This is a genomic window from Cupriavidus sp. HMR-1 (assembly GCF_000319775.1).
GTDB classification, from domain to species: domain Bacteria; phylum Pseudomonadota; class Gammaproteobacteria; order Burkholderiales; family Burkholderiaceae; genus Cupriavidus; species Cupriavidus metallidurans.
Window position 1 is genome coordinate 1 of the sequence record NZ_ANKP01000027.1, and the last position, 57,671, is coordinate 57,671.

54 protein-coding genes (1 of these 54 running past the window's edge) are annotated in these 57,671 nt (G+C 64.6%); 31 read left to right on the forward strand and 23 right to left on the reverse strand.

The genetic code is table 11. From position 1 onward, the window contains the following. The first annotated feature begins 186 nt into the window (after positions 1-186). From dapB to D769_RS02755, 8 genes are all read left to right on the forward strand, one after another. Positions 187-984, forward strand: a complete 798-nt coding sequence (gene dapB / locus D769_RS02720) for a 4-hydroxy-tetrahydrodipicolinate reductase (RefSeq protein WP_008641871.1) — start codon at positions 187-189, stop codon at positions 982-984. A 169-nt stretch (positions 985-1,153) separates the two neighbouring features. Next, positions 1,154-3,775, forward strand: coding sequence for a leucine--tRNA ligase (leuS, locus tag D769_RS02725; protein ID WP_008641872.1), 2,622 nt, complete (start codon positions 1,154-1,156; stop codon positions 3,773-3,775). Between the two features lie 36 nt (positions 3,776-3,811). After that, a complete protein-coding gene (gene lptE / locus D769_RS02730; protein ID WP_008641875.1) occupies positions 3,812-4,327 on the forward strand; it encodes an LPS assembly lipoprotein LptE in 516 nt (171 codons plus the stop codon). A gap of 51 nt (positions 4,328-4,378) precedes the next feature. Then, positions 4,379-5,449 (forward strand): DNA polymerase III subunit delta, encoded by a 1,071-nt coding sequence (holA, locus tag D769_RS02735; RefSeq protein ID WP_008641876.1) that lies wholly within the window; start codon positions 4,379-4,381, stop codon positions 5,447-5,449. 126 nt (positions 5,450-5,575) lie between these two features. Next, on the forward strand, positions 5,576-6,856 hold the full coding sequence (locus D769_RS02740; protein WP_008641877.1) for a glutamate-5-semialdehyde dehydrogenase: 1,281 nt from the start codon (positions 5,576-5,578) through the stop codon (positions 6,854-6,856). Between the two features lie 18 nt (positions 6,857-6,874). Beyond that, entirely contained in the window at positions 6,875-7,297 is a 423-nt protein-coding gene (locus tag D769_RS02745; RefSeq protein WP_008641878.1) for a CopD family protein, read from the forward strand. 35 nt (positions 7,298-7,332) lie between these two features. After that, positions 7,333-7,938, forward strand: coding sequence for a 2-hydroxychromene-2-carboxylate isomerase (locus tag D769_RS02750; RefSeq protein WP_008641879.1), 606 nt, complete (start codon positions 7,333-7,335; stop codon positions 7,936-7,938). Positions 7,939-8,006: 68 nt separating this feature from the next. After that, a complete protein-coding gene (locus D769_RS02755; protein ID WP_008641880.1) occupies positions 8,007-9,266 on the forward strand; it encodes a class I SAM-dependent RNA methyltransferase in 1,260 nt (419 codons plus the stop codon). Between the two features lie 72 nt (positions 9,267-9,338). Here D769_RS02755 and D769_RS02760 read toward each other — a convergent pair whose 3' ends face one another. From D769_RS02760 to D769_RS02775, 4 genes are all read right to left on the reverse strand, one after another. Further along, entirely contained in the window at positions 9,339-10,388 is a 1,050-nt protein-coding gene (locus D769_RS02760; RefSeq protein ID WP_008641881.1) for a response regulator, read from the reverse strand. A gap of 216 nt (positions 10,389-10,604) precedes the next feature. Continuing rightward, on the reverse strand, positions 10,605-12,080 hold the full coding sequence (locus D769_RS02765; RefSeq protein ID WP_085959044.1) for an NAD(P)(+) transhydrogenase (Re/Si-specific) subunit beta: 1,476 nt from the start codon (positions 12,078-12,080) through the stop codon (positions 10,605-10,607). Beyond that, positions 12,077-12,400 (reverse strand): NAD(P) transhydrogenase subunit alpha, encoded by a 324-nt coding sequence (locus D769_RS02770; RefSeq protein ID WP_008641884.1) that lies wholly within the window; start codon positions 12,398-12,400, stop codon positions 12,077-12,079. The genes D769_RS02765 and D769_RS02770 overlap by 4 nt, the downstream gene beginning before the upstream one ends. A 180-nt stretch (positions 12,401-12,580) precedes the next feature. Further along, positions 12,581-13,702: a Re/Si-specific NAD(P)(+) transhydrogenase subunit alpha gene (locus tag D769_RS02775; protein WP_008641886.1), complete on the reverse strand. Its 1,122-nt coding sequence runs from the start codon at positions 13,700-13,702 to the stop codon at positions 12,581-12,583. A 334-nt stretch (positions 13,703-14,036) separates the two neighbouring features. On the opposite strand from D769_RS02775, the gene D769_RS02780 reads away from it, so the two are divergent. The 5 genes from D769_RS02780 (at position 14,037) to mnmA (ending at position 17,915) form a co-directional block, all read left to right on the forward strand. Further along, entirely contained in the window at positions 14,037-14,834 is a 798-nt protein-coding gene (locus D769_RS02780; protein ID WP_008641887.1) for a TorF family putative porin, read from the forward strand. Between the two features lie 122 nt (positions 14,835-14,956). Beyond that, positions 14,957-15,277, forward strand: a complete 321-nt coding sequence (locus tag D769_RS02785) for a hypothetical protein (protein ID WP_008641891.1) — start codon at positions 14,957-14,959, stop codon at positions 15,275-15,277. After that, positions 15,264-16,172: a 4-hydroxy-tetrahydrodipicolinate synthase gene (gene dapA, locus D769_RS02790; protein ID WP_008641893.1), complete on the forward strand. Its 909-nt coding sequence runs from the start codon at positions 15,264-15,266 to the stop codon at positions 16,170-16,172. Before D769_RS02785 ends, dapA begins: the two co-directional genes overlap by 14 nt. A gap of 115 nt (positions 16,173-16,287) precedes the next feature. After that, positions 16,288-16,839 (forward strand): NUDIX hydrolase, encoded by a 552-nt coding sequence (locus D769_RS02795; RefSeq protein ID WP_008641895.1) that lies wholly within the window; start codon positions 16,288-16,290, stop codon positions 16,837-16,839. Then, entirely contained in the window at positions 16,836-17,915 is a 1,080-nt protein-coding gene (mnmA, locus tag D769_RS02800) for a tRNA 2-thiouridine(34) synthase MnmA (protein WP_008641897.1), read from the forward strand. Before D769_RS02795 ends, mnmA begins: the two co-directional genes overlap by 4 nt. Before the next feature lie 107 nt (positions 17,916-18,022). On the opposite strand, the gene D769_RS02805 is transcribed toward mnmA, so the two are convergent. After that, positions 18,023-18,637, reverse strand: coding sequence for a glutathione S-transferase C-terminal domain-containing protein (locus D769_RS02805; RefSeq protein WP_008641899.1), 615 nt, complete (start codon positions 18,635-18,637; stop codon positions 18,023-18,025). Between the two features lie 382 nt (positions 18,638-19,019). Between D769_RS02805 and purB the strand changes: the two genes are divergently transcribed. From purB to D769_RS02845, 8 genes are all read left to right on the forward strand, one after another. Continuing rightward, complete coding sequence (purB, locus tag D769_RS02810; protein WP_008641901.1) at positions 19,020-20,396, forward strand: adenylosuccinate lyase; 1,377 nt, start codon at positions 19,020-19,022, stop codon at positions 20,394-20,396. Positions 20,397-20,721: 325 nt separating this feature from the next. Next, positions 20,722-21,288 carry a cytochrome b gene (locus D769_RS02815; protein WP_008641902.1) on the forward strand — a complete coding sequence of 189 codons (567 nt, stop codon included), beginning with the start codon at positions 20,722-20,724 and terminating at the stop codon, positions 21,286-21,288. A gap of 34 nt (positions 21,289-21,322) precedes the next feature. Continuing rightward, the gene (locus D769_RS02820; protein WP_008641904.1) at positions 21,323-21,898 is read left to right on the forward strand and encodes a YceI family protein; all 576 of its coding nucleotides are present in this window, start codon (positions 21,323-21,325) and stop codon (positions 21,896-21,898) included. 97 nt (positions 21,899-21,995) lie between these two features. Next, on the forward strand, positions 21,996-22,586 hold the full coding sequence (locus tag D769_RS02825) for a YceI family protein (protein WP_008641905.1): 591 nt from the start codon (positions 21,996-21,998) through the stop codon (positions 22,584-22,586). Between the two features lie 366 nt (positions 22,587-22,952). Next, the gene (locus D769_RS02830) at positions 22,953-24,344 is read left to right on the forward strand and encodes a class I SAM-dependent methyltransferase (protein WP_008641906.1); all 1,392 of its coding nucleotides are present in this window, start codon (positions 22,953-22,955) and stop codon (positions 24,342-24,344) included. A 28-nt stretch (positions 24,345-24,372) separates the two neighbouring features. Next, positions 24,373-25,704 (forward strand): HAMP domain-containing sensor histidine kinase, encoded by a 1,332-nt coding sequence (locus D769_RS02835; RefSeq protein ID WP_035884671.1) that lies wholly within the window; start codon positions 24,373-24,375, stop codon positions 25,702-25,704. A 3-nt stretch (positions 25,705-25,707) separates the two neighbouring features. Next, the gene (locus D769_RS02840) at positions 25,708-26,844 is read left to right on the forward strand and encodes a hybrid sensor histidine kinase/response regulator (protein WP_008641910.1); all 1,137 of its coding nucleotides are present in this window, start codon (positions 25,708-25,710) and stop codon (positions 26,842-26,844) included. Next, positions 26,841-27,839, forward strand: a complete 999-nt coding sequence (locus tag D769_RS02845; RefSeq protein ID WP_008641915.1) for a response regulator — start codon at positions 26,841-26,843, stop codon at positions 27,837-27,839. Before D769_RS02840 ends, D769_RS02845 begins: the two co-directional genes overlap by 4 nt. 272 nt (positions 27,840-28,111) lie before the next feature. Here D769_RS02845 and D769_RS02850 read toward each other — a convergent pair whose 3' ends face one another. The 6 genes from D769_RS02850 to queA form a co-directional block, all read right to left on the reverse strand. Then, entirely contained in the window at positions 28,112-29,362 is a 1,251-nt protein-coding gene (locus D769_RS02850) for a CoA transferase (protein WP_008641916.1), read from the reverse strand. Between the two features lie 289 nt (positions 29,363-29,651). Beyond that, entirely contained in the window at positions 29,652-30,626 is a 975-nt protein-coding gene (gene secF / locus D769_RS02855) for a protein translocase subunit SecF (RefSeq protein WP_008641917.1), read from the reverse strand. Positions 30,627-30,650: 24 nt separating this feature from the next. Next, positions 30,651-32,516: a protein translocase subunit SecD gene (secD, locus tag D769_RS02860; RefSeq protein ID WP_008641918.1), complete on the reverse strand. Its 1,866-nt coding sequence runs from the start codon at positions 32,514-32,516 to the stop codon at positions 30,651-30,653. Between the two features lie 204 nt (positions 32,517-32,720). Beyond that, on the reverse strand, positions 32,721-33,047 hold the full coding sequence (gene yajC, locus D769_RS02865; RefSeq protein ID WP_008641919.1) for a preprotein translocase subunit YajC: 327 nt from the start codon (positions 33,045-33,047) through the stop codon (positions 32,721-32,723). A 219-nt stretch (positions 33,048-33,266) separates the two neighbouring features. Beyond that, positions 33,267-34,397 carry a tRNA guanosine(34) transglycosylase Tgt gene (gene tgt, locus D769_RS02870; RefSeq protein WP_008641921.1) on the reverse strand — a complete coding sequence of 377 codons (1,131 nt, stop codon included), beginning with the start codon at positions 34,395-34,397 and terminating at the stop codon, positions 33,267-33,269. A gap of 19 nt (positions 34,398-34,416) precedes the next feature. Then, positions 34,417-35,478, reverse strand: a complete 1,062-nt coding sequence (gene queA, locus D769_RS02875) for a tRNA preQ1(34) S-adenosylmethionine ribosyltransferase-isomerase QueA (RefSeq protein WP_008641922.1) — start codon at positions 35,476-35,478, stop codon at positions 34,417-34,419. Between the two features lie 161 nt (positions 35,479-35,639). Between queA and recG the strand changes: the two genes are divergently transcribed. From recG to ubiA, 5 genes are all read left to right on the forward strand, one after another. Then, positions 35,640-37,799: an ATP-dependent DNA helicase RecG gene (gene recG / locus D769_RS02880; protein WP_008641924.1), complete on the forward strand. Its 2,160-nt coding sequence runs from the start codon at positions 35,640-35,642 to the stop codon at positions 37,797-37,799. Positions 37,800-37,919: 120 nt separating this feature from the next. Next, entirely contained in the window at positions 37,920-38,876 is a 957-nt protein-coding gene (locus D769_RS02885; RefSeq protein WP_008641927.1) for a LysR substrate-binding domain-containing protein, read from the forward strand. 171 nt (positions 38,877-39,047) lie between these two features. Then, the gene (locus tag D769_RS02890) at positions 39,048-39,239 is read left to right on the forward strand and encodes a hypothetical protein (protein ID WP_008641929.1); all 192 of its coding nucleotides are present in this window, start codon (positions 39,048-39,050) and stop codon (positions 39,237-39,239) included. Positions 39,240-39,324: 85 nt separating this feature from the next. Then, a complete protein-coding gene (locus tag D769_RS02895; protein WP_008641932.1) occupies positions 39,325-39,810 on the forward strand; it encodes a Dps family protein in 486 nt (161 codons plus the stop codon). A 114-nt stretch (positions 39,811-39,924) separates the two neighbouring features. Then, positions 39,925-40,809: a 4-hydroxybenzoate octaprenyltransferase gene (gene ubiA / locus D769_RS02900; RefSeq protein ID WP_008641934.1), complete on the forward strand. Its 885-nt coding sequence runs from the start codon at positions 39,925-39,927 to the stop codon at positions 40,807-40,809. Between the two features lie 28 nt (positions 40,810-40,837). Here ubiA and proC read toward each other — a convergent pair whose 3' ends face one another. Together proC and D769_RS02910 are read right to left on the reverse strand one after the other, a co-directional pair. Then, entirely contained in the window at positions 40,838-41,659 is an 822-nt protein-coding gene (gene proC / locus D769_RS02905; RefSeq protein ID WP_008641936.1) for a pyrroline-5-carboxylate reductase, read from the reverse strand. Between the two features lie 85 nt (positions 41,660-41,744). After that, positions 41,745-42,434 (reverse strand): YggS family pyridoxal phosphate-dependent enzyme, encoded by a 690-nt coding sequence (locus tag D769_RS02910; protein WP_008641938.1) that lies wholly within the window; start codon positions 42,432-42,434, stop codon positions 41,745-41,747. A 63-nt stretch (positions 42,435-42,497) separates the two neighbouring features. On the opposite strand from D769_RS02910, the gene D769_RS02915 reads away from it, so the two are divergent. The 3 genes from D769_RS02915 to D769_RS02925 are packed head-to-tail and all read left to right on the forward strand — an operon-like array spanning position 42,498 to position 45,248. Then, positions 42,498-43,541: a type IV pilus twitching motility protein PilT gene (locus D769_RS02915; protein WP_008641940.1), complete on the forward strand. Its 1,044-nt coding sequence runs from the start codon at positions 42,498-42,500 to the stop codon at positions 43,539-43,541. A 17-nt stretch (positions 43,542-43,558) separates the two neighbouring features. Beyond that, complete coding sequence (locus tag D769_RS02920; RefSeq protein ID WP_008641941.1) at positions 43,559-44,698, forward strand: PilT/PilU family type 4a pilus ATPase; 1,140 nt, start codon at positions 43,559-43,561, stop codon at positions 44,696-44,698. 55 nt (positions 44,699-44,753) lie between these two features. After that, positions 44,754-45,248: a glutathione peroxidase gene (locus D769_RS02925; protein WP_008641942.1), complete on the forward strand. Its 495-nt coding sequence runs from the start codon at positions 44,754-44,756 to the stop codon at positions 45,246-45,248. Positions 45,249-45,274: 26 nt separating this feature from the next. Here D769_RS02925 and D769_RS02930 read toward each other — a convergent pair whose 3' ends face one another. The 10 genes from D769_RS02930 to D769_RS02975 all read right to left on the reverse strand — a co-directional run bounded on the left by D769_RS02930 (position 45,275) and on the right by D769_RS02975 (position 55,169). Next, entirely contained in the window at positions 45,275-45,967 is a 693-nt protein-coding gene (locus D769_RS02930; RefSeq protein ID WP_008641943.1) for a YafY family protein, read from the reverse strand. A gap of 19 nt (positions 45,968-45,986) precedes the next feature. Then, positions 45,987-46,367, reverse strand: coding sequence for a VOC family protein (locus tag D769_RS02935; protein ID WP_008641944.1), 381 nt, complete (start codon positions 46,365-46,367; stop codon positions 45,987-45,989). A gap of 85 nt (positions 46,368-46,452) precedes the next feature. Continuing rightward, positions 46,453-47,178: an LrgB family protein gene (locus tag D769_RS02940; RefSeq protein WP_008641945.1), complete on the reverse strand. Its 726-nt coding sequence runs from the start codon at positions 47,176-47,178 to the stop codon at positions 46,453-46,455. Then, on the reverse strand, positions 47,175-47,561 hold the full coding sequence (locus D769_RS02945) for a CidA/LrgA family protein (RefSeq protein ID WP_008641946.1): 387 nt from the start codon (positions 47,559-47,561) through the stop codon (positions 47,175-47,177). The genes D769_RS02940 and D769_RS02945 overlap by 4 nt, the downstream gene beginning before the upstream one ends. Before the next feature lie 137 nt (positions 47,562-47,698). After that, positions 47,699-48,970, reverse strand: coding sequence for a glycolate oxidase subunit GlcF (glcF, locus tag D769_RS02950; protein WP_008641948.1), 1,272 nt, complete (start codon positions 48,968-48,970; stop codon positions 47,699-47,701). A 50-nt stretch (positions 48,971-49,020) separates the two neighbouring features. Next, complete coding sequence (glcE, locus tag D769_RS02955) at positions 49,021-50,124, reverse strand: glycolate oxidase subunit GlcE (protein ID WP_008641950.1); 1,104 nt, start codon at positions 50,122-50,124, stop codon at positions 49,021-49,023. A 33-nt stretch (positions 50,125-50,157) separates the two neighbouring features. Continuing rightward, positions 50,158-51,081: an ion transporter gene (locus D769_RS02960; protein WP_008641951.1), complete on the reverse strand. Its 924-nt coding sequence runs from the start codon at positions 51,079-51,081 to the stop codon at positions 50,158-50,160. A 52-nt stretch (positions 51,082-51,133) separates the two neighbouring features. After that, entirely contained in the window at positions 51,134-52,636 is a 1,503-nt protein-coding gene (locus D769_RS02965; RefSeq protein ID WP_008641953.1) for an FAD-linked oxidase C-terminal domain-containing protein, read from the reverse strand. Positions 52,637-52,849: 213 nt separating this feature from the next. Further along, complete coding sequence (locus D769_RS02970) at positions 52,850-53,740, reverse strand: LysR substrate-binding domain-containing protein (RefSeq protein ID WP_008641954.1); 891 nt, start codon at positions 53,738-53,740, stop codon at positions 52,850-52,852. 10 nt (positions 53,741-53,750) lie between these two features. Further along, positions 53,751-55,169 (reverse strand): FAD-linked oxidase C-terminal domain-containing protein, encoded by a 1,419-nt coding sequence (locus D769_RS02975; protein ID WP_008641956.1) that lies wholly within the window; start codon positions 55,167-55,169, stop codon positions 53,751-53,753. A gap of 201 nt (positions 55,170-55,370) precedes the next feature. Here D769_RS02975 and D769_RS02980 point away from each other — a divergent pair, with 201 nt between their 5' ends. Both D769_RS02980 and dnaK read left to right on the forward strand, forming a co-directional pair. Beyond that, a complete protein-coding gene (locus D769_RS02980) occupies positions 55,371-55,925 on the forward strand; it encodes a cob(I)yrinic acid a,c-diamide adenosyltransferase (RefSeq protein WP_008641958.1) in 555 nt (184 codons plus the stop codon). Between the two features lie 161 nt (positions 55,926-56,086). Beyond that, positions 56,087-57,671, forward strand: partial view of a molecular chaperone DnaK gene (gene dnaK, locus D769_RS02985; protein ID WP_008641962.1) — the 5' portion only. It continues 362 nt past the right edge of the window; only the first 1,585 of its 1,947 coding nucleotides appear in the window; its start codon is at positions 56,087-56,089; its stop codon lies beyond the right edge, outside the window.

Here is a 57,671-nt window from a genome sequence, read left to right on the forward strand (position 1 = left end):
CCCGCGCCGGCGGCCGTGGCACCTGCTGCCGCCGAGGCCGCTCAGCAAAAGCCGGCCGAGGCGCCAGCCAACGCGGCTTCGGACGTTCCGGCCAAACCTGCCAGCTAAACGCGGCGGCGGGTCCATTTCAGACACCCAAGCCGTCCGGTCGAATGCCGGACGGTTTTCATTCCGACATACCCAATCATGAAAATCGCCATTGCAGGGGCTTCCGGCCGCATGGGTCGCATGTTGATCGAAACGGTGCTCAATACCGACGGCGTGACGCTGGCCGGCGCGCTCGACGTGCCGGGTGCTGCGGCGCTGGGCCAGGATGCCGGACTGTTTCTGGGCCGCGAGACGGGCATCAAGATCTCCTCCGACATCGAGGCCGTGCTCTCGGCCTCCGACTGCCTGATTGACTTCACCCGCCCCGAGGGCACGCTGGCGCACCTGGCGGTGGCCAAGCGCCTGGGCAAGAAGATGGTGATCGGTACCACCGGTTTCGATGCCGCCGGCAAGCAGGCACTGGCCGATGCGGCCAAGTCGATCGGCGTGGTGTTTGCCGCGAACATGAGCGTCGGCGTCAACGCCACGTTCAAGCTGCTGGAAGTGGCGGCCAAGCTGCTGTCCACGGGCTACGACATCGAGATCATCGAGGCGCACCATCGTCACAAGGTCGACGCGCCGTCGGGCACGGCGCTGGCGATGGGCGAAGTGATCGCCAAGGCCATCGGCCGCGATCTCGACGAATGCGCGGTCTACGCGCGCGAAGGCCATACCGGCCCGCGTGACGCGAAGTCGATTGGCTTCGCGACGGTCCGTGGCGGCGATATCGTTGGCGATCACACGGTGATGTTCGCCGGTATCGGCGAGCGCATCGAGATCAGCCACAAGTCGTCCAGCCGCCAGTCGTATGCCGATGGTGCGGTGCGTGCGGCGCGTTTCCTGGCCGACAAGCCGAGCGGCATGTTTGACATGCAGGATGTGCTGGGCCTGAAGTAAGCCCGCAAGCACGCCCGGCGCGGCCCAGAGGCGGGCCGTTCCAGCCTTTCCGTGCGAGCCGTGGCGGACATACGCCACGGTTATAATCGTCTCTTTCGCATTTCCGATCCCCCCGGTCGCCCGGCGCGCCAGTCGCCCGCGGACCGCTGCCCAGACCGTCGTCCCGACCATGCAAGACAAATATCTTCCGTCCGCCGTTGAACAAGCCGCCCAGCAGCACTGGCAAGCGATCGATGCCTACAAGGTGTCGGAGCACGCGGTCGGGCCCGACGGCAAGGAAAAGTCCAAGTTCTACGCCTGCTCGATGCTGCCCTACCCGTCGGGCAAGCTCCACATGGGCCACGTGCGCAACTACACGATCAACGATGTGATGGCGCGCTACCTGCGCATGAACGGCCGTAACGTGCTGATGCCGATGGGCTGGGATGCGTTCGGGATGCCGGCGGAGAACGCCGCGCTCAACAACGGCGTGGCACCGGCCGCCTGGACCTACGACAACATCGCTTATATGAAGAAGCAGATGCAGTCGATGGGCCTGGCGATCGACTGGTCGCGCGAAGTGGCGACCTGCAGCCCCGAGTACTACCGCTGGAACCAGTGGCTGTTCCTGAAGATGCTGGAAAAGGGCATCGCTTATCGCAAGACCGGCACCGTGAACTGGGATCCGGTGGACCAGACCGTGCTGGCCAACGAGCAGGTCATCGACGGCCGTGGCTGGCGTTCGGGCGCGGTGGTCGAAAAGCGTGAAATCCCGATGTACTACCTGCGTATCACCGATTACGCGCAGGAATTGCTTGGCGACCTCGACGGCCTCGGCTGGCCCGAGCGCGTCAAGATCATGCAGCAGAACTGGATCGGCCGCAGTGAAGGTGTGCGATTCGCCTTCCCGCATGAGATCAAGGACGCGGATGGCAAGCTGATCAACGACGGCAAGCTTTACGTGTTCACCACGCGTGCCGACACGATCATGGGCGTGACGTTCTGCGCCGTGGCCGCCGAGCATCCGCTGGCCACGCACGCCGCCGAGAGCAACCCGGCGCTGGCCGCGTTCATCGAGGAATGCAAGCACGGTTCCGTCATGGAAGCCGACATGGCGACCATGGAGAAGAAGGGGATGCCGACCGGCCTCAAGGTCACGCACCCGCTGACCGGCGAGCAGGTCGACGTCTGGGTCGGCAACTACGTGCTGATGACCTATGGCGACGGCGCCGTGATGGGCGTGCCGGCGCATGACGAGCGCGACTTCGCGTTCGCGCTCAAGTACAACCTGCCGATCAAGCAGGTCATCGACGTCAAGGGTCAGGCCTATTCGACCGACGCGTGGCTCGAGTGGTACGGCGACAAGGAACACGGCCTCTGCATTCATAGTGGCAAGTACGACGGTCTCGGCTACAAGGCCGCCGTCGACGCCATCGCCGCCGATCTGGCCGCCAAGGGCCTGGGCGAGAAGAAGGTGACCTGGCGCCTGCGCGACTGGGGCATTTCGCGCCAGCGTTACTGGGGCACGCCGATCCCGTTGATCCACTGCGACAGCTGCGGTGTGGTGCCGGTGCCAGAGAAGGATCTGCCGGTGGTGCTTCCCGAGGACCTCGTGCCGGACGGCACGGGCAACCCGCTGGCCAAGGACCCGCGATTCCTGGAGTGCACCTGCCCGTCGTGCGGCAAGCCGGCGCGCCGCGAGACCGACACGATGGATACGTTCATCGACTCGTGCTGGTATTACATGCGCTATACGTGCCCCGACGCAGGCACGATGGTCGATGCGCGCAACGATTACTGGATGCCGATGGACCAGTACATCGGCGGCATCGAACACGCGATTCTGCACCTGTTGTACGCACGCTTCTGGACCAAGGTCATGCGCGACATGGGCCTGGTCAAGTTCGACGAGCCGTTCACGAACCTGCTCACGCAGGGTATGGTGCTCAACGAGACGTTCTACCGCGAGGACGCCTCCGGCAAGAAGACCTGGTTCAACCCGGCCGACGTGGACGTGCAGACCGATGAGCGCGGCCGCCCGGCTGGCGCCACGGCGAAGGCCGACGGTCAGCCGGTGGTGATCGGCGGCATCGAGAAGATGTCGAAGTCGAAGAACAACGGCATCGACCCGCAGGCGCTGATCGACCAGTACGGCGCCGATACCGCACGCCTGTTCGTGATGTTCGCCGCGCCGCCCGAGCAGCAACTCGAATGGAGCGGTTCGGGTGTGGAGGGCGCGTCGCGCTTCCTGCGCCGTGTGTGGAACTACGGCTATGCAAACGCCCAGGCGATCCGCGATGGCGCCGGCACCGCGCCCACGGCCGATGACGCCGCGCTGCGCCGCGAGATCCACACCGTGCTCAAGCAGGCCAACTACGATTACGAGCGCATCCAGTACAACACCGTGGTGTCCGCCACGATGAAGATGCTGAACGCGCTGGAAGATGCGAAGACCGCTTCGCCGGCCGGGCGCCGTGAAGGCTTCAGCGTGCTGCTGCGCGTGCTGTACCCGGTGGTGCCGCACATCGCCCACGGGCTGTGGCAGGAACTCGGCTACGCCGCTGAGACGGTCGACATTCTCGACGCCGCATGGCCGCAAGTCGACGAAGCCGCGCTGGTGCGCAGCGAGATCGAACTGGTGCTGCAGGTCAACGGCAAGGTGCGTGGCAGCCTGACGGTGCCGGCCGATGCTGACCGTGCCGCGATCGAGGCCACCGCAGCCGCCAGCGAGATCGTGGCCAAGTTCGCCGCCGGTGCCGCACCGAAGAAGATCGTGGTGGTGCCGGGCCGTCTCGTCAACGTCGTGCTTTGAAGCACGCGGACTGGAATCAGCAGACAGGGATAACGAATGGATCGACCGAACATGGGACGCCGCGGTTTCTTCGCCATCGGCGCCGCGGCAGCGGCGGCGGCATTGCTGGGTGGCTGCGGCTTCCATATGCGCGGTAACGCCGATTTCGCGTTCAAGCGGCTCTACATCGGCATTCCCGCGAATTCGCTGATGGGTGCGGATTTGCGCCGCAACATCCGCAATGGCTCGGACACGCAGATCGTTACCGACCCGAAGGAAGCGGACGCACTGCTCGACGTGCTGGCCGATACGCGGGCCAAGTCGATCCTCTCGATTACCACCGAGGGTGTGGTGCGGGAATACCGTCTGACCTACCGCTTTACCTTCCGCCTGCGCGATGCCAGTGGCAAGGAGCTGATCCCGCCGTCGACGCTGCTGCTGACGCGCGACCTGACTTACAACGAAGCCAACACGCTGGCCAAGGACTACGAAGAGCAGCAGCTCTATCGCGACATGCAGCGCGATGTTGTGAATCAGCTCATGCGCCGGCTGGCCTCGGTCAAGACGATCTGACGCGCCGGGTATCGGCGCGACTCAGGCCGACACAGGAAACATAGGGCGACAATGCAGCTCAAGCTCGACGGACTCGAGGCACATCTGAGGCAGGCGCAGGCCAAGGGCCTGGCGCCGCTTTACGTCGTTCACGGCGACGAGCACCTGCTGGTGCTGGAGGCGGTAGATCGCCTGCGCCGCGCGGCGCGCGAGGCCGGTTTCTCCGAGCGCGACGTGCTGGTGGCCGAACGTGGCTTCCAGTGGGGCCAGGTCATCGAGGCACAGCAGTCGATGTCGCTGTTCGGCGACCGCAAGATCGTCGAGTTGCGTATTCCATCGGGCAAGCCGGGCAAGGACGGCGGCGAGGCATTGCGCGCCGCGGCCGCCCAGCCGTCGCCCGATGTGGTGATGCTGGTCACGCTGCCGCGCCTGGATTTCGCCACGACGAAATCGGCCTGGTTCCAGGCGCTGGAGTCGGCGGGGGTGTCGATCAAGGTCGATGCCGTGGACCGCACACGGCTGCCCGCCTGGGTGGGCGAACGACTCGGCCTGCAGCAGCAGCGGGTGGAGCCGGGCGAGCCAGGGCGGCGCGCGCTGCAGTTCATCGCCGAGAAGGTCGAGGGCAATCTGCTGGCCGCGCATCAGGAAATTCAGAAGCTCGGCCTGCTTTATCCGCCCGGCGCGCTGACCTTCGACCAGGTTCAGGACGCGGTGCTGAACGTGGCCCGCTACGACGTGTTCAAACTGTCCGAAGCGATGCTCGGCGGCGACGTGCCGCGCCTGGTGCGTATGCTCGAAGGGCTGCGTGGCGAGGGCGAGGCTACGGTGCTGGTGCTGTGGGCGCTGACCGAGGAAATTCGCGTATTATCCAAGGTCCGGCAAGGCTTGGCGGGCGGCAAGCCGGCGGGCGTGCTGATGCGCGAACTGCGCGTCTGGGGCCCGCGCGAGCGGCTCGTACCACAGGCCGCGCAACGGCTGTCGATGCCGCAACTGGAAGCCGCGCTTGCCATGGCCGCGCGACTGGACCGGCAGGTCAAGGGCCTGTCCGACCTGCCAGGCGCCGGCGGAGCGGCCGGCGCGTTGCCAGCCGAGCCCTGGGACGGCCTAATGCAGCTTGCGCTGATGATCGCCAGACCTGCATGAGGCCTCCGGGCCCCCAGGGTCCGGACAGGTGACCGGACCACCGAACCAGAACAATCGCCGGCAGCCGCGCCGGCGCATCGACATCGCGGCACTCATAGCAGACCGGGCACAGGCCCGGACACCATCATGACCGAGTTCGATCTCCACGCTTACATGACCCGCGTCGGCCAGCAGGCCCGCGCGGCATCGCGCGCCATGGCGCGTGCTTCCACGGCCGACAAGAACCGCGCGCTGCTGACGATTGCCGCGGCCATCCGCCGCGATGCGGACAAGCTCAAGGCCGTCAATGCCCGCGACGTCGAACGCGCCCGCACTAACGGCCAGGACGCCGCCTTCATTGATCGCCTGACACTGTCGGACAAGGCGATCGCCACGATGGCAGCCGGCCTCGAGCAGATCGCCGCGCTGGCGGACCCGATCGGCGAAATCTCGAACATGAAGTTCCGTCCCACCGGCATTCAGGTGGGTCAGATGCGCGTGCCGCTCGGTGTGATCGGCATCATTTACGAATCGCGTCCGAACGTGACCATCGATGCGGCGGCGCTGTGCCTGAAGTCGGGCAACGCTACGATTTTGCGTGGCGGCTCCGAGGCGATCGAATCGAATACTGCCCTGGCCGCGCTCGTGGCCGAGGGACTGGCCGCGGCGGGGCTGCCCTCCGAGGCCGTGCAGGTGATCGAAACCACGGATCGCGCCGCGGTTGGTCGCCTGATCACGATGACCGAGTATGTCGACGTGATCGTGCCGCGCGGCGGCAAGAGCCTGATCGCCCGCTTGATGGAAGAAGCGCGCGTGCCGATGATCAAGCACCTGGACGGCATCTGCCACGTCTATATCGATGACGACGCCGACCTGGAAAAGGCCGTGCGTGTGTGCGACAACGCCAAGACGCAGCGCTACGCGCCGTGCAACACGATGGAAACGCTGCTCGTGTCGCGCGAGATCGCTGCGAAGGCGCTGCCGCCGCTGTGCCGTATCTACCAGGAAAAGGGTGTCGAGTTGCGCGTCTGCCCGGCAACGCGTGCCACGCTGGAAGCCGCCGGCTTCTCGGGTCTGGTCGACGCCACCGAAGAGGACTGGCGTCTCGAGTACCTGGCGCCGGTGCTGGCGATCCGCACGGTGGACGGACTGGACGCCGCCATCGCACACATCAACACCTACGGGTCGGCGCATACCGATTCGATCATCACCGAGAACTACACCACCGGGATGCGTTTCCTGCGTGAAGTCGATTCGGCCAGCGTGATGATCAATGCCTCGACGCGCTTTGCCGACGGCTTCGAGTACGGCCTCGGCGCGGAGATCGGCATCTCCAACGACAAGCTCCACGCTCGCGGCCCGGTGGGCCTGGAAGGGCTGACCTCGCTCAAGTACGTCGTGTTCGGTGACGGCGAGATTCGTACGTAACCGGAGGCGGATCAGCACATGCTTTGGGTCAAGGCGTTCCATATCCTGTTCGTGACTTCGTGGTTCGCGGGGTTGTTCTACCTGCCGCGCATCTTCGTCAATCTGGCGATGGAGACCGATGCGGCCAGCGTGAAACGCCTGCTGCTGATGGCGCGCAAGCTGTTCCGTTTCATGACGATGCTGGCCGTTCCGGCCATCGTGTTCGGCCTCTGGCTGTTCCTGGGCTATGGCATTGGCCGTGGCGCGGGGCAGGGGTGGATGCATGCCAAGCTGGCGCTGGTGCTGGTGCTGATCGGCTACCACCACGGCTGCGGCGTGCTGCTGCGCAAGTTCGAACGCGGCGCCAACACGCGCTCGCACACCTTCTACCGCTGGTTCAACGAACTGCCGGTGCTGGTATTGCTGGCGGTTGTCATCCTGGTTGTCGTAAAGCCGTTTTAAGCTGACGTTCCAATTCGTTCTACCGTGAGGTCGTGATGAGCAAGCAGGTCGAGTATTTTCTGGCGCCGCCTTCCCCGTTTGTCTATCTGGGACACGCGCGCTTTGTCGAGATTGCCAACCGTCACAAGGCCCAGGTGCTGCTGAAGCCCTGCGATATCGGCAAGGTGTTCGCGGTGTCGGGCGGCTTGCCGCTGGCGCAGCGCCCGCCGCAGCGTCAGGCCTACCGGCTGGTCGAACTGGAACGCTGGAGCAAGTTCCTCGGCATCCCGCTCAACCTGCACCCAACGTTCTTCCCGGTTTCAGGCGATGCCGCGGCACGCCTGATCATCGCCGCTCAACTGGCCAACGGCACGGCGCGCGCGCTGGAACTGACCGGCGCGATCTCGCGCGCGGTGTGGGCCGACCAGCGCAATATCGCCGATGCCGCCACGCTGTCGCTGATCGCCGAGGAATGCGGTCTCGACGGCGCGAGCCTGCTCAAGGCCAGCGAGGGGCAGGCGGTGCAAGCCGCGTATGCGCAGAACACCCAGGACGCCATCTCCGCCAACGTGTTCGGCGCGCCGTGGTTCGTTTATGACGGCCAGCCATACTGGGGCCAGGACCGACTCGATTTCCTCGACCGCGCGCTCGCGGCGGGCTGATCGGGGGACGGTCACCGATACCTTCCGTCCGCCATGGCGGACGTTTTTGTTTGCAGGATTTTCACGCCATGACCCAAGCCTTCTTTGTACCTTGCCCGCGCGGCCTGGAACCCGCCCTTGCCGAGGAACTACGCGAAATCGCGCGGTATCCGGCCGTGGTGGCCGCCGCGCCGTTCGAAGTGCATCGGGAGGTGCCGGGCGGTGTGACGTTCTCGGGGGAGATGGCGGCCGCCTATGCTGTCAACCTCCACTCGCGCATCGCCAGCCGTGTGCTGCTGCGCGTGGCGCAGCGTGGTTACCGGCACGAGGACGACATCTACTCGCTGGTGCGCCAGCAGCGTTGGGAACAGTGGTTCTCGCCGGACGAGACGCTGCGTGTCGATGTCACGGCGCACAAGTCGCCGCTGCGCAGCCTGAATTTCACGGCACTGCGCGTCAAGGACGGGGTCTGCGACGCAATGCGCGAGCGGCTGGGCGCGCGTCCCAGCGTCGATACGGTGAGCCCGGATGTCCGCATCTACGCGCACCTGACCGAAACTGATTGCACCGTCTATCTCGACACCACCGGCGAGCCGCTGTTCAAGCGCGGCTGGCGCATGGAAAAGGGCGAGGCGCCGCTCAAGGAGAACCTGGCCGCCGGCATTCTGCGTCTGGCCGGCTGGACGGCGGGTCAGACCGATCGTCCGTTCTTCGATCCGATGTGCGGCAGCGGCACGTTCCTCGTCGAGGCCGCGCAGGTGGCGCTGGGCCTCGCGCCGGGCGCCGCTCGCACATTTGCGTTCGAGTGGCTGAAGGGCTGCGACACCAAGGCATGGCAGGCGCTGCGTGCCGATGCACAGCGCGCGCGCGAGCAAGCTGCCGGTCGCGCCACGAATCTGAAGATCGCCGGGTCGGATATTTCCACGGACATGCTGTCGATGACCCAGGCCAACTGGCAACGCGCCGGCCTGCCGGGCGATGTGCAACTGAAACAGGTGGATGCGCGCTTCGTCCAGCCGCCTTTTGCCGATGCAGGGCTGATGCTGATGAACCCGCCTTACGGCGAACGGATTGCCGTGCGTGGCGATCGCCGGGGTGCCATGCAGGACGCGCCGCGCGACGAGGCCGAGGAAGCCGCCGCCAACCAGTTCGCTGCGGCGTTTGCGACGACGCTGAAGCAGAGCTTCTCGGGCTGGCAGGCGTGGGTATTCACTGGCGATCTGACGATGCCGAAGCGACTACGCCTGAAAGAATCGCGCCGCACGCCGCTGTACAACGGCAATATCGAATGCAGGTTGTTCCGGTTCGATATGGTGCGGGGCGGGAATCGGGAACAGAAGAAGGATTGAGCGATGGTTCTACGCCTCTCTCCCGCGTGAGGGGGAGGGGTGACAACAAATGGTGCTTCCAGTGTTGTCGAATCAGTCGCGCTTGTTCCGCCCCGTCATCAATTCCGGATTCCGCGTGAATTCCGCCAGAAAGCTCTGCAGGCTGACCACGGGTTCCTGCAGCATGTGGCGGGGCAGGTCGAACAGCGCGTAGAAGTACTCTTCTTGACCTTCGCAACGCTCGGCGGGCAGGCAGTACTGTTCCCAGTCCACGCAGGCCGGCGTGTACATGCCGTTGCCGGGCCAGAAGAACGGCACGATGCGACCCTCGCGCAGGCCTTCGATCAGCGCGGCTGGCGCCTCGTAGGCCTCGGCGGATTCCACCTGGCTCATCAGCCCCGCGCGCGTTTCGATCACCATCAGCGTGGCATGGCCCTGGGCGGTCAGCAGCAGCATGCCCACCGGATTCGGATACAGGTAGTACTCGACAAAGCCATAGCGCGCGGCCGTCTGGCGCACGCGGTCGGCCATCGCCGGGTCGGACAGGAACGAGTACGAATGGCGAGTCAGCAGGTCGCGTAGCGTGCGCGAGATCGAGGCGAAGTATTGCTGCTGCAGCGCGTCGATTTCCTCGTTGAGCCGCGCCACCATGTTTGGATCGTGCTTCTTTACGTAGCGGTCGATCAGTCCGTGGTTGAAGCCCTGCACGGCGATGCTTTCGTCGGCCGTGCCGGTCAGCAGGATGGTCTTGCAGGGCAGGCCTTCCAGTGCCTGGCAGAACTCGAGGCCGTCCATCTGCGGCATCGAGTAGTCGACCACGATCACGCCGGGCTGCAGGAAGCGCTTCACATCGTGAATCTGGCGATGAATGCGATCGACGTCGAGCTGCACCGTGCGGCGCTCGGACAGGAAAGTCAGGTCATCATGGGTAACGTGCACCGGCAGGAACGCCGGGTGCCGTGTGGCATACGCTTCTCGAATCCACGCGAGTGCCTCGCGCGGGTCGGTAAAGCTGACCACCGCGCGGGATGCATCCATCTGGAATGCCAGGCTGTCGATGAACGATTTGCTGTCGTCCACCAGCACCGTCAGCACGGGGTGATGGAAGACCGACAGATTCCTGTCATGCGAACTGAATGTCATGGTGCGATCAAATCTGCCGTCGGCGGTGGACGGTGTGCGTGAGAGGCCGGGGCTAGGCGAGTATAGCGCCGAACCCGCGCGCAGGAATCGAAATCCGGAAAACGAAACGGCCGGCGTTGGTTGCCGGCCGCACTCGTTCGATTTCGTTGATTTCAGGTCTGCGAGTTGTTTTATTCACTTCGCAGACCTGCTGCCGCTCGGAAGATTAACGGCAGATTATCCGACCGCCTTGAACATGTCCTCGACCACCTTCTTGGCATCGCCGAACACCATCATCGTCTTGTCCATGTAGAACAGCTCGTTGTCCAGGCCCGCGTAGCCGGCTGCCATCGAACGCTTGTTCACAATGATCGTCTTGGCCTTGTACGCCTCCAGGATCGGCATCCCGGCGATCGGCGATTTCGGATCGGTCTTGGCGGCTGGATTGACCACGTCGTTGGCGCCTAGCACCAGCACCACGTCGGCCTGGCCGAACTCGCTGTTGATGTCCTCCATCTCGAAGACCTGATCGTACGGCACCTCGGCTTCGGCCAGCAGCACGTTCATGTGACCCGGCATTCGGCCCGCCACGGGGTGGATCGCATACTTCACCGTCACGCCGTGCTCGGTCAGCTTCTCGGTCAATTCTTTAAGCGCATGCTGGGCACGGGCCACGGCCAGGCCGTAGCCGGGCACGATGATCACGGTTTCCGCATTGCTCATCACGAAGGCAGCGTCATCCGCCGATCCGGACTTCACATTGCGCTGCGCCTGCGCGCCCGCCGTTGCGCCGGCCGATGCATCTGCGCCGAAGCCGCCCAGGATCACGTTGAAGAACGAGCGGTTCATCGCCTTGCACATGATGTACGAGAGGATCGCGCCGGAGGAGCCCACCAGCGAGCCCGCGATGATCAGCATCGGGTTGTTCAGCGAGAAGCCGATGCCGGCCGCTGCCCAGCCCGAGTACGAGTTCAGCATCGACACCACCACGGGCATGTCAGCGCCGCCGATCGGAATGATGATCAGCACGCCGAGCACGAACGCGATGGCCAGCATGATCAGGAACGGCAGCCACGACTGCGACAGGAAGAAGATCACGCCGAAGCCGATCATGCCGATGGCCAGCAGCAGGTTCAGCCAGTGCTGGCCCGGGAACACCACCGGCGCGCCCTGGAACAGACGGAACTTGTAGCGGCCCGACAGCTTGCCGAATGCGATCACCGAACCGGAGAACGTAATCGCGCCGACGAAGCAGCCGATGAACAGTTCGATGCGGTTGCCGAGCGGAATCAGATGCGAGCCAGCCGGCGTGATGCCGAACGCGGCAGGCTCCGCCACGGCGGCCACGGCGATGAACACGGCGGCCAGACCGATCAGCGAGTGCATCGCGGCCACCAGCTCGGGCATCTTGGTCATTTCGACCTTCTTCGCCACATAGGCGCCGATGCCGCCGCCGACCACCAGCGCGCCGAAGATCAGCGCCAGACCCGTGCCAACCGACGACTGCGCCGCGCCTACCGCCAGGAACTCGTGCTTGATCTTGACGATCAGCGCCAGCGTGGTCACCACGGCGATGGCCATGCCGATCATGCCGAACGCATTGCCCTTGCGGGCCGATGCCGGGTGAGAGAGGCCCTTCAGCGCCTGGATGAAGCAGACCGATGCCACCAGGTACAGCAGCGTCACAAGGTTCATGCTGATGGCTTCCATCACGCACCTCCCTTGTTGTCAGCCTTCGCCTTCGGTTCCTTCTTCTTGAACATCTCCAGCATGCGCTGGGTCACCAGAAAGCCACCGAACACGTTCACCGCGGCCAGTGCCACGGCCACCGTGCCCATGACGCGGCCTACGCCGCCTTCGGTGAGGCCGGCCGCCAGCATGGCGCCGACAATGATGATGGCCGAGATCGCATTGGTCACGGCCATGAGCGGGGTGTGCAGCGCGGGCGTCACCGTCCAGACCACGTGGTATCCCACGTAGATCGCCAGCACAAAGATGATCAGGTTGATCACCGTGTGGTTAACCATCTCCATCGACTTCTCCTCCGTTGCTTTTGAATACTTGCTGATGCGCTTCGCTTCGCGTTGCGTCGGATCGAGGCTGCGAGATCTGGGTCCGCCGATGGCGGGTTGCAGTGCGGATGGCTCCCCGCGCTGCTGCAAGGTCATCGGCGGACTGGCGTCAGGGCGTGATGGCCTGGCGCCGGTGTCGGATCAGGCTGCCTCGCGGATGACCTGGCCGTCCTTGCACATCAGGCAGGCGGCGACGATGTCGTCCTCAAGATTCAGCGTATAGCGGGCATCCTTGTCGATGATCAGCTTGAGGAAGTCCAGCACGTTACGCGCGTACAGCGCGGACGCATCGGCGGCAACCATGCCGGCAAGGTTCGTGTGACCAATCAGGGTGACGCCGTGGCGCTCGACCACTTCGTCGGCGACGGTCAGCGGGCAGTTGCCGCCCTGTGCCGCGGCGAGGTCGACGACGACCGAGCCGGGCTTCATCTGCTTGACGGTCTCTTCCTGCAGCAGCACCGGCGCGCGGCGGCCCGGGATCAGCGCGGTGGTGATGACGATGTCGGCCTGCGTGGCGCGCTGGTGCACCAGTTCGGCCTGGCGCCGCATCCAGTCGGCGGGCATCGGGCGGGCATAGCCGCCCACGCCTTGCGCGATCTCGCGCTCTTCGTCAGTCAGGAACGGCACGTCGACGAATTTCGCGCCGAGCGATTCGATCTGCTCCTTCACGGCAGGGCGCACATCGGAGGCTTCGATCACGGCGCCCAGTCGCTTGGCCGTGGCGATGGCCTGCAGGCCCGCCACGCCGGCGCCAAGGATCAGCACGCGCGCGGCCTTGACCGTGCCCGCTGCCGTCATCAGCATCGGCATGAAGCGCTGGTAGTGGTGCGCGGCCTCCAGCACGGCCTTGTAGCCGGCGATGTTGGCCTGCGAAGACAGCACGTCCATGCTCTGCGCGCGCGTGGTACGCGGCGCGGCTTCGAGCGCGAACGCCGTGATCGCGGCGCTGGCCATGCGCGCGTTGTTTTCGATATCGAAGGGATTAAGCATGCCGACCAGCACGGCACCCGGCTTGATCTGGGCTCGTTCGGCATCGTCCGGCGCGCGGACCTTCAGCACGAGTTCCGCGCCGAGCGCGTCGGCCGCGGAGCCGATGCGCGCGCCTGCCGCTTCGAACGCTGCATCGGGAACACTGGCGCGGACACCGGCGCCGGCTTGCACCGTTACCTGATGGCCCTGCGCAACGTACTTCTTGACGGTCTCCGGGGTGGCAGCGACTCGCGCCTCACCTGCCCGCGTCTCGAGCGGGATGCCGATATGCATCGTCCATTTCTCCTTTTGATGGCGTCGTATCTGATTGGTTGGGCAGACGTCCTCGCCCCCGGTGTACCGCGTGCGGCGCACCATTTTTTGCGCAGCTTACCCGAAACTTACATTCGGTGGTGACTGGGCGGTCGGGGATTTGTGGCGTCACAGAGACTCATTCTTGCGCCTCATGAAATGACTTCTTTCATCGGGCGGCGATTGCTTCGCAATTCACCTTGATGGATTTGCTTCGGTGGCCTGCCCATTCTTGATGCCGATTTGACGCGCGGCTGCGTATCGTGGCGTTCACGTCTCTTTCGAGGCGTCTCTCCAAACGCACAACTGATTCCTCATGATCGCAACACGTCTGCTCACTTCGGCGCCGGCGGGACTGGCCGCTGCCGTGCTGTTCGCCATGCCGTTTTCGTCGGCCTTTGCGCAGGAAGCCTCTGCGCCCGTGGCCGAACCTTCCACGCCCCATACGTTCACGGCCAATGTGTCGCTGGTGTCCGACTACCGCTATCGCGGCATCAGCCAGACCAATCTGCGCCCGGCCATCCAGGGCGGATTCGACTATTCCCACGCCAGCGGCTTCTACGTCGGCAACTGGAACTCGAGTATCAGCTGGCTCGAGGATGCCGATTCGTCGGTGTCATCGCCCGTGGAAATGGATTTCTACGGTGGCTTCAGGAACACCTTCAAGCTGTCTGACCTCGAGTTCAACTACGACGTCGGCGTGCTGGAGTACTACTACCCAGGTGGGTACACCACTACGCGCCCGTACACCACGGAGCTGTACGCAGGCATCGGCTATGGCCCGGTGTTCCTGAAGTACTCGCATGCGGTGACCAATCTGTTCGGTATCGACGACAGCAAGAACAGTTACTACGTCGACCTGTCGGCGAATGTGCCGCTGAACGTCTGGGGTCTCATGTTCAATGCGCACGTGGGCTATCAGGGCGTGGCCCATCACAGCGATGCGTCGTACACGGACTGGAAACTCGGCCTGACCAAGGATCTGGGCAAGGGCTTCTCGCTGGCGGTGGCCTATGTGGATACCAACGCGAAGGCGTCGTTCTACACCAGCGCCAATCGTGGGCGATATCTCGGCAAGGCAGCGGCGTGGGCGTCGATCACCAAGACATTTTGAGCCCATCATCTTTACGCGATGTTGATGAGCCGCTCGCGGAATGCTGCGCCAAATTGAGATCGCTATCCCTAGCATGGATGTCATGTTCAACAGACGGTCCGCCAGGCGCGGATCATCGCGACATGCGACAGTCTTCGAATCTCGCCGTGGCCTATGCGTCGGTGCCCCGACGCCGGATCGCTTCGAACGTGCAGTGGATTCGCCTGCGGCTTGCCGTGTCATCGGCGCAGGTCTTCATGCTGCGCCAGACATTGCATCGTGCTATCGGTAATCTTGCGCGTGTCTACGTGGTGGAGGTGGATCATCGCCACGGCGAGACCACGCTGCACGTGGAGGTGGGGCGCGAAGACCGCGAGGCAGCCATGCACGCCATCATGGCCGCGCTGCCCGCCGCCGAGTTTGGCGTGACGACGATGCTCGGAGACGACCATGCCACGCATTGAGTTCGCTCGCCCGCGCATCGTCGATGGGCTATGGCTGCCGATGGTTACGCCGCTGCATCACGGTCAGGTCGATGTAGACGGCGTGCAGCGGCTTGCCGCGCACTACGCGGATGCTGGCGTCGACGGTTTGATCGTGCTCGGCACGACCGGGGAGGGTGGACTGCTGACCGACGTGGAACGCCTTCAGGTCGCCGCCGCTACACTCGAGGCCGTGCAAGGCGCCGTGCCCGTGATCGCCGGGGTTGGCGGTGTGGCAACCCATGCGGTCTGCGAGCAGGTGCGTCGGCTCGAACGGATCGATCTTGCTGGCTATCTCGTGCCGCCGCCGTACTACCTGCGCGTGTCCGATGAGGGGATCGCGTGGCATATGCGCAGCGTCGCCAGTCATACGGCCAGACCGCTGATGTTGTACAACGTGCCGAAGCGCACGGGCTGCGCGATCTCGCCCGACCTCACGTGGCGTTTGGCCGCGCATCCGCAGATCGTGGCGCTCAAGGAGTGCGATGCGGCGGGAATGCGCGCGTTGGCAGGGCAGGATCGTCTTGACGTGTTCTGTGGCGATGATGCGGCCATGCTCGACCATCTGCTGCGTGGCGGCGCGGGAATCGTGCCGGCCTCGGCCCATATCCGGCCCGATCTGTTCGTGCGGCTTATTCAACTTGCCCGCACGGGGCGTGAGGAAGCGGCGCGCGCGCTGTTCCGGCAACTGTCGCCGCTGATCGGACTGCTGTTCGACGAGCCCAACCCCGCCCCGGTGAAGGCGGCGCTGGCGCTGTGTGGTCTGGCGCGCCCGGAGGTGCGTCGACCGTTGATGCCGGCGTCGAAGTCACTTGTGGCGAGACTCGACGCGGCGATTGCGCTGCTGCCGCCTGTCGTCGCGCGGGAAGCCGCCTGAGCGGGCGCTGACCTGCGGGGGAAACTGGCAGACGCCTGGGCCGAGGTGGCCCGAAAGAACCATCGCGCGATGCACGTTCGCACGGCAACCGGTAAAATGCCGGATTGCTTAAAAAATGTGCACCATGTCACGTGATTGGAATGCCAGCGTCACGGTAGCCGCCGTTATCGAACGGGGTGGCCGCTTCCTGCTGGTGGAAGAGGAAACCGCGGATGGTCTGCGTCTGAACCAGCCCGCCGGCCATCTGGAAGCGGGCGAGAGCCTGATTCGCGCCGTCGTGCGCGAAACGCTCGAGGAAACCGCGCATTCGTTCGAACCGCGCGCGCTGCTGGGCGTTTACACGAGCCGCGGCCGTTCGTCGCGCGACCAGGGCGACACCACCTATATCCGCTTCGCCTTTACCGGCGATATCGGCACACTCGACGCCGGGCGCCAGCTGGATACCGGCATCGTCCGTACCGTGTGGATGACCGCCGAGGAACTGCGTGGCTGCCCCGAGCGCCATCGCTCGCCGCTGCTGATGGCTTGCGTCGACGACTATCTGGCCGGCAAGCGTTTCGCGCTCGACATGATCCATACGCATCCGAGCACCGTGGCCGCGTCGATCGCGCCGGGCGACACCGCCGCGCCGACGAATCCGCCGGCGCAGGCAGGAGCGGCATCATGAGCGGCAAGCGCGTGGTGGTGGGCTTGTCCGGTGGCGTCGATTCGTCGGTCACCGCATGGTTGCTGAAGCAGCAGGGTTATGAAGTCATCGGCTTGTTCATGAAGAACTGGGAAGACGATGACGACAGCGAATACTGCTCGACGCGCCAGGACTGGCTCGACGTGGCGTCCGTGGCCGACGTGATCGGCGTGGACGTGGAAGCCGTCAACTTCGCCGCGGAGTACAAGGACCGCGTGTTCGCCGATTTCCTGCGCGAATACTCTGCCGGCCGCACGCCGAATCCGGACGTGCTGTGCAACGCCGAGATCAAGTTCAAGGCCTTCCTCGATCACGCGATGTCGCTGGGCGCCGATACGATCGCCACGGGCCACTACGCGCGCGTGCGGCAGGCGGCCAACGGCAAGTTCGAATTGCTCAAGGCGTTCGATCACACCAAGGACCAGAGCTACTTCCTGCACCGTCTGAACCAGGCACAGCTCTCGCGCACGCTGTTCCCGCTAGGCGAGATCCCGAAGACACGCGTGCGCGAAATCGCCGCGGAAATCGGCCTGCCGAACGCGAAGAAGAAGGACTCCACCGGTATCTGCTTTATCGGTGAACGTCCGTTCCGCGACTTCCTGAACCGCTACCTGCCGACCCAACCGGGCCCGATGATGACGCCCGAAGGCAAGGTGGTGGGCGAACATATCGGCCTGGCCTTCTACACGCTGGGCCAGCGCAAGGGCATCGGCCTGGGCGGCAGCCGCGATGGCAGTGGCGATGCCTGGTACGTGGCGCGCAAGGACATGGCCAGCAACACGCTCTACGTGGTGCAGGGCCACGACCATCCGTGGCTGCTGACGTCGGAACTGAACGCTGCGGATCTGTCGTGGGTGGCCGGCGAGCCGCCTGCGGCGGGTGCCACGATGGCCGCCAAGACGCGGTATCGGCAGAGCGATGCCCCTTGCAAGGTGGTGGCAGCCGAAGGCGATGCGTTGAAGCTGTCGTTCGCGGAGCCGCAGTGGGCGGTGACGCCGGGGCAGTCGGCCGTGCTGTATGACGGGGATGTCTGCCTGGGTGGCGGGATTATCCAGTAAGGCGGGAAGGGTGCCGCAGATTGGGCGGCACCTGAATGCAACACGGCGCTTCACACCCAGTGTGAAGCGCCGTGCAAGATCACACGCAGACAGCCGCGTGAGAGCGATCAGCCTCGCGGCGGCTCGGTGTCGATAAACGACTGGCGTTTTTCGATCTTCTCCTGGAACGCCACCAGATTCGGATGGCGGTCGCGCCATGCGATGTCCGGGAAACGGAAGTCCAGGTAGGCCAGCGCGCAGCCAACCGCCACGTCGGCCAGCGTGTAATGGGTGCCAGTGCACCAGGTCTTGTCGGCCAGGCCGGTCGACATCGACGTCAGCGCGGCGTCGATCTTGCTGCGCTGGCGCTGCACCCAGCTTTCGCTGCGTTCGCTTTCCTTGCGCTGTGTGACTTCCAGGCGCGCCAGCAGGGCGGCGTCCAGCAGGCCATCGGCCAGGGCTTCCCAGCAGCGGACTTCCAGCCGCTCGCGACCGCCCTGCGGAATCAGGCGGCTGACCGGCGAGAGCGTGTCGGCATACTCGGCGATCACGCGCGAATCGAAGACCGCGCCGCCGTCCTCCATGACCAGGCAGGGCACCTTGCCGAGCGGATTGAACCGACCGATCGTGGTGTCTGGCGACCAGACGTTCTCCTCGATCATCTCGTAGTCAATTTTCTTCTCCGCCAGCACCACGCGCACTTTGCGCGCGTACGGACTGGTTTGGGACGCATACAGCTTCATGTTCTCCCCTTGAGCTTGTTATGAAGTGCATCGGCGCTCCTTGGCAGGCGGATTTCCACGCTGGCAGACGGGCCGCTTGCCCGATGCACTTCATAACAGGCTAATGGATGAGCGAGCGCGAGTATACCCGCGCCGGGCGCCGGATGCGCCACCAATGCGGCCTGGCGCACGGATCACGGGGCATTGGTCATGGCGTGCAGCACAGCGCCATGGTCCGATGATAAAATCGCGCGTTACGCTTTTCGCGGCCCGTGCACACCAACGTTGCCCGGTGATCGCACAAATCGCGCCGTGCGGCGCATTGATCGCTTCGCACGTGCCTCGCCCCCGCACCCGCCATGTGCGGAACGCGCCCATACCTCCCTTACTTCTGGTTGCCAGCATGTCCACGTCTTCCCTTTCGCCGCTTACCGCCCTGTCTCCCATCGATGGCCGCTATGCCGCCAAGGCCGATGCATTGCGCGAGTGGCTGTCCGAGGCGGCCTTCATGCGCAACCGCGTCAAGGTGGAGGTCAACTGGCTGATCGCGCTGGCCCAGGCCGGCCTGCCGGACGTGCCGAAGTTCTCGGCCGCATCGGAGGCAAAGCTGCTGTCGCTGGTGGAGAATTTCACCGAGGCCGACGCCGCCCGGATCAAGGAAATCGAAGCCGTCACGAACCACGACGTGAAGGCCGTCGAGTACTGGCTCAAGGAGCAGGTCAAGGGCAACGCGGAGCTCGAGGCCGCCAGCGAGTTCATTCACTTCGCCTGCACGTCGGAAGACATCAACAACACGTCGCACGGCATGATGCTCAAGGGCGCCCGCGACGGCGTGATCGTGCCGGCGCTCAAGCGCGTGCACGCGCGTCTGGTCGAACTGGCGAAGCTGAACGCCGCCCAGCCGATGCTGTCGCGTACGCACGGCCAGCCGGCCAGCCCGACCACGCTCGGCAAGGAAATGGCCAACGTGGCCGCGCGTCTGGCCCGCGCCATCGAGCGTGTGGAACGGGTGGAACTGCTCGGCAAGATGAACGGCGCCGTCGGCAACTACAACGCACACCTGTCCGCCTATCCGACGTTCGACTGGGAGTCGTTCTCGAAGCAGGTGATCGAGACGCGCCTGGGCCTGACGTTCAACCCGTACACGATCCAGATCGAACCGCACGACTACATGGCCGAGCTGTTCGATGCCGTCGCTCGCGCCAACACGATCCTGCTGGACCTGAACCGCGACGTCTGGGGCTATATCTCGGTGGGCTACTTCAAGCAGAAGACCAAGGCTGGCGAGATCGGCTCGTCGACCATGCCGCACAAGGTCAACCCGATCGACTTCGAGAACTCGGAGGGCAATGTCGGCCTGGCCAACGCCGTGCTGCGCCACCTGTCCGAGAAGCTGCCTGTGTCCCGCTGGCAGCGTGACCTGACCGATTCGACCGTGTTGCGCAACATGGGCGTGGCGTTTGGTTACAGCCTGCTGGCCTACGAGGCCTGCCTGCGCGGCCTGGGCAAGCTGGAAACCAACCCCGAACGCCTCAACGAAGACCTCGACAACTGCTGGGAAGTGCTGGCGGAGCCGGTGCAGACCGTGATGCGCCGCTTTGGCGTGCCCAATCCGTACGAGCAATTGAAGGAGCTGACCCGCGGCAAGGGCATCTCGCGCGAGGCACTCCAGACGTTCGTGCAGGGTCTGGCGATTCCCGACGATGCCAAGGCGCTGCTGCTGGCGATGACGCCCGCCAGCTACATCGGCCGCGCCGTGGAACTGGCGAATCGCATCTGACGCCTGAGACGCGTTAAGAAACAAAAAGGGCTGGCCTGGTGCCAGCCCTTTTTGTTCTTGTCAGCCGTCAGGGTTGGGGCAGAAATTACCGCCGTGCGGTCAATTGCCGGCACATGTGACCCGGATGACGGGTTACGATCACCGGCATTGCGGCGGGTGCGACATCTGGTCGCTTCAAATGATTTGAACAACTTAATGAAGTTCGGCCGTTCCCAGCTAATGGGCGGGCCCCAATAATGCGAGGATTCGCTGCGACGGGACTGGCCGGATCTGCAACATTCACGTCGCGCGCACAACGAATGCATCAACGAAGGGATTGATAGACATGAGTTCCAAAGGCTCCATTCCGGCCGGCCGGCCCGCCGGATACACAGCCACCGCCATCGGTCTGCACTGGCTGATCGCCTTCGGCATCTTCGCCGCGTTCGGCCTGGGCCTCTACATGACCGGGATTCCCGGCCTGACGCCGACCAAGCTGAAGTTGTTCTCGTGGCACAAATGGATCGGCGTGACGATCTTCGTCGTGGCTGTGCTGCGCGTGATCTGGCGCGCCACCCATGCCGCGCCGCCCGTGGCGCCCGGCACGCCGGCCTGGCAGGCCAAGGCTGCTGCTGGCGCGCATCATTTGCTGTACCTGCTGATCCTGATCGTGCCGATTACGGGCTATCTCTACAGCTCTTCGGCGGGCGTGCCCGTGGTGTACCTGGGCCTGTGGAAGCTGCCGCCGCTGATCGAGGCCAGCGACACGCTCAAGCCGATTCTGAAATTTGCCCATATCTGGCTGAATTACCTGATGGCGGCGATCGTCGTCGTCCACGCAGCCGCCGCGATCAAGCACCAGTTGATCGACCGCGATGGCACGCTCGGACGCATGATCCCGTTCCTGCGCTAACCGCTTGATCCATCTATTCGCACTGGAGTCAAAGATGAAACGCATGTCTCGCCCTGGCGTGATGCTCGTGTCGGCCGCACTGGTCACCGCCGGACTGGCCGCCAATATCGGCTGGGCCCAGATCGACACCGCCAAGAGCTCGGTCACCGCAACCGCTCGCCAGATCGGCGTGCCGATGGAAGGCAAGTTCAAGAAGTTCGACGCCACGGTCGACTTCGATCCCGCCAAGCTGGCAACGTCGGCGGCCAAGGTCGAGATTGACGTGTCGAGCTTCGAGATCGGCGACGCGGAAACGACCAAGGAGGTCAAGGGCCGCGAATGGTTCGATGCTGCGAAATTTCCGAAGGCCGTGTTCCAGTCCACCAGCATCAAGGCCGGCGCAGCGGGCAAGTATGACGTTGCCGGCAAGCTGACCATCAAGGGCAAGACCGTGGACGTGGTGGTGCCGGCCTCGTACAAGCAGGACGCCGGCGGCCAGGTCTTCGAAGGCGTGCTGCCGATCAAGCGCACCGTGTTCAACATCGGCGACGGCGAATGGAAGGACACTTCCGTGGTAGCCGACGACGTGCAGATCAAGTTCCGTATCGTTACCCCGGTCAAGAAGGGGTGAGGCGCCAGCGGTCCCCGGACCGCCCGGTTCACCTGAAGTCATCCTTTTTCCGGTTTCATCAGACCTTCCTATCCAACCCCCAGACGGGAGACCTTATATGAAGATGCGCACCCTTTTCGCCGCTGTCGCGGCTGCTTCCGCCACGCTCGCCGCCGGTTCCGCACTGGCCAATGCGTCGACGTACAACATCGATCCGACCCACACCTACCCGAGCTTCGAGGCTGACCACATGGGCGGTCTGTCGACGTGGCGCGGCAAGTTCGAGAAGTCGTCGGGCGTCGTGACGCTGGACCGTGCCGGCAAGACGGGCACCGTGGATATCAAGATCGACGCGTCGTCGATCGATTTCGGCAACGGCAAGCTCAACGAGCACGCAAAGGGCCCCGAAATGTTCGACGTGCAGGCCTTCCCGGAAGCCACGTACAAGGGCAAGTTCTCCAAGTTCAAGGGCGACGTCCCGACCGAAGTCGACGGCGTGCTGACGCTGCACGGCGTGTCGAAGCCGGTCAAGCTGGAAATCCGCGAGTTCAAGTGCATGCAGCACCCGATGCTCAAGCGTGAAGCCTGCGGCGCCGATGCCGTGGCCCAGATCAACCGCGCCGATTTCGGCATCGACTACGGCGTCAAGTACGGCTTCAAGCAGGACGTGAAGCTTGCCATCCAGGTGGAAGCGGTCAAGGCGGACTGAGCCTGCTGCAGTAGCGATGAACGTACAAGGGGACATTTCCGGCCCCATCTGAATGAGCCAGCCGTGTGCTGGCTCATTTTTTTTGGGGATTGCATACCCTACTCAATTACCGCAGGTGCACAGTTGTACGGTTTCGGGCAGCCACAGTACAATGGTTCGCCGCAGTCCCACCCCCGGGACGGCGTTCGCATCGGCCTGCGCCGCTCGAGCCCGTCCCCGCAACAGGTCACGCGCATCGCTATGAGCATTGGCTGCATTCCCTGAGTTGGTTGTCCGCCGCAAGGCCCCTTGCCTGAGCTGTACCCGGCCGGTGCCCATTGGCGCCACGGTGCGCAGCGTTTTTCGGATTTCCCCTGGCGCGATACCGTGTACTCCAAAACCCAAATCGATCCGGTAGTTAGCTTCCGCAACTCGCAGGGCGAGCAGGTGCGGGGCACGATCATCAATCTCCAGCGCAAGTCGCTGGTGATGGAAATCTACAATCCCTATTCCATCGTTCAGGTCAGCGAGGTATTGAGCGAACTGAGCGTGCGCATGGGCGCGAAAAATGCGTACCTGGGCAAGGCCGTGGTCATGAGTCTGGTGAATACCGGCCTGACCGCGGTGGTGTCCCTGACGCTGATCGACGAGTGGCGCGAGCTCACCGACGTCAACGATGCGCCCAAATCGGTGGCGCGCGAGGCTGAGCTGTTCGTGCAGGATTGGGACACACGTTTCAACATCCGGCGCGACTACCAGATCGTGGTCAACGAGATGCGCGCGTATCTCTCGGAAGTCTCCCGATGGGTCGAACAGGTGGACCTGACCGAGTCGCTGCCGAAGCGGGAAGGACGCCTGCGCGAGGACGTGTTCTACGAACTGGCCACGCCGCTGATGGGCAAGGTGAAGGTCTATCTGGACTGGCTCGAGGACGAGGCGCAGCGCGTCGATCCCGAACTGGCGCCGGTCCACCGCACCTATGCGCAGGCCGCGCTGCACCCGCTGCTGCTGCGCGCGCCGTTCGTCTATCGCACGTTCACCAAGCCGCTCGGTTATGCCGGCGATTATGAAATGGTGAACCAGATCCTCAGCGATCCGCAGCAGGGGCCCACCACTTACTTCCAGATCGTCAACACGGCGTTCCTGAAGGCGGCCGTGGCCACCGCGCACCGCAACCGGATCGACCTGCTGGTCGATTTCCTGACGCGCCAGGCCGAACGCGCACGTGCCGAGGGCCGCCCGTTCCGCGTGCTCAACGTCGGCTGCGGCCCCGCGTTCGAGATCCAGCGCTTCGTGCGGGAGTATGCGAATCCGGAGCTGCTGTCGTTCCAGCTCGTGGACTTCAGCGCGGAGACGCTCGAGTACACGCGGGGTTCGATCGAACGGTCCGCCGCGTCGGCCGGGCACAAGGTATCGGTCGAGATGGTGCACCAGTCCGTGCACGACCTGCTCAAGCGTCGCATCACTGCGGACGACCCGAGCGTGCGCGAATTCGACGCGGTGTATTGCGCCGGCCTGTTCGACTATCTCTCCGACAAGGTCTGCTCGCGCCTGCTGTCGTACTTCGCCTCGCGCACGAGGCCGGGCGGTCATCTGCTCGTCACCAACGTCCACTCCGACAACCCCGAGAAGTTCGGGATGGAGCATCTGCTGGAGTGGTACCTGATCTATCGCGACGAGGCCGGTATGGCTTCGCTGTTGCCGGAGAACTCGCATGCCCACCGACTCTATGTCGATGAAACCGGCGTCAATGTCTTCGCCGAAGCCGCTATCCGTTGAGGATTCGGCCGCCCAACCGGCGAAGGCGATGAGTTCGAACCAGCTATACGCCGGATACCAGTCCGAACTGGCCGATTTCCGCCTGGCATTCAGCCGGGGCGGCGCGTACACGGCTATCGTGCTGGTGCTGCTCGGGGTTGGGCTCGACTACGGCCAGTATCCGCAGTGGCAAGTGCCATTCGCTGCGGCGCGCATCGTCGTTTCGCTGCTGATCGCGGGCGTGGTGGTCGCTCTCTACAGCCAGGCTGGCCGCCGCTTCGCGCCGTGGCTCACCATGACGTGGCTGCTGCTGCCGCAGATCATGATCGCCTGGATGATCTCGCAGACCGAAGGCGTCGAATCGCCGTACTACGTCGGGCTGAATCTCGCGATCTTCGCCTCGGGCATCGCCTTGCCGTTCGGGCTGTGGCAAAACCTGGTGTTCGGCATCCTGTCGTATGTGCTTTATGCCGCCGCGTGCCTGCTGCACCCGGGTGGCATCGAGCCCGTGGGGACGTTCATCGTCAATTCGCTGTTCCTGCTGTTCGCTGCGGCAGCAAGTGGCGTGTACACGTTCTTCAATGAACGCGCGCGCTTCATGCTGTTCCGCTTGAAGGCCGAGGTGGCGGACAAGAACGCGGAGCTCGAGGTCATCAATCGCAAACTGGTCGACATCAAGGGCCAGATGCTTCAGCAGGAGAAGATGGCGGCCATCGGCACGTTGGCGGCGGGCCTGCTGCACGAGGTGAACAATCCGGTCAACTTCTGCCTGATGGCGATCGAAGTGGCCATGGAGGAGCCGGCCGCGAAGTCCGAACCGGGCATCCAGGAGTGTCTGGTCGATGCCAAGCAGGGTATGCAGCGCATCCAGCATATCGTCTCGGACCTCAAGACATTCGCCTACCGCAAGCCGGGCGCCGAGGTGGAAGGCACGCCGTTCCTGTTCGAGAAGGCACTTGATTCGTCACAACGGCTGACTGCGCACGAACTGCGTGGGGTCAAGATGACGCGCGAGATGCCAGACGACACCCTCGTCCTTGGCGACGAGGCCGCGATCATCGGCGTGCTGATCAACCTGTTTTCGAACGCCGCGCTGGCGATGCGCAAGGCGGGTACGCAGAATCCGGCGATCCATACGACGGTGCGGTGGGAGGACAAGCGCCTGCGCGTGACTGTGCGCGACAACGGTCCTGGCATTGCGCAAGAGCATCTCGCCCGCGTGTTCGAACCGTTCTTCACCACGCGGGAAGTGGGCCAGGGCCTGGGTCTTGGCCTGTCGATCAGCTACGCCGTGATCGAACGTCACGGCGGCGTGCTGTACGCCGAGAGCGAGGTGGGCCAGTGGGCCGCCTTCAGCTTCGACCTGCCGCGTGCGGAGTAAGCCGTGACGACCGATACGAGCCAGCCGCGCGCGACCATCCTCTACGTCGATGACGAGGAGATGGCGTGCAAGTATTTCGCGCGCGCGGCCGGCAGCGAACACGAAGTGCTGTCCGCCACTGGCGCGGATGAGGCGATAGCCATCCTGCGGGAGCATCAGGCGAAGATCTCGGTGCTGGTCACCGACTACCGGATGCCGGGCCGCGATGGTGGCGACCTGCTGCGGCAGGTGGCGCTGGAGTATCCGCAGATCGTGCGGATACTGGTCACGGCCTATGCCGACAAGGACATGCTGCTCGAGACCGTCAATAGCGGCGAAGTCTTCAAGATTCTCGAGAAGCCGATCACCGTGACCGACGTGCGCGAGGTGCTGCGCCTGGCCGGAGAGCGCTATCGCGAGCGCGCGGTGCGTCAGCAAAGGCTGATGGCGATCGACGAGACGCTGGCCTTTCTGGCCCATGAACTGAATACGCCGCTGGCGGCGATTGCCAATTTCGCGCGCGGGATCGAGGCGCGCGTGGCTGGCGAGTACAACCAGCAGCGTAATGCCGAGATCGGCCGCGCGGCCGGTGCCATGCATGACAACGCCCAGTACTGCCTTGCGGTGCTGTCGTCGTTCCTGCAGTCCGTGCGCAGCAGCGCGGGCGGTGCCAAGCCGAAGCCGGGTCCAGGCAATGACGTCAGTGCGGGGGCATTGGTGGCATCCCTGCTGGATAGCTATCCCTTTGCCGATAACCAACGTAACTGGGTGCAAGTCGAGTTGCACGACGATTTTCCCGTGCCAACGCTGCCGAACTGCGTGGCGCTGGTGCTGTCGTCGGTCATGAGCAATGCGCTGCGCGCGCTGGCCGATGTGGACAACCCGTCGCTGCGCTTTGTCGTGGTGGCTGGAGATCGTCCGGAAATCCGCATCGCGGACAACGGGCCCGGCATTCCGCCGGAGGTGATGGATCGTCTGCTCGTCGACCCCGTCACCACGCACGCCTCGGCGGGCGGCAGCGGGATGGGCATGATCTTCTGTAACCGCGTCATGCAATCTTTTGGTGGCGGCATCCGGATCGCTTCGGCTTCGGGCGCAGGCACCACCGTAACCCTCGATTTCCCCAATATGAAGACTCGTATGAACAGGAGTGATCGATGAGCGAACCGAATACCACGCAGGCACCCCCGGCAATTCTGTTCGTCGATGACGAGGCCACGGCCGTCAAGTATTTCCAGCGCGCCATTGGCCAGCTTGCCCCGGTGGTAACCGGGGGATCCGTTGAAGAAGGCAAGGCGTTGCTCGACGCCCATGGCGACAGCCTGGCCGTGCTGGTGTCCGACCAACGCATGCCGGGCGAATATGGCAACGAGCTGCTGCGTTACGCGCGCGAGCGCTATCCGCATATCGTACGGATTCTGACCACGGCATACTCGGAACTCGACCAGACCGTCGAGGCCGTGAACCAGGGCCAGATCCACCGCTACATCAAGAAGCCGTGGGACATTACCGCGCTGCGCATGGAGATGAAGCAGGCGCTGGAGTTGTCCGGCCTGCGCAGGGAGCGTGATCAACTGGTGCGTGAAAAGCTTATGGTGCTGCAGAAGCAGACCGTGGCCACGCGCGTAGGCATGGTCCACGCGATCTGCGCCAGCCTGATCGGCCCGGGGCGTTTCCAGCCGGTGGAGACCTATCTGGCTGGCACATCGCTGGCGGGTGCGCGCAATGCCGAGCCCGACTGGCAGCGTCTGGACTATGCGGATCTGGTCGGCGCGGAAAGCCAGCGCTGCGGTGTATTTGGCCATGCAGTCGGCACTAAGCTGGCGGAGTTGCGCGCGCGCCTGGCTGGTCGTGGCGCTGCTGACGCGACGGCGGTGCTGGCGGAAGTGCTGGGTGCAGCGGTACGCCGTGACGGCGATGTCGTCACCTGGTCTGCGCCGGACGCGCTCGGTGAGTTCGTGGCGAAGCCCGTGGCCGATGCCGTATCCGACGAGCACGCGGCATGGCTGGCGGCGCTGCTGTGGCTGGAAGAGGCTGGTGGGGCGCTGCAACTGCAGCGCGAAGGCGACGCGATCACGGCACGCGCGACAACGCGGACGGAGTCGTTTGCCAAGGACCGGCTGGCCGTGTGGATCGAGCAGCTGACGGAAGCCTAAGCGCACGTGAGCGTAGTGGCTTCCCTCTCCGCAAACGCGGGAGAGGGGGCCTGAACCGATGCCGCGCGGGCCGGCGCGGTCATCGAAGGTCTCTAGCCAAGACGCCGTTTCAAGATGAAGCGAAGCGGTTCTGGCTAGGCGCGGGGCCGCAGAAGGTACAAGTAGTACGGCAAGGCCCCGCAACGACGCCGGAATCGTCTTGAAACGGCTTCCAAAGCCTGTCCCCCTCGCCGGGTGGTCCTGCGCGGACCATGTCGGCGGGCGGAGAAGACTCAGGAGTTGGCAGGTGCCTCGGGCAGCGTGAGAACGCCGAGCGCCTGCAGCTCCTGCAGTTGCGCGTCACTCATATCCAGAAGACTCTGCAATACCGCGCGCGTGCCCTCGCCAAGCGTCGGCGGTGCATTGCGAATCGGCGGGCGCTTTCCGTCCAGACGGTACGGCGGCGCAAACACATGCGTCGTGCCTGCCACCGGATGCGGCATCTCACGCAGCAGCCCACCCCTGCGAGTCCGTTCGCTGGTCAGTGCCTCGTGCAGCCCAGCCACCCTGCCGCACGGGATGCCGCAAGCGGTCATGCGTTCCAGCAGAAGGTCGCGGGGAAACTCATGGATCAGACCCGTGATCAGCGGTGTCAGAGTGACGCGGTTCTTCGCGCGCTCGACGTTCGTGGCGTAGCGCGGATCCTCGACGATATCGGGGCGCTCGATGACCTGGCGGCAGAACTTGTCGAACTGGTTGTTGTTTCCGACCGCGATGATCAGAGGACCATCGGCAGCCTCGAACATGCCATAGGGCACGATGGACGGATGGGCGTTCCCATAGCGTGCCGGGTCGCGCCCCAGCAGCATCGCATCCAGGCCGTAGTAGCCCGTCACCATCACGCCGCAGTCGTACAGCGCCATCTCGATCAGCTGGCCAAGGCCCTTTCGCTCGCGGCGGAAGAGGGCGGCCAGTACGGCTTGCGCCGCATACATGCCGGTCATGAGGTCGACGACCGCGACGCCGAATTTCAGCGGCGGCTGATCGGCCTCGCCATTGAGCGCCATGAGGCCGGCCTCGCCCTGGATGACGAGGTCGTAGCCGGGGCGTTTCGCTTCCGGGCCGCTGGTGTCGTATCCAGAAATGGCGCAGTAGATGAGATCGGGCTTGATGGCCTTGAGCTGCTCGTAGCCCAGGCCCAGCTTCTCGGCGCCGCCCGTCTTGAAGTTGTGGATGACGACGTCGAACTTCGGCAGCAATTCGTAGACGATCTGCACGCCTTCCTTGCTCTGCAGATCCAGCGTGATGGACCGCTTGTTGCGGTTCATGCTGTTGTAGTAGGTTGTCTCCGTCTTGCCGATGCGCATCCCCCAATCACGGGTGTCATCGCCACGGCCGGGATGTTCCACCTTGACCACCTCGGCACCGAAATCGGCCAGGACTTGCCCGCACAACGGACCTGCGAAGACGCGGGACAGGTCAAGTACCCGCACGCCGTCGAGAGGCAGTTCGGTGTCCTTGGATGGTTCAATGGTCTGCTGCATGGCTTGTCTCCTGCCTCCGCCATTCACGCATGCCGTGATGTGGCGGTCATCTGCTTGTGGTTAATCGGACATTCTTGCCCGCATAAATAATTAGAACAATCACAATGGTCATTGACGCAATGTCCAATTTGGCTTGACAGTGCTTAAACCAAGGGCGGGTTTGCTGGCGTATTCGTTACCCCGCGCAGCGCTTTCAGCCAAGGGTACTGATGGGTCTGGCGGTCCCGGATTTCTCGCCAAACGAAAAAGGCACCCGAAGGTGCCTTTTTCTTTCAACCCGAGCGCCGCGTCAAGCTTGCGCGCCGAAGTTCGGGTCATTGCGGTCGGTTGCGTCGCCGCCTTTCTTGTCGCCCTTGACGAGGTCTTCGCGTTTCACGCCGAGCCACATCGCCAGCGCCGCGGCCACGAACACCGACGAGTAGATACCAAACAGAATACCCACCGTCAGGGCCAGGGCGAAGTAGTGCAGCGTCGGGCCGCCGAAGAAGAACATCGACAGCACCATCATTTCGGTCGAGCCGTGAGTGATGATGGTCCGCGACATCGTGCTGGTGATCGCGTGGTCGATGACTTCATGCGTGGACATCTTGCGGTACTTGCGGAAGGCTTCGCGGATCCGGTCGAAAATCACCACCGACTCGTTCACGGAGTAGCCCAGCACCGCCAGGATCGCCGCCAGCACCGAGAGCGAGAACTCCCACTGGAAGAAGGCGAAGAAGCCCAGGATGATCACCACGTCGTGCAGGTTGGCGATGATACCGGCGACCGCGAACTTCCATTCGAAGCGGAACGACAGGTAGATCACGATACCGGCCACCACGCATAGCAGCGCCAACAGGCCGTCCGTGGCCAGTTCCTTGCCCACCTGCGGGCCGACGAACTCCACGCGCTGCAGCTTGACGTCAGGCGAGGCCGCCGTCAGCGCGCCCATGACCTGCTCGCTCTGCTGCGCAGAGGTCACCTGCTTGCCGTCCGGCCCCTTCTGGAGCGGCAGACGGATCATCACATCGCGCGAGGTGCCGAAGTTCTGCACCTGTACATCGGAGTAGCCGAGCTTGCTGACCTGGCCACGAACCTTCTCGAGATCGACGGCCTGCTGGTAGTTGACCTCCATCACCGTGCCGCCGGTGAACTCGATCGACAGGTGCAGGCCCTTGTGCCAGAGGAAGAAAACAGCGGCGGCAAACGTCAGGAAGGACACCACGTTGAAGATCAACGCGTGCTTCATGAACGGAATGTCGCGCTTGATGCGGAAAAATTCCATGATGGGTTCCTGATGTGTCCTGGCTTACTTGGCGACTGGGGTGTCGGTGGTGTCCGGCTTCCAGATCTGACCGATGGCCAGGCCCTGGAGCTTCTTCTTGCGGCCGTACCAAAGGTTGACCAGGCCGCGGTTGAAGAACACCGCCGAGAACATCGAGGTCAGGATGCCCAGGCAGTGCACCACGGCAAAGCCGCGCACCGGGCCCGAGCCAAAGGCCAGCAGCGCCAGGCCAGCGATCAGCGTGGTCACGTTCGAGTCGAGAATCGTGGCCCAGGCACGCTCGAAGCCAATGGCGATCGACATCTGCGGTGATGCGCCCGCGCGCAGTTCCTCGCGGATCCGCTCGTTGATCAGCACGTTGGCGTCGATGGCCATGCCGAGCACCAGCGCGATAGCGGCGATGCCAGGCAGCGTCAGCGTGGCCTGCAGCATCGACAGCACCGCCACCAGCAGCAGCAGGTTCACGCCCAGCGCGATCACGGAGAACACGCCGAACAGCATGTAGTACAGCACCATGAAGACGGCGATTGCGGCGAAGCCGTAGGCTACCGAGTCAAAGCCCTTCTGGATGTTGTCCGCACCCAGCGACGGGCCGATTGTGCGCTCCTCGATGATTTCCATCGGGGCGGCCAGCGAGCCGGCGCGCAGCAGCAGGGCCAGGTCGTTGGCGGCTTCGGTCGAGTAAGAACCGGTGATCTGGAAGCTCGAGCCAAGCTCGGACTGGATCGTCGCCACGGTCAGCACTTCGCCCTTGCCCTTTTCGAACAGGACGATGCCCATCGGCTTGCCAATGTTCTCACGCGACACGTCACGCAGCATGCGGCCGCCCTGGGCATCGAGCTTGATGTTGACGGACGGGCGCTGGTTCTGGTCGAAACCGGCCGAGGCGCTTTCGATGCGGTCGCCGGTGAATATCACCTGCTTGCGCAGCAGCACCGGGGCGCTGTTGCCTTGCGTGAACAGCTCGTCGCCGAACGGCACGGGGTCACCCGGGCGCGGGTTGCGCACGTCCGGGTCGGCCAGGCGCGCTTCGAGCGTGGCGGTACGGCCGATAATGTCCTTGGCCTTGGCGGTGTCCTGCACGCCCGGCAACTGCACCACAATGCGGTCGGAGCCTTGCTGCTGGATCACCGGCTCTGCCACGCCAAGTTCGTTCACACGATTGTGCAGGGTGGTGATGTTCTGCTTGACGGCGCCGTCCTGCACGGTCTTGCGGGCGGCATCCGTGAACGTGCCGACGATGTTCGTGCCGTCCATCGTGAAGGCCAGCTCGCGCAGGTTGTCGGCCAGGATGCCGCGCGCGCGTTCCGCGTCGTCACCATTGCTGAAGCGCACGGTCAGGCGCTCGCCGTCACGATCAATGCCGCCGTGGCGGATGTTCTTGTCGCGCAGCAGCGTGCGCGCATCGCCGGCCAGGCTGTCGAGCTTCTTGTCGACGGCGCCCTTCATGTCCACCTGCAGCAGGAAGTGCACGCCACCGCGCAGATCCAGACCCAGGTACATGGGCAGCGCGTGCAGCGCGGTCAGCCAGTGCGGGGAACCGGACAACAGGTTCAGCGCCACGACATAGGTCGCATCGTTCGCGTCGGGATTCAGCGAGCGCGACAGCACGTCCTTGGCCTTGAGCTGCTCGTCAGTGGTGCGGAAGCGCGCCTTGACCGAGCCGGACTGGCCGGACACGTCGAAGAACACCCCATCAGGCTGCAACTGGTTCTGCGCCAGGATCTCCTCGACATGCTTCTGCATGGACAGGTCGACCTTGACCGTGGCCTTGGCCGACGATACCTGGACGGCGGGCGCCTCGCCGAAGAAGTTCGGCAGGGTGTAGGTGATGCCGATGGCCAGAGCCACCAGAATCACGATGTATTTCCAAATCGGATAACGATTCATCGTTGGCCAGTCATTGCGGTTGGCGTGGTCGATAATCGCGCGCATCGCGCGCCGGATCGGCCGGACCGGTTGGCAAACAGCCGCCTGGCAACCCGTAGGAGGGTCCGGACGGGACCCCTGTGCGGATTCAGGCGGCTGCGCAGGGCATGGTCGGAGGCGTCGCGCGCCACGTCCATGCCTGATTCAGGCGGAAAACGTGCCGGATCAGAGCGACTTCAGCGAGCCCTTCGGCAGCACATTGGTCACCGCATTCTTCTGCACGGTGATTTCCGTACCTTCGGCCACTTCCAGGGTCACATAGTTCTCGTTGACCTTGGTGACACGGCCCAGGATGCCGCCTGCCGTCACGACTTCGTCGTTCTTGGCCAGCGCTTCCATCATCGCCTTGGCTTCCTTCTGGCGCTTCATCTGCGGGCGGATCATGATGAACCACAGCACCGCGAACATCAGGATGATCGGCAGAAAGCTCATCAGGCCACCGGCGCCGCCGCCGATACCAGCAGTCTGGGCAAAAGCGTTAGAGATAAACACGTTACTTCTCCGTCACAAAGTTCATTCAGGGAATCGGGCATTCTATCACCCGGTCATTGTCCCGCCTTGGCATTCTAGGGCGAATTGCGGGTTTGTTCGGGGTGCGTTCCGCGTACTTTGCGGAGGATGCGGAAAGCCACCCCGAAGCGGCCGATTTCAGGCCAGCTATTCGACCTTGGCCGCGCCGAAAGTTCTCAGCCGGCCTGGCCAGAGAGACACTCAGCGTGTGCCGCGCGCGCGATTTTCGGCGAACTGGCGGCGGAATGCCTCGAAGCGGTGCTCCTCGATGGCCGTGCGCATCTCGCGCATCAGTTCCAGGTAGTAATAGAGGTTGTGGATCGTGTTCAGGCGCGCACCAAGGATCTCGCCCACACGGTGCAGGTGGTGCAGGTAGGCCCGGGAGAAGTTGCGGCAGGTGTAGCAGCCGCATTGTTCGTCCAGCGGGCGCGGGTCGTTGCGGTGCGCCGCGTTGCGGATCTTCACGTCACCAAAGCGCGTGAACAGCCAGCCGTTGCGGGCATTGCGGGTCGGCATCACGCAGTCGAACATGTCGACGCCGTGCGCCACACCGGCCACCAGGTCCTCGGGCGTGCCAACGCCCATCAGATAGTGCGGCTTGTGCGCCGGCAAGCGGGGGCCCACATGCTCCAGCACCCGCATCATGTCTTCCTTTGGCTCACCAACCGACAGGCCGCCGATCGCGTAACCATGGAAGTCCAGTTCCGACAGGCCCGCCAGTGATTCGTCGCGCAGGTCCTCGAACATGCCGCCCTGCACGATGCCGAACAGCGCGTTGGGATTGGCCAGATGGTCGAACTCGTCGCGCGAACGCTTGGCCCAGCGCAGGCTCATCCGCATGGAGCGGGCGGCCTCGTCGTGCGTGGCGGGGCGGCCGTCGATCTCGTACGGCGTGCACTCGTCGAACTGCATCACGATGTCCGAGTTCAGCGTGCGCTGGATCTGCATCGAGATCTCGGGCGACAGGAACAGCTTGTCGCCATTGACCGGCGATGCGAACGTGACGCCTTCCTCGGTGATCTTGCGCAGTTCTCCTAGCGAAAACACCTGAAAGCCGCCCGAATCGGTCAGGATCGGCTTGTCCCAGCCGATGAACTTGTGCAGGCCGGCGTGGGTGTCAACGACGTCGAGCCCCGGGCGCAGCCACAGATGGAACGTATTGCCGAGGATGATTTGCGCGCCGATCTCGTTGAGTTCGAGCGGCGACATCGCCTTGACCGACCCGTAGGTGCCCACGGGCATGAAGATCGGCGTTTCCACGACGCCGTGGTTCAGCGTGACGCGGCCACGGCGGGCGTTGCCATCAGTGGTCAGCAGTTCGAAATTGAGCATGGTGTGTTCTCGGGGGCGGTCAGTCGCGGCGGTCGCGGCGGGTGAGCAGCATGGCGTCGCCGTAGCTGAAGAAACGGTAGCGCGCGTCCACGGCATGGCGGTAGGCGTCGCGAATCGCCTCCACGCCGGCCAGCGCGGAGACCAGCATCAGCAGCGTGGACTTGGGCAGATGGAAGTTGGTAATCAGCGCGTCGACGATGCGGAAGGCGTAGCCGGGCGTGATAAAGATGTCGGTATCGCCGCTGCCCGCCTCCAGCGTGCCATCTTCGGCGGCGGCCGATTCCAGCGCGCGCAGCGACGTGGTGCCGACGGCGATCACGCGTCCGCCACGCGCGCGGGTTTCGCGCACGGCATCCGCCAGTTCGGGCGAGATGGCATACCACTCCGAATGCATCTTGTGCTCGGACAGGTTTTCGGTACGCACGGGCTGGAACGTGCCCGCGCCAACGTGCAGCGTCAGGAAGGCGCGGCGGATGCCGGCGGCGTCCAGCCGGGCGAACAGGGCGTCGTCGAAGTGCAATCCGGCGGTGGGCGCGGCCACGGCGCCCGGGTTGCGCGCGTAGACGGTCTGGTAGCGCGTTTCGTCGTAGGCGTCGGGGTCGTGCGTAATGTACGGCGGCAGCGGCAGGCGGCCGAAACGTTCGATCAGGTCGAGCGCGGGCTCGGGAAAGCGCAGGGTGAAGAACTGGTCGACGCGGGGGCCCACGGTCACTGCGAAGGCGTCATCCGCCAGGTGCAGCAGGCTGCCCTCGGCAGGCGTCTTCGACGCGCGCACCTGGGCCAGCACCGTGTGGGTATCGACCACCCGTTCCACCAGCACTTCGATCCGGCCGCCGCTCGGCTTGTGGCCGAAAAAACGGGCCTTGATCACGCGCGTGTCGTTGAACACGAGCAGGTCGTCCGGATTCAGGTATTCAAGGATGTCGCTGAAGGCGCGGTCGACCAGCCGCACCGCCTCGGCGGTGTCCTCCGGGGCGGTCCGCTCCACCACCAGCAGGCGGCTGGCGCTGCGGTCAGGCAGGGCGGACTGCGCGATCAGTTCGGGCGGCAGCGGAAAATCGAAATCGGACAGGGTCAACATGGCTGGATACAACGGCCAAAACCGTGCACGGCGGCAAGCTTTGTGAGCGTGCTACCGCGGTGATCGGTACGGCATGGGTAAAATCGGCGAATCCGACATTGTAAGGCTTGGGCGCCAGGCTTCGCCTGCTTGCCCATGTTGCCGCCCATATTCCCGCGCTGATGCCAGGCTCCGCCACCGAACCGATCGACGAACCCGCCTCCGCCGCCAGGAAACCCGCCAAGGCTGCCGATGCCAAGCCGTCTACGGCCGCGGCGCGGCTGGCCAAGCTCGGCCTGCGACGCAGCGTCGACCTGGTGCTGCACCTGCCGCTCCGCTACGAGGACGAAACCACGCTCGAGCCGATCCGGGACGCGATCCACCGCGCGGGCATTGGCCTGCCAGCGCAGATCGAGGGCGAAGTGATCTCGAACGAGGTGACGTTCCGCCCGCGCCGCCAGCTTGTGGTGAAGGTGGCCGATGAAACCGGCGAACTGACGCTGCGTTTCCTCAATTTCTACGGCAGCCAGACCAAGCAGATGGCCGAAGGCACGCGCCTGCGCGTGCGCGGCGAGATTCGCGGCGGCTTCTTCGGCGCCGAGATGGTCCATCCAACCGTGCGGGCGGTGGCGCCGGGCGAGCCGTTGCCGGATCGCCTGACGCCGGTCTATCCGGCCACCGCCGGGATTTCGCAGGCCTACCTGCGCAAGGCCATCGGCGGGGCGATGCAGCGCACGCCGATGCCAGAAACCCTGCCCCAGGCGGTGCTGCGCGGGCCGCTGGCGCAGTTGAAGCTGCCGCCGCTGATCGATTGCCTGCGCCTGCTGCACAACCCGCCACAGCAGGAAAGCGAGGCCGCGCTGGCCGATCGCTCGCATCCGGCGTGGGTGCGGATCAAGTTCGATGAACTGCTCGCGCAACAGATTTCGCTGCGCCGCTCGCAGGCCGCGCGCAAGGAGAAGAACGCGCCGTCGATGCCGCGTCGTGCGGGGGGCTTGTTGACCAGCTTCCTTGGTGCGCTGCCGTTCCGCCTGACGGGCGCGCAGCAGCGGGTGGTCGAGGAAATCGCCGCCGACATGACCCGTCCGCACCCCATGCATCGTCTGCTTCAGGGCGACGTGGGCAGCGGCAAGACGATCGTGGCCGCGCTGGCCGCGTGCCAGGCGATCGACGCCGGCTATCAGGCCGCGTTGATGGCGCCGACCGAAATCCTGGCCGAGCAGCATTTCCGCAAGTTGTCCGCATGGCTCGAACCGCTTGGCGTGCCTGTGGTCTGGTTGGCGGGCAGTCTGAAGGCAAAGGAGAAGCGCGAGGCCGTGGCGCGCGCCGAATCGGGCGAGGCGAAGCTAGTGATCGGCACCCATGCGCTGATCCAGGACACCGTCCGGTTCGCCCGGCTCGGCTTGGCCGTGGTCGATGAGCAGCATCGCTTCGGCGTTGCCCAGCGGCTGGCGCTGCGCGGCAAGGCCGGAGAAGCGGAGCAGCCGGGCGAGCCGGCGCGTCCGGCGGAGGAAAAAGTGGTGCCGCACCAGCTCATGATGTCGGCCACGCCGATCCCGCGCACGCTGGCGATGACCTACTACGCCGACCTCGATGTGTCGGTGATCGACGAATTGCCGCCCGGCCGCACGCCAATCGTCACGCGGCTGGTCAATGACGCGCGCCGCGACGAGGTGATCGAGCGCGTGCACCATGCGGCCGCCGAAGGGCGCCAGGTCTACTGGGTGTGTCCGCTGATCGAGGAAAGCGAGGCGCTGCAGCTCCAGACGGCAGTCGAGACGTACGAAACGCTGGTTGCGGCGCTGCCAGATCTGCGTGTCGGGCTGGTTCACGGGCGGCTGCCACCGGCCGAGAAGGCCGCCGTGATGGACGATTTCACCGCCAACCGGCTGCAGGTGCTGGTGGCCACCACCGTGATCGAAGTGGGCGTCGACGTTCCCAATGCATCGCTGATGGTGATTGAACACGCCGAACGTTTCGGGCTGGCGCAACTCCACCAGTTAAGGGGGCGCGTGGGGCGGGGAAGCGCCGAGTCGGTCTGCCTGCTGATGTATCAGGCGCCGCTGTCGCCCACAGCGCGCGAGCGGCTGGCGACGATGCGCGAAACCACCGACGGCTTCGAGATCGCACGGCGCGACCTGCAGATTCGCGGCCCTGGTGAATTCCTGGGTGCCCGGCAGTCGGGCGAGGCGATGCTGCGATTCGCCGACCTCGAAACCGACGCCTGGCTCGTCGACTACGCCCAGGAGGCCGCCGAGCTGATGCTGGAGCGGTACCCGGAAGCGGTGGAGGCGCATCTGTCGCGCTGGCTGGGTGGCCGGGAGCACTTTCTGAAGGCCTGATGTCGCGCCTTCGCCATATTGGAGAGATCTGAAAGTGGCGAATAAGGTTCTTTTGCCTGTCGATCTGACAAGGACGGGAATCGAAGCTAAAATCTATCGCCTAACCGGAATTGATTAATCATGACGCTCACCGAACTCAAGTACATCGTCGCCGTGGCGCGCGAGCGCCATTTCGGCCGGGCTGCCGAGGCCTGCTTCGTGTCGCAGCCGACCCTGTCGGTCGCCATCAAGAAGCTGGAGGACGAGCTGACCGTGCAGATCTTCGAGCGGGGCACCTCCGAGGTGTCGGTGACGGCCATCGGCGAGCAGATCGTCGCGCAGGCGCAGCGTGTGCTTGAGCAGACCATGGCGATTCGTGAGATCGCCAAGCAGGGCAAGGACCCGCTGGCCGGGCCGCTGCGTTTGGGCGTGATCTACACGATCGGGCCGTACCTGCTGCCGGCACTGGTCAAGCAGATGATCGAGACCGTGCCGCAGATGCCGCTGATGCTGCAGGAGAACTACACGAACAAGCTGATCGAACTGCTCAAGCAGGGCGAAATTGACTGCGCGATCATGGCCGAGCCGTTCCCGGACTCCGGCCTGACGGTGCGTCCGCTGTATGACGAGCCGTTCGTGGTGGCCGTGCCGCGCGGACACCAGCTTTCCCAGCAGACCAAGGTGGACCCGGACGAACTGAAGCAGCAGACCATGCTGCTGCTCGGCAGCGGCCATTGTTTCCGCGATCACGTGCTGAGCGTGTGTCCGGAGCTGTCGCGCTTCTCGCAGGCGGCCGACGGCATCCAGAAGACGTTCGAAGGTTCGTCGCTCGAGACCATCCGCCATATGGTGGCCAGCGGCGTCGGTATCACCGTGCTGCCGCGCACCTCGGTGCCCGATCTCAAGCCGCACAACGACATGCTGTCCTACGTGCCGTTCGCCGAGCCCGTGCCGGACCGCCGCGTGGTGCTGGCCTGGCGCAAGAGCTTCACCCGGCTTCCCGCGATGGAAGCGCTGGCCAACGCGGTGACCGCGTGCGAACTGCCCGGCGTGCGCAGGCTCGGCGACACGGAGACGGTCGAGGCCGTCGCGGCCTGAATCCCATCCCATCCCGGCCCGACCGCCGGGCATATCCCTTCCGCAAGCATAGGTACCGGCTATTCGATATATGAAATTTATCGAATAGCCGAATCAATAGCCTTCAAATACACTTCTTCCATCGGGTCCCGGGAACCCGTCCAGAAACGCGATGGACTACGGAGTGACATCATGGCAATGCTCAATCTTTTCGTATCAGGCTTCCGCCAACTCCGCGCACAAGCGCGCGATGCTGGCCGTGGTGAAGCCTCTCGCCTGCGCCGCAAGGTGGTACGCAAGGAAATCGGCATGGCAATCGTCGCGCTCGGCGCGATGGCGATGTTCCTCGATGCCGCAAGGGGGCTTTCTTCCCTTGTAGCGTAGTCCTGGTGCGATAATGGCCACTGTCCGCCCGCGTCACATTGGGGCGCCGATCCTCGTGGCTTGAACTAAATGGAGCTGAACGACCATGGCAAAGAAGAATGAGATGAGCGTGAACATCGGTATCTCGGACAAGGACCGCAAGAAGATCGCGGAAGGCCTTTGCAAGCTGCTGGCCGATACGTACACCCTCTACCTCAAGACCCACAACTTCCACTGGAACGTGACGGGTCCAATGTTCAACACGCTGCATCTGATGTTCGAGACGCAGTACAACGAGCTGGCGCTGGCCGTGGACGCAATCGCCGAGCGTATCCGCGCACTGGGCTATCCGGCCCCGGGCACCTACAAGGAATACGCCAAGCTGTCCTCGATCGCCGAGGAAGAGGGCGTGCCCGAAGCCACCGAGATGATCCGCAAGCTCGTGGAAGGCCAGGAAGCCGTGGTGCGCACCGCGCGCTCGCTGTTCCCGGCGATCGATGCCGCTGGCGACGAACCGTCGGCGGACCTGCTGACCCAGCGCATGCAGACGCACGAGAAGACCGCGTGGATGCTGCGTTCGCTGCTGGCCTGATCTCCGTCATGCCAGTCACCGGTTGCCACGTCGCTTGCGGCAACCGGGCCAACGCGTCACGGCCCAACTGGCCGCGGCGCGTTTTTGTTTGAGTCTTGCCAGAAGTACGCCGCCATGTCCCATCCCTCCACCGCCCCCGCCCACCCGAGCCGTCTGGCGCTGTACGCGCGCCTGGTTCGCATCGACAAGCCGATTGGCACGCTGCTGCTGCTATGGCCCACGCTCTGGGCCATGTGGATGGCCGCCGGCGGGCCGCCGGGATGGACCCTGTTCTGGATCTTCTTCGCCGGCACGTTCCTGATGCGTTCGGCAGGTTGCGCCATGAACGACTGGGCCGACCGCGATTTCGACAAGCACGTGAAACGTACGAAGGAGCGGCCGTTGACCGCCGGGCTGATTGCCAGCTGGGAGGCGCTGGCCGTGGCCGCGGTGCTGGCGCTGATCGCGCTGGCGCTGATACTGCCCTTGAATTCGCTGACCAAATGGCTGGCCGTGGTGGCCGCCGTTCTGGCGGGAACCTATCCGTTCTTCAAGCGGTTTTTCGCGATCCCTCAAGCGTACCTGGGCATCGCATTCGGCTTCGGCATCCCGATGGCCTTCGCGGCGATCCAGGATCAGGTGCCGTTCGTGGCCTGGCTGATGCTGCTGGCCAACGTGTTCTGGGCGATTGCCTATGACACCGCATACGCGATGGTCGATCGCGATGACGACCTGCTGCTGGGCATGAAGACGTCGGCGATCACGTTTGGCCGGTTCGACGTGGCCGCGATCATGATCTGCTACGCCGCCTTCCTGGGTTTGATGGCCTGGGCCGGATCGCTGCTCGGACTGGGCTGGCCGTACTATGCCGGCCTGGTGGCAGCCGCGGGGATGGCGGGCTATCACTACACGCTGATTCGCGAGCGCGACCGCATGAAGTGTTTCGCGGCCTTCCGGCACAACAACTGGCTCGGTGCCTGCGTGTTCGCCGGGACGTTCGTGGCGTACCTGCTGAAGTAAAAAACCGGGGCCAGGCCCCGGTTTTTTCTTAGTCCTTCCCGAACTCCGCCCCCATCTCGCGGCCCCGCGCGGCGGCGGCAAGCATGGCGCGAACGAAGGCGTCCTGGATGCCGCTGGCGTCCATCGAGGTCAGCGCGGCATACGTCGTGCCGCCTTTCGACGTGACACGCTCACGCAGCGTCGATACCGGTTCGGACGACTCCGCTGCCAGCGCGGCGGCCCCGCGGAACGTTTCGACGGCCAGCTTGCGACCCTGCTCGGCGGACAGGCCCATCTCGGTGGCGGCGCGCTCCATCGCCTCGACGAAATAGAACACGTACGCCGGGCCGCTGCCGGAAATCGCCGTCACTGCGTCGATCTGGTCGTCGCCCTCGACCCACACGCACTGGCCGACGGCCTCGGCCACGGCCTTGGCGATGGCGCGGTCTTCGTCGGACAGACCCGGGGCGGCGGCCAGTCCGGTCATCCCCATGCCGGCCAGCGCGGGCGTATTGGGCATCGCGCGGACAAGCCGGTTGGTGCCCAGCCAGCGCTGCATGTCCTGCAGCCGGATGCCGGCCGCCACGCTGATGATCAGGCTGTTCTTCAACTGCGGCGCCAGGGCGCCCACGGCGTCCTTGAACTGCTGCGGCTTGACCGCCAGCACGATCACGTTGCTGGCGCCAAACGCGGCGTCCGGCGCAGCCAGGGTCTGTACGCCAAGCGTCGTGGCCAGGCGTTGGCGGGCGTCTTCGAACGGATCGACCACGCGAATCGCGTTGGCCGGCACGCCACGGGCTACCAGGCCGCCGATCAGGGCCGAGGCCATATTGCCGCCGCCGAGGAAGCCGAAGGTAAGGGAGTCGAGCATCATGGTTCCTGTCTGCCGGCACGACACATGTCGGCTGGCGTTGATGAATCTGTTGAGCGGGGAGGGTGTGAAGCGACGGGTGCCGTCAGCCTCGCGCGCCGAATACCGCGGTGCCGATCCGCACCATCGTGGCGCCCTCGGCGATGGCCGCGGGCATATCGGCGGACATCCCCATCGAGAGCGTATCCACATCCAGTCCGGACTGCCGCAGTTCCTCGAGCAACCGGCGCAGCGCGGCAAATGGCACGCGCTGGGCGGCGAGGTCCGCTGCCGGCGCGGGAATCGCCATCAGGCCGCGCAACCGCAGGTTCGGCAATGCGGCCACGGCGCGCGCCAGCGCCAGCACCTCCTCGGGAAGCACGCCACTCTTGGTGTCTTCGTTGCTGATATTGACCTGGATGCAGACCTGCAGGGGCGCCAGATCCGCCGGCCGCTGCGCGGACAGCCGCTCCGCGATCTTCAGGCGGTCGATGGCGTGGACCCAGTCGAACTGCTCGGCGACGAGGCGGGTCTTGTTGCTTTGCAGCGGGCCGATGAAGTGCCACGCGATGCGGCTGCGCAGATCGCCCAGCGCGGCGATCTTGTCCAGACCTTCCTGCACGTAGTTCTCGCCAAACGCCGGCTGTCCGGCCTCGAAGGCCTCGCGCACACGATCGGGTGAGACGGTCTTGGAGACGGCCAGCAGGGTCACCCCGGAAGGGTCCCGGTCGGCTTGTTGTGCAGCCGCCGCGATGTCATTCTTCACGGCTTGCAAGTTGGCGGCGATTACAGACATAATCCGGCGAACATACCAAAGAAGTACAACAAAAAGCAGTCTTTTAGGGTGGGGTCATTATAGATGGACATCGCGCAGCTATTGGCTTTTGCGGTCAAGAACAAGGCATCCGATCTCCACCTCTCGGCTGACATGCCGCCGATGGTGCGTATTCACGGGGATATGCGCCGCATCAACGTCGCGGCAATGACGCACAAGGACGTCCACGCCATGGTGTACGACATCATGAGCGACGTTCAGCGCAAGTCTTACGAAGAGCGCCTTGAGGTCGATTTCTCCTTCGAGATCTCTGGTCTGTCCCGTTTCCGGGTCAACGCCTATACCACCCAGCGCGGCGCGGCCGCGGTGTTCCGGACGATTCCGTCGAAGGTCCTGACGCTCGAGGACCTGCGCGCGCCCGCCGTGTTCGCCGATCTGTGCATGAAGCCGCGTGGCCTGGTGCTGGTCACCGGGCCCACGGGCTCTGGCAAGTCGACCACGCTCGCCGCGATGGTCGACCACCGCAACGACAACGACATGGGTCACATCCTCACGGTGGAGGATCCAATCGAATTCGTGCATCAGTCCAAGAAGAGTCTGATCAACCAGCGCGAGCTTGGCCCGCATACCCATTCGTTCGCCAACGCGCTGCGCTCGGCACTGCGCGAGGATCCGGACGTGGTTCTGGTGGGCGAATTGCGTGACCTGGAAACGATCCGCCTGGCGTTGACCGCCGCGGAAACCGGTCACCTGGTTTTCGCCACGCTGCACACGAGTTCGGCCGCCAAGACGATCGACCGTGTGGTCGACGTGTTCCCGCCGGAAGAAAAGGACATGGTGCGAACCATGCTGTCGGAGTCGCTCGAGGCCGTGATCTCGCAGACGCTGCTCAAGACACGCGACGGCAACGGTCGGACGGCGGCGCATGAAATCATGATCGCCACGCCTGCGATTCGCCACCTGATCCGCGAAAACAAGATCGCGCAGATGTACTCGATGATGCAGACGTCGAGCGGCCTGGGCATGCAGACGCTGGACCAGTGCCTGAGCGACCTGATCAAGCGCGGCATGATCAACTACAGCGACGCGCGGGCGATTGCGAAGAATCCCGACGCCTTCATGGGTTAAGGGGGAAGGGAATGACCATGCTCGACCGCGAATCCGCTGCAAAGTACATCAACGAAATGCTGGGGCTGATGGTCAAGAACCGTGGCTCCGATCTGTTCATCACCGCGGAGTTTCCTCCGGCCGTCAAGGTCGACGGGAAGATCACGCCGGTCTCCCAGCAGCCGTTGAACCCGACCCACGCGCTTACCCTGGTGTGTTCGATCATGAACGAGCGCCAGACCAAGGAGTTCGAGGACACCCGCGAATGCAATTTCGCGATCGCCGTGCCGGACGTCGGACGTTTCCGTGTCTCGGCCTTCATCCAGCAAGGCCGTGCGGGCATGGTGCTGCGGACCATCAACACGCGCATTCCCTCGGTCGAAGACCTGGACCTGCCGCCGGCGCTGCATGAGATCGTGATGTCCAAGCGCGGTCTGGTGATCGTCACCGGCGCCACTGGCTCGGGCAAGTCGACCTCGCTGGCGGCCATGCTCGACCACCGCAACGCGCATTCGTACGGCCACATCATCACGATCGAGGACCCGATCGAATACGTCCACGCGCATCAGAACTGCATCGTCACGCAGCGCGAGGTGGGGATCGACACCGAGTCGTGGCACATCGCGCTCAAGAACACGCTGCGTCAGGCGCCGGACGTGATCCTGATCGGCGAAATCCGCGATCGCGACACGATGGAATACGCGATGCAGTACGCGGAAACGGGCCACCTTTGCCTGGCCACGCTGCACGCGAACAACGCCAACCAGGCGATCGACCGTATCGTCAACTTCTTCCCAGAGGAAAAGCGTCAGCAGCTTCTGATCGACCTGTCGTTGAACCTGAAGGCGATGATCTCGCAGCGCCTGCTGCCACGCGCCGGCCGCAAGGGCCGCGTGCCGGCGGTGGAGATCATGATCGGCACGCCGCTAGTGGCGGATCTGATCTTCAAGGGCGAGATTCACGAGCTCAAGGAGGTCATCAAGAAGTCGCGCGAGCAGGGCATGATCTCGTTCGACCAGGCGCTGTTCGAACTCTACGAGACGGAGAAGATCACGTACGAAGACGCGCTCAAGAACGCTGACTCGCTCAACGATCTGCGCCTGATGATCAAACTCCACAGCAAACGCCATCGCGACAACGATCTCGGCGCCGGCACCGAACACCTGAACGTGATCTGAGCGGACGCGGTATTCTCACGGCCTGTACTGCCCCCATACACCGCAGGAGACCACGATGAGCAATGTGTACCAGTTCGAAGCCAATTCGCTGTCCGGCCAGCCCCAGCCGCTGGCCGACTACCGCGGCAAGGTGCTGCTGATCGTCAACACCGCGAGCGAATGTGGCTTCACGCCGCAATACGCGGGCCTGCAGACGCTGCAGGCCTCCTATCAGGCGCGCGGCTTCGACGTGCTTGGCTTTCCCTGCAACCAGTTTGGCAAGCAGGAGCCTGGTGACGCCGAACAGATCGGCGCGTTTTGCGAATCCCGCTTTCACGTCACGTTCCCGATGTTCGAGAAAATCGACGTGAACGGCGCGGACGCGCATCCGCTCTACAAGTGGCTGACGTCGGAGAAGCGGGGGTTCCTCGGTACCCAGGCGATCAAGTGGAATTTCACCAAGTTCCTGCTGCGCCGCGACGGTACCGTCTTCAAGCGTTATGCGTCCACAACCAAGCCCGAGGAAATCCGCGCGGATATCGAGTCGTTGCTCGCCGAACAGCCGGCGTGAGATAAGCCGGCGGGCTCCGTGCTCGACTATCCCTGCGTGTCCGATTGGACGGTGCGGAGGAATCCGTTGAGCGAACGCTCTGACGTCTCGAGGAAATGCTCGTCGAGCATCGTCAGGGCGCGGCAGCGGTCCAGCCGGAAGCTGCGGTAGTCGGAGCGCGTCGTGCACCACGCCGCCAGCAGCCAGACATTACCCCAGAAGAACAGGCCCAGCGGTTGCACCACGCGCACGCTTTCGCGTTGCTGCGCGTCGCTGTAGTCGATCCGCAGCAGCCGTTGCGCGCCGATGGCCGTATGCACGATGTCGAAAGCCTCGCGCACGGCGGGCTGGTTGACGTACTCGGGCGCGAAAATGCGGCTCTGCTGCGCGGCCACGCGCCGCTGCGGCGGTAGCGCGGCCATCAGTTTTTCGAGCGAGGGATCGGCGGCGGCGGCCAGCGCGCCGCCTCCCCAGGCCTTGAGCAGGCGCAACCCGGCCACCATGGCCTCGACTTCCATCGACGTGAACATCAGTGGCGGCACGTCGTAGTCGGGCCGCAGCCGGTAGCCAATGCCGGCCTCGCCTTCAACCGGCACGCCCGAGAGCGACAGCGCCTGGATATCCCGATAGACCGTGCGTTCGGAAACGCCCAGGCGCTGGGCCAGCAGCGCCGCCGTGGTCAGGCGGCGGCCTCGCAGGACCTGGACGATCTGGAACAGGCGGTCGGCGCGTCGGCTCACTGGGTGCTCGCTTTCCTCGTTAGTGGGTGCCCGGCTCGTGCAGGCCGATCCGGTTGCCCTCGCTGTCCTTGATATGCGCGTAGCGCCCAAGGTTGTCAGGCAGGTCGACCGGCCCTTCGAGCGTATGGCCGCCGGCGTGGCTGACACGTGCCAGCACGTCGTCGAGTTGCGGGGCGTTCAGGTACGGCACCGGACCATAGAACGCGCTCGCGCGGTACTGGTCGCCCTGGACCAGCGCGCCCGATCCGTCGCCGTGCGTGAACACGGCCATATCGACTTTACCCATCGTCTCGCGGCGCAGCGGATGCTCGAACACGGCTTCATAGAACTGGACCGCGCGCTGCATGTCGGTCACCGGGATTTCCAGCCAGTTGACCAGGGTGGTGTTGGGGGTGGACATCTTGGCTCTCCTCGTTACGAAGTTGGGAGAACGGATCATGCGCGTGGGCTCCTGACAGCGTACTGTCAGGAGCGTGTCAGGGGTGTCAATGCGGCATCCAGGCCGCCAGCACCGGCACCATGATGGCCGTCAGTACGCCATTCAGCCCCATTCCGAGTGCCGAGAAAGCCCCGGCTTCCTGGCTGACCTGGAATGCCCGTGCCGTGCCGATGCCGTGCGCGGCCACGCCCGTGGCGAAGCCTCGCACCGTGTAGTCCCGCACGCGCAGCAGGTTAAGCAGGCCGGTGGCGGTGACGGCGCCGATGATGCCGGTTGCCATGACCAGCACCGCGGTCAGCGAGGGCAGGCCACCGATCTTTTCCGATACCCCCATCGCGATCGGGATGGTCACCGACTTCGGCGCAAGCGATCGAATCACGTCCGGCGTCGCGCCAAGTGCGTAGGCAATGCCCACCGCCGACACCACGGCCGCGAACGAACCGGCTACCAGGCCGCACAGCAGGGGGAACACGTTGGTACGCAGCTTCGGCAATTGCGTGTAGAGCGGCACGGCAAGCGCCACCGTCGCGGGGCCGAGCAGGAAGTGCACGAACTGCGCGCCGTCGAAGTAGGTCTTGTACGGCGTACCCGTGACGGTCAGCACGGTCACCAGGATCGCCACCGAGATCATCACCGGATTGGCCAGCGGAGAGAAGCGAGCGCGCTCGTAGATGCGGAACGCGAACACGTAGGCAATCAGCGTGGCGGTGAGCCCGATCAGCGGACTCGCCGCCAGGTAGACCCAGATTTCGTTCAGGCGTGGCGACATCATGGCTGTGCTCCCGTGTCCGCCGACGTGTCGACAGGAGTGTCGGCAGGAGGCTTGCGCATCAGCGCACGCGTGACCAGCGCCGTGACCGCGATGGCCACCCAGGTGGAAACCACCAAGGCGATGACGATGGGGAGCCATTCGCTGCCGATTCGGTTCGCGTGCACCATGATGCCGACGCCGGCCGGCACGAACAGCAGCGACAGGTGCTTGAGCAGTTCATTCGCGGAGTTCTGGACGACGGGCAGCAGCCGGTTGTCGAAGACCAGCCAGCCGAATAGCAGGAGCATGCCGATCACGGGACCCGGCACGGGCAGGTGCAGCGCGTAGCTGATCACCTCGCCCACGGTCTGAAAGACCAGCAGGATGGCAAACGTCTGAAGCATGGGGCGCGTAGGGAGACGAAATGTGCCGACATGGTACTCCCGTACAAGATGCGTGCAAGCCGGACGTCAGTGCTGCCATTGGCTTCCTGCTCCCCTCGCCCATTCGCGGGAGAGGGGAGACCGCCATCACCCGTGGCTTAGGCCGCCTGTGCCGCCACCACCGGCGCCAGCATCCGGTCCACCAGCTCGACCCAGTGCATCACCGGCGTTTCCGTGCCGCTTTGCAGGTGCGTGATGCAGCCGATATTGGCCGTGACGATGGATTCCGGCGAGGTGGCCTGCAGCTTGGCGAGCTTGTCGTCGCGCAGCTTGTACGACAGTTCGGGCTGCAGCACCGAGTAGGTGCCGGCGGAGCCGCAACACAGGTGGCTATCCGCGCAGAGGCGTACGTCCACACCCAGGCGGGTCAGCAGCGCTTCGACCTTGCCGCGGATCTGTTGCCCGTGCTGCAGCGTGCACGGCGGATGCCACGCCACGCGGCGGCTATCGCGCGGCACGGCGCCGGCCAGGCGGTGCAGTTCGTCGGTAAAGTCGGGCAGTAGTTCCGACAGGTCGCGCGTCATGGCCGATACATGCGCGGCACGCGATGCGTACTTCGGATCGTTGCGCAGCAGGTGGCCGTAGTCCTTGACCATCGCGCCGCAGCCCGACGCGGTCATGACGATCGCTTCGGCCCCGGCCTCGATATGCGGCCACCACGCGTCGATGTTCGCGCGCATATTGTCGAGTCCGCCTGGATGGTCACCATTGTGGAAGCGGATGGCGCCACAACAACCGGCTTCCCGCGCCACCACCAGTTGTACGCCGAGTTTGTCGAACACACGTGCCGTGGCGGCATTGATGTTGGGCGACATGGCTGGTTGCACGCAGCCGTCGAGCAACAGCATCTTGCGGGGATGCTCGGTGCGCGGCCAGGCGCCCGCCGCGGGCTCGCTCGCGGGTACCTTGTTGCGCAGCATCTGCGGCAGCCAGGGGCGCACGATCTGGCCGAGTTTCAGGGCGGGGCCGAACAGGGCCGGGCGCGTCAGGCCTTCGCGCAGCACCCAGCGCACGATGCGTTCCTTGGCCGGGCGCTTGATGCCTTGTGCCTCCAGCCGGTCATCGACGATCTTGCGGCCGATGTCCACCAGGTGACCATAGGTCACGCCAGACGGGCAGGTGGATTCGCAATTGCGGCAGGTCAGGCAGCGATCCAGATGCAGGCGCGTGCTTTCCGTGACGGGGTTGCCCTCGAGCACCTGCTTCATCAGGTAGATGCGGCCGCGCGGCCCGTCGAGTTCGTCGCCGAGCAACTGATAGGTCGGGCACGTGGCCGTGCAGAAACCGCAGTGCACGCATTTGCCGACGATGGATTTCGCCTCTTCGCCTTCGGGCGTGTTGCGCAGGAAATCGGCCAGTGTGGTTTGCATGATGTGGGGTCGCTGTGGTCGCGAAGGTCGCTATGGGGTTGCCTGCGGACTCAGAGTCCGTTGTACATGCGCTGCGGATTGAAAATACCCGCAGGGTCGAAGGTGTCCTTGAGCCGCTTGTGGATCGCGGCCAGCGGCGATGACAGCGGCGTGAACACGCCAACGGACTTGTCGCCATTGCGGAACAGCGTGGCGTGACCACCGGCGGCCTGCGCCGCGGCGCGCACCCGATCCGCCGATGCGGCGCTGTCATCCGGAGCGATCCACCAGCGCTGGCCGCCACCCCATTCCACGAGCTGGGCGCCGGGCAGGTCCAGCGGCTTGCAGACCGTTGGCACGGCGATGCGCCACAGGGCGTGGCCCGCATCGTTTGCCGGGGAGAAGAACGAGTGCGTCTGTTCGCGCAAGGCCGTCCACAACTGCTGGGCGTGACTGGCATCGATGACCTCGCCGCCCAGGTTGTCACGCGCGGCGCAAACCGCGGCGGTCGCGCCGCTGAGTCGCACATGCAGGAATCCGTCATGCCACGCCGACGCCGCGATCGGCAACGGCTGGCCGCCCCATTTGTTGAGCTGGTCGATCGCCTCGGCCTGGCCCATCGCGAAGCGCAGCGTGGCGTCATCGAACGGCACGGGCAGCACCTTCAGCGAGACCTCAAGAATCAGGCCGAGCGTGCCGAGCGAGCCGGCCAGCAGGCGCGACACGTCATAGCCGGCTACGTTCTTCATCACCTGGCCACCGAAGTGCATGATCTCGCCGTGGCCGTCCATCAATTGCGTGCCCAGCACGAAGTCGCGCAGCGCTCCCGCCGACTGACGGCGCGGGCCAGACAACCCGGCCGCCACCGCGCCGCCGATCGTGGCCGTGCTGGCCTGGCCGCGCAGCGCGAAATGCGGCGGCTCGAAGGCCAGCATCTGGCGCTTTTGCGCCACCGCGTCCTCGATCTCGGCCAGCGGCGTGCCGCAGCGTGCCGTAATCACGAGTTCGGCGGGATCGTATTCGACGATGCCGCGATAGGCCCGCGTATCGAGCACGGTGCCGGCCAACGCCTGGCCGTAGAAGTCCTTGCTGCCGCCACCGCGCAGGCGCAGCTGTGTGCGGGTGTCGCCGGCCTGGCGGATCGCATCGCGAAAGGCGTCGAGAGTGGCTTGCATGAGGACGTTGTCGTAATTGGAATTGGGGGGGCGTCAGCGGGATCGGCTACCGTTGTCGCTGCGTTGGTCGGTGGCCAGTTCGGTTCGATACTCTGGCAACGCGGTGCCACAGTGCTTGCAGAACGTGGCGTCTGGCTCGTGGCCTTCGGTCAGGCAGTGTTCGCACGAGCGCGTGGTCAGCGGGCGCCGGATGATGCTTGCAGCCAGTTCAGCGCCAACGATGCCAGTCGGAAACGCGATGATTCCGTAGCCGAGCAGGATCGTGATCGACGTGATGAACTGACCGATTGGCGTCTTCGGCACCATGTCGCCGAAGCCCGTGGTGGTAAGCGTGACGATGGCCCAGTACATGCTGACCGGGATGCTCGTGAAGCCGTGCGTGGGGCCTTCCACCACGTACATGATCGTGCCCAGGATTACCGTGATGATGAATACGGTGCCCAGGAACACGAAGATCTTGCGGCGGCTGTTGGACAGCGCGAGCATGAGGATCTCGGCTTCCTCGAAATAGACCGTCAGCTTGAGAATCCGGAAGACACGCAACAGCCTCAGCAGGCGCACGTCGATCAGGAAGGCGAGTTCCGGCACGAAGAACGATGCCCAGGTCGGAATGATCGACAGGAAGTCGATGATGCCGTAGAAGCTGAAGACGTAGCGCAGCGGTCGCCGCACGACGCTCAGCCGCATGATGTATTCGGTCGTGAACAGCAGCGTGAACAACCACTCGAGTACGGTGAACACCGTGCCCAGGCGCGCGTGAATGGCCTGGATGCTGTCGAGCATGACCACGGCCACGCTGGCGATGATGGCCACCAGCAGCACGATGTCGAACGTGCGCCCCGGGCGCGTGTCCGCTTCGAAGATGATCGTGTACCAGCGCTGGCGCCATCCCGACTCGGGTTGGCCCAGCCGTTGGCGAATGCGCGCGTTTTGATCGGATCGTGTGGATCGTGACATGTGCAAGGCGGAGAAGGGTTGCGGACGCTCGCGCCTTCCCGTCTGGATGGTGTCAGAAACGCGGCAGGTCCGGATGCGGCAGCAGGCCGCGCTTGACGTGCATCTTGCCGTATTCGGCGCAGCGCGCAAGCGTGGGGATTGCCTTGTCCGGGTTCAGCAGCCGGGCGGGATCGAATGCGGCCTTGACCCCGAAGAACGCCTCACGCTCGGACGGGGAGAACTGCACGCACATCGAGTTGAGCTTTTCCACGCCCACACCGTGCTCGCCGGTCACGGTGCCGCCGAGTTCCACGCAGGTCTCCAGGATGTCCGACCCGAACAACTCTGCGCGCTGCCACTCGTCGTGATCCGCGCCATCGAACAGGATCAGGGGGTGCATATTGCCATCGCCCGCATGGAAAACGTTGATGCAGCGTAACCCGTATTTGTGCTCCATCTGCTCGATGCGCTTGAGTAGCGTGCCGATGTGCTTGCGAGGGATCGTGCCGTCCATGCAGTAGTAGTCGGGCGAGATGCGGCCCGCAGCCGGGAAGGCGTTCTTGCGGCCGCTCCAGAAGCGCAGGCGCTCGGCTTCGCTTTGCGACACCGTGATGCGCGTCGCGCCCGATGCGCGCAGCACCTCGCTCATGCGGGCGATTTCCTCGGCCACTTCCTCGGGCGTGCCGTCCGACTCGCACAGCAGGATCGCGGCGGCGTCGAGGTCGTAGCCGGCCTTGACGAATTCCTCCACGGCGGCCGTGGCGGGCTTGTCCATCATCTCCAGCCCGGCCGGGATAATGCCCGCGGCGATCACGTCGGCCACGGCATTGCCGCCTTTCTCCACGTCATCGAAGCTGGCCATGATGACCTGCGCGAGCTGCGGCTTGGGAATGAGCCTCACGGTGACTTCCGTGACCACGGCCAGCATGCCTTCGGAGCCGATCATTGCGGCCAGGAGGTCGAGGCCCGGCGCGTCGGGCGCCTCGGACCCGAACACGACCACCTCGCCTTCCATCGTTACCGCGCGCACGCGCAGCACATTGTGGACCGTCAGGCCGTACTTGAGGCAGTGCACGCCACCCGAGTTCTCGGCCACGTTGCCGCCGATCGAACAGGCGATCTGCGACGATGGGTCGGGCGCGTAGTAGAGGTTGTGCGGGGCGGCGGCGTCAGAGATCGCCAGGTTACGCACGCCGGGCTGAACCACGGCCGTGCGGGAATACGGATCGAGCGACAGGATGCGCTTGAACTTGGCCAGCGACAGCACCAGTCCGCCGGCGATCGGCATCGCGCCGCCAGACAGGCTGGTGCCGGAGCCCCGTGGCACCACCGGCACGCCGAGCTCATGGCACAGGCGCAGCACCGCGCAGACCTGCTCCTCGGTATCGGGCAGCACCACGGCGTCTGGAACCTGGCGATAGGCGGCCAGACCGTCGCACTCGTACGGCACAGTGTCCTCGGCCTTCCACAGCACGGCCGTGTCGGGCAGGATGCGGGCGAGGCCGGCCAGCAGCGTGGCGCGTCGCGTCTCCGCGGATTCACCGGCGACAGATTGGGCGTCTTGCGGGGCGTTCATGGCAACTCCTGTGACGGACCGGCCGACGCGCACGATTCCCGCGTGGATGCGTGCTCGTACCGGGGCCGGGACGGCAGACTATAGCGCAGGCACCCCGCCGGGAGCGCCCTGGCGCACGTGAATTCGGCACGACGACCCGATCAAAAAGGTTCATGCCGGGTGCAAATGCCCGAGGCCGCGGACGATGCCGCTTCCAGCGTAGTGGCTTGTCCGCTACCAGTCCAGCCCGAGCAGCCAGTCGATGAAGTAGCGCGCCTCGGGCATCAGCGGCGCCTGCTCGCGTTCGACGATGTAGTAGCCGTGTGGCGATACGGACTCGATATCGAGCAGCTTCACCATCTGGCCCGCCGCCAGCCACTGCCGCGCCATGCGCTGGCGCACCAGCCCCACGCCCTGGTTCGAGACGATCGCCTCCAGCATCAGGCCGATATCGTTGAACTGCGCGCCGGTCAGCGGCTCCGGCCAGTCCAGGCCGGCGGTTTCGAACCACGGCCGCCACGGTTCCAGCGGGCTGCGCAGCAGCGTCAGATTGTGCAGATCCTCGGGTTTGGTGACCGCAAAGCCGTTCACGCGCTCGTAGTACTCGCGGCCGCACGCCGGAAACACGGGCTCGACCAGCAGTTTCGTGGTCTTCAGGTCGGGGTAGCGGCCGGTGCCGTAGCGGATTTCGATATCGGTGTCCTCGGCCTTGACGTCGAGGAACGGCACGGCCAGGTGCAGTTCGAGATCGATATGCGGATAGAGCGCGGTGAACTCGGGCAGGCGCGGCACCAGGTGCTGGCGACCGAATGTCGGCGGGATCGCCACGCGCAGCCGCGTGCGCAGCTTGTTGTACTCGGGGCGTGCCAGTTCGTTGAGCGACTTCAGCGCATCCTGCACGTTGCGTTGGTAGCGTGTGCCGGCCGCGGTCAGCCGCAGCGCGGCGTTCGAGCGCACGAACAGGTCGTCGCCCCAGAGTTCCTCAAGGTTCTTGATCCTGTGCGAGACCGCGCTCGGCGTCACCGACAGCTCCTCGGCAGCGCGCGCGAAGCTGCCCAGCCGGGCAGCCGCTTCGAACGCGATCAGCAGGTGCAGGGGTGGGACGCGATGGAAAACCGATGCCATGGCCGCGTGCTCAGCGCGTGGCGCTGAAGATCTTGCCCGGATTCAGGATGTGGTTCGGGTCGAGTGCATCCTTGATCGCGCGCATCAGGTCGAGCGCATCCTCGCCATGCTCCTGCACCAGAAATCCCATCTTGTGCAGGCCCACGCCGTGTTCGCCGGTGCAAGTGCCGCCCATCGCCAGTGCACGCTGCACGATGCGGCGGTTGATGTCCTCGGCCTCGGCCATTTCCTCGGGCTTGTCCGGGTCCACCAGGATCGCCACGTGGAAGTTGCCGTCCCCGACGTGACCAACGATCGGGCAAGGCAGCGACGACGCGTTCAGATCGCGCTCGGTTTCGGTCACGCAGTCGGCCAGCCGCGAGATCGGCACGCAGACGTCGGTGGTGACCGATTTGCAGCCCGGCTTCAGCTGGAGCATCGCGAAATAGGCGGTATGGCGGGCATTCCAGAGCCGCGACCGGTCCTCGGGCCGTGTGGCCCATTCGAAGCCCTGGCCACCGTGCTCGGCGGCGATGTCCTGCACGGTCTCGGCCTGTTCGCGCACGCCGGCCTCGGTGCCATGGAACTCGAAGAACAGGTGGGGCGTTTCCGGCAAGGTCAGATTGTCATGGCGGTTGATCGCACGGATTGCCAGGGCGTCGACGAACTCCACCCGGGCCACGGGCACGCCAAGCTGGATCGTCTGGATGGTGGCGCGCACGGCGTCGCCCATGCTCGGGAAGGCGCAGACGGCTGCGGAGATCGCTTCCGGCTGCGGATAGAGCCGCACCGTAACTTCGGTGATGATGCCGAGCGTGCCTTCGCTGCCGACGAACAGGCGCGTCAGGTCATAGCCCGCCGACGACTTGCGCGCATTGGTGCCGGTGCGGATGACCCGGCCGTCGGCCGTGACCACGGTCAGCGCCAGTACGTTCTCGCGCATGGTGCCGTAGCGGACCGCGTTGGTGCCCGAGGCGCGCGTGGCGCACATGCCACCCAGCGACGCATCGGCGCCCGGGTCGATCGGGAAGAACAGGCCCGTGTCCTTGATCTCCTGGTTGAGCTGTTTGCGCGTGACGCCGGGCTGGACGGTGACGGTCAGATCCTCGGGGTGCACGGCCAGCACCCGGTTCATCTGCGACAGGTCGAGGCTGATACCGCCGGCCACGGCCAGCAGGTGGCCCTCGAGCGAGGAGCCGGCGCCGTAGGGGATCAGCGGCACGCCATGCGTGTTGCAGAGCTTCGCCAGTTCGGCCACTTCCTCGGTGCTATGGGCAAAGACCACGGCGTCCGGCAGTTCGGGCGGGAACGGGGATTCGTCGCGGCCATGATGCTCGCGCACGCCGGCCGAGGTGGTGAAGCGGTCGCCGAAGCGGGCGGCGAGGGCATCGGCCAGTTCCGACGGGAACGGCCGGCGCGCCAGGGCGGCGGCAGGTGTGGGGTGGTTCATGCGGGTCTCCGGCTCGGGCCGTATAGCTCTGTATGCAAGGGAATGCCGCCATTCTACGTCGCCTTCCACGTCTCCCATACGTCCCCAATACGTCCCCAATGCGTCTCCAACACGCCCCGCGCGGCACGTGGCAGGGCCTGCCGGGCCCCGGAGGGTCCATAATTGCGCCACTTCTAAAACACTGACCACAAGGAGACCGGCATGGGTAATCGCCTGTCCAAAATTGCCACGCGCACCGGCGACGCCGGCACCACGGGCCTCGGCGACGGCAGCCGGGTTGGCAAGAACAGCCTGCGCATCGTCGCGATCGGCGACGTGGACGAGCTGAATTCCCATATCGGCCTGCTGCTGACCGAACCGGATCTGCCCGAGGACGTCCGCGCCGCGCTGCTCCATATCCAGCACGACCTGTTCGACCTGGGTGGTGAACTCTCCATCCCGGGCTATACCTTGCTCAAGGCGCCACAGGTGGCCCAGCTCGACGACTGGCTGGCCCATTACAATGCCGCCCTGCCACGGCTGGCCGAATTCATCCTGCCGGGCGGAAGCCGGCCCGCCGCGCAGGCCCACATCTGCCGTACGGTCTGCCGCCGGGCGGAACGTGCGCTTGTGGAGCTGGGCGCAGCCGAAGCGCTCAACGAGGCGCCGCGCCAGTACCTGAACAGGCTGTCAGACCTGCTGTTCGTGCTGGCCCGTGTGCTGAACCGTGTGGGTGGCGGGAGCGACGTGCTCTGGCAGCGCGAGCGGGAGTCCTGAAAGTTACGCATGAGCCACTAATTAGGCTGACTCGTTTTTCCGAGAAATTTACTCGGATTTGCGAATTTCGCCCTTGAAATGGCCCGCGATGGCCACATTTCGCATTCAGGTTGAATTGCAGCCCTGATCTCAAGAAGCGGGGCTCAATAGGAGAGAACACTATGGGTAAGATCATCGGTATCGACCTCGGTACCACCAACAGCTGCGTGTCCATTCTGGAAGGCAACACGCCGAAAGTCATCGAGAACTCCGAAGGCACACGCACCACGCCGTCGATCATCGCCTACATGGAAGATGGCGAGATCCTGGTTGGCGCGCCTGCCAAGCGCCAGGCCGTCACCAACCCGCGTAACACGCTGTACGCGGTGAAGCGCCTGATCGGCCGCAAGTTCGAAGAGAAGGAAGTCCAGAAGGACATCGGCCTGATGCCGTACGCGATCGTCAAGGCCGACAACGGCGACGCCTGGGTTGGCGTGCGCGACCAGAAGCTGGCCCCGCCGCAGGTTTCGGCCGAAGTGCTGCGCAAGATGAAGAAGACCGCCGAGGACTACCTGGGCGAGCCGGTGACCGAAGCCGTGATCACGGTGCCGGCGTACTTCAACGACTCGCAGCGCCAGGCAACCAAGGATGCCGGCCGCATCGCCGGGCTGGACGTCAAGCGCATCATCAACGAACCGACCGCTGCAGCGCTGGCGTTCGGCATGGACAAGAACGAGAAGGGCGACCGCAAGATTGCCGTGTATGACCTCGGCGGCGGCACGTTCGACATCTCGATCATCGAAATCGCCGACGTGGATGGCGAAAAGCAGTTCGAAGTGCTGTCGACCAACGGCGACACGTTCCTCGGTGGCGAGGACTTCGACCAGCGCATCATCGACTACATCATCGGCGAGTTCAAGAAGGAACAGGGCGTCGATCTGTCGAAGGACGTGCTGGCGCTGCAACGCCTGAAGGAAGCCGCTGAAAAGGCCAAGATCGAACTGTCGAGCTCGCAGCAGACCGAGATCAACCTGCCGTACATCACGGCCGATGCCTCGGGTCCGAAGCACTTGAACCTGAAGATCACGCGCGCCAAGCTCGAAGCGCTGGTGGAAGAACTGATCACCCGCACGATCGAACCGTGCCGTACCGCGATCAAGGATGCGGGCGTCAAGGTCAGCGACATTGACGACGTGATCCTGGTCGGCGGCATGACCCGTATGCCGAAGGTGCAGGAACAGGTGCGCGAGTTCTTCGGCAAGGAAGCCCGCAAGGACGTGAACCCGGACGAAGCCGTGGCCGTGGGTGCCGCCATCCAGGGTTCGGTGCTGTCGGGCGACCGTACCGACGTGCTGCTGCTGGACGTGACGCCGCTGTCGCTGGGCATCGAAACGCTGGGTGGCGTGATGACCAAGATGATCAACAAGAACACGACCATCCCGACCAAGCACGCACAGGTTTTCTCGACCGCTGACGACAATCAGCCGGCCGTGACGATCAAGGTGTACCAGGGCGAGCGCGAGATGGCCACCGGCAACAAGATGCTGGGCGAGTTCAACCTGGAAGGCATTGCGCCGGCACCGCGTGGCACGCCGCAGATCGAGGTCTCGTTCGACATCGACGCCAACGGCATTCTGCATGTGGGCGCCAAGGACAAGGCCACCGGCAAGGAAAACCGCATCACGATCAAGGCGAACTCGGGTCTGTCCGAAGACGAGATCCAGCGCATGGTGAAGGATGCCGAAGCCAATGCCGAGGAAGACAAGC

Coding starts and splice junctions, on each gene's coding strand:
- D769_RS02775 (WP_008641886.1), bottom strand. CDS start 13,702: ATGCATATCGGCATCCCGCTCGAGACGCGGGCAGGTGAGGCGCGAGTC.
- glcE (WP_008641950.1), bottom strand. CDS start 50,124: ATGCAAGCCACTCTCGACGCCTTTCGCGATGCGATCCGCCAGGCCGGC.
- mnmA (WP_008641897.1), top strand. CDS start 16,836: ATGAGCGGCAAGCGCGTGGTGGTGGGCTTGTCCGGTGGCGTCGATTCG.
- dapB (WP_008641871.1), top strand. CDS start 187: ATGAAAATCGCCATTGCAGGGGCTTCCGGCCGCATGGGTCGCATGTTG.
- D769_RS02750 (WP_008641879.1), top strand. CDS start 7,333: ATGAGCAAGCAGGTCGAGTATTTTCTGGCGCCGCCTTCCCCGTTTGTC.
- D769_RS02770 (WP_008641884.1), bottom strand. CDS start 12,400: ATGGAGATGGTTAACCACACGGTGATCAACCTGATCATCTTTGTGCTG.
- D769_RS02885 (WP_008641927.1), top strand. CDS start 37,920: ATGACGCTCACCGAACTCAAGTACATCGTCGCCGTGGCGCGCGAGCGC.
- D769_RS02835 (WP_035884671.1), top strand. CDS start 24,373: ATGAGTTCGAACCAGCTATACGCCGGATACCAGTCCGAACTGGCCGAT.
- D769_RS02740 (WP_008641877.1), top strand. CDS start 5,576: ATGACCGAGTTCGATCTCCACGCTTACATGACCCGCGTCGGCCAGCAG.
- leuS (WP_008641872.1), top strand. CDS start 1,154: ATGCAAGACAAATATCTTCCGTCCGCCGTTGAACAAGCCGCCCAGCAG.
- D769_RS02785 (WP_008641891.1), top strand. CDS start 14,957: ATGCGACAGTCTTCGAATCTCGCCGTGGCCTATGCGTCGGTGCCCCGA.
- D769_RS02935 (WP_008641944.1), bottom strand. CDS start 46,367: ATGTCCACCCCCAACACCACCCTGGTCAACTGGCTGGAAATCCCGGTG.
- lptE (WP_008641875.1), top strand. CDS start 3,812: ATGGATCGACCGAACATGGGACGCCGCGGTTTCTTCGCCATCGGCGCC.
- recG (WP_008641924.1), top strand. CDS start 35,640: ATGCCAGGCTCCGCCACCGAACCGATCGACGAACCCGCCTCCGCCGCC.
- D769_RS02965 (WP_008641953.1), bottom strand. CDS start 52,636: ATGAACGCCCCGCAAGACGCCCAATCTGTCGCCGGTGAATCCGCGGAG.
- proC (WP_008641936.1), bottom strand. CDS start 41,659: ATGCTCGACTCCCTTACCTTCGGCTTCCTCGGCGGCGGCAATATGGCC.
- ubiA (WP_008641934.1), top strand. CDS start 39,925: ATGTCCCATCCCTCCACCGCCCCCGCCCACCCGAGCCGTCTGGCGCTG.
- D769_RS02940 (WP_008641945.1), bottom strand. CDS start 47,178: ATGATGTCGCCACGCCTGAACGAAATCTGGGTCTACCTGGCGGCGAGT.
- D769_RS02960 (WP_008641951.1), bottom strand. CDS start 51,081: ATGTCACGATCCACACGATCCGATCAAAACGCGCGCATTCGCCAACGG.
- D769_RS02850 (WP_008641916.1), bottom strand. CDS start 29,362: ATGCAGCAGACCATTGAACCATCCAAGGACACCGAACTGCCTCTCGAC.
- dapA (WP_008641893.1), top strand. CDS start 15,264: ATGCCACGCATTGAGTTCGCTCGCCCGCGCATCGTCGATGGGCTATGG.
- D769_RS02815 (WP_008641902.1), top strand. CDS start 20,722: ATGAGTTCCAAAGGCTCCATTCCGGCCGGCCGGCCCGCCGGATACACA.
- D769_RS02925 (WP_008641942.1), top strand. CDS start 44,754: ATGAGCAATGTGTACCAGTTCGAAGCCAATTCGCTGTCCGGCCAGCCC.
- D769_RS02845 (WP_008641915.1), top strand. CDS start 26,841: ATGAGCGAACCGAATACCACGCAGGCACCCCCGGCAATTCTGTTCGTC.
- D769_RS02805 (WP_008641899.1), bottom strand. CDS start 18,637: ATGAAGCTGTATGCGTCCCAAACCAGTCCGTACGCGCGCAAAGTGCGC.
- purB (WP_008641901.1), top strand. CDS start 19,020: ATGTCCACGTCTTCCCTTTCGCCGCTTACCGCCCTGTCTCCCATCGAT.
- D769_RS02980 (WP_008641958.1), top strand. CDS start 55,371: ATGGGTAATCGCCTGTCCAAAATTGCCACGCGCACCGGCGACGCCGGC.
- D769_RS02780 (WP_008641887.1), top strand. CDS start 14,037: ATGATCGCAACACGTCTGCTCACTTCGGCGCCGGCGGGACTGGCCGCT.
- D769_RS02945 (WP_008641946.1), bottom strand. CDS start 47,561: ATGCTTCAGACGTTTGCCATCCTGCTGGTCTTTCAGACCGTGGGCGAG.
- glcF (WP_008641948.1), bottom strand. CDS start 48,970: ATGCAAACCACACTGGCCGATTTCCTGCGCAACACGCCCGAAGGCGAA.
- D769_RS02895 (WP_008641932.1), top strand. CDS start 39,325: ATGGCAAAGAAGAATGAGATGAGCGTGAACATCGGTATCTCGGACAAG.
- D769_RS02915 (WP_008641940.1), top strand. CDS start 42,498: ATGGACATCGCGCAGCTATTGGCTTTTGCGGTCAAGAACAAGGCATCC.
- tgt (WP_008641921.1), bottom strand. CDS start 34,397: ATGCTCAATTTCGAACTGCTGACCACTGATGGCAACGCCCGCCGTGGC.
- D769_RS02975 (WP_008641956.1), bottom strand. CDS start 55,169: ATGAACCACCCCACACCTGCCGCCGCCCTGGCGCGCCGGCCGTTCCCG.
- secD (WP_008641918.1), bottom strand. CDS start 32,516: ATGAATCGTTATCCGATTTGGAAATACATCGTGATTCTGGTGGCTCTG.
- D769_RS02755 (WP_008641880.1), top strand. CDS start 8,007: ATGACCCAAGCCTTCTTTGTACCTTGCCCGCGCGGCCTGGAACCCGCC.
- D769_RS02920 (WP_008641941.1), top strand. CDS start 43,559: ATGCTCGACCGCGAATCCGCTGCAAAGTACATCAACGAAATGCTGGGG.
- D769_RS02890 (WP_008641929.1), top strand. CDS start 39,048: ATGGCAATGCTCAATCTTTTCGTATCAGGCTTCCGCCAACTCCGCGCA.
- D769_RS02820 (WP_008641904.1), top strand. CDS start 21,323: ATGAAACGCATGTCTCGCCCTGGCGTGATGCTCGTGTCGGCCGCACTG.
- D769_RS02970 (WP_008641954.1), bottom strand. CDS start 53,740: ATGGCATCGGTTTTCCATCGCGTCCCACCCCTGCACCTGCTGATCGCG.
- holA (WP_008641876.1), top strand. CDS start 4,379: ATGCAGCTCAAGCTCGACGGACTCGAGGCACATCTGAGGCAGGCGCAG.
- queA (WP_008641922.1), bottom strand. CDS start 35,478: ATGTTGACCCTGTCCGATTTCGATTTTCCGCTGCCGCCCGAACTGATC.
- D769_RS02825 (WP_008641905.1), top strand. CDS start 21,996: ATGAAGATGCGCACCCTTTTCGCCGCTGTCGCGGCTGCTTCCGCCACG.
- secF (WP_008641917.1), bottom strand. CDS start 30,626: ATGGAATTTTTCCGCATCAAGCGCGACATTCCGTTCATGAAGCACGCG.
- D769_RS02795 (WP_008641895.1), top strand. CDS start 16,288: ATGTGCACCATGTCACGTGATTGGAATGCCAGCGTCACGGTAGCCGCC.
- D769_RS02745 (WP_008641878.1), top strand. CDS start 6,875: ATGCTTTGGGTCAAGGCGTTCCATATCCTGTTCGTGACTTCGTGGTTC.
- D769_RS02910 (WP_008641938.1), bottom strand. CDS start 42,434: ATGTCTGTAATCGCCGCCAACTTGCAAGCCGTGAAGAATGACATCGCG.
- D769_RS02760 (WP_008641881.1), bottom strand. CDS start 10,388: ATGACATTCAGTTCGCATGACAGGAATCTGTCGGTCTTCCATCACCCC.